Raw genomic sequence first — 56,007 nt, forward strand, 5'->3', positions numbered from 1 at the left:
CTCATAAAATTGGTTTCCATTCCTGAAAACTCCCACGCTTCCCTCCGGAACCTGGTAGAGAAAAGGAATATAAGAGTATAGGTTTGTAGCCGTATCGAGGGTTCGAATCCCTCCCTCACCGCCATTTATCTATTCTAAGTAGTTAACCAAATGAAATCGTATTTTCTGACTAAGAGGGCAGTCACTCTGCGGCGTTACAACTACGGTCACATAGCTACGGCTATGCTCCCTGCGTTGTGCCTTGCATAGTAACTGCCCACTTAGCCAGAAATATACGATTCCATTTGGCCAACTACTTAGCTCCTTGATTCCCCCTCCTTTTACTCTACTCATTTATTCCAACTTACTGATGTGCCCAAGAGGTGTCCATTTTACTTAATGGATTTAATCTAACTGCGTCGTTTAAATGTTCTTTGCTGAATTTCAGGGTACGGGGTTTTCGTACAGCCTCTGAAATTACTGATCCGACAGCCTCCTAGGATATATTACACTCCTTTGGGCGGAATCTTGCGTAATATTCACGTTGTGTATCGTGTTGATGAGATCGTGGATTGTTTCTTCTTTGCTTCCATTGCTTATAAATGTTTTCTTGATCTTGAGTTGATCCGATCCTTGCTTCGGCAAGTCTAATATCTTCTCTTGTACAAATACGCTCCTTTGAGTGGGATCTTGCTAGAGATGCATGTTGTGTAACGTGTTGATGAGATTGTGGATTGTTTCTTATTTGCTTCCATTGCTCATAAATGTTTCCTTGATTCGGAATTGGTCCGAACCTTGCGTTGAAAGGTCCAATATCTTCTCCTGTACAAAGACTTGTTATTAAATATAAATCCTGATGGATAACGAACATTTCGATGAATTGCTCAAGTTTAATAGCTGCTTTCGTTCCTTTAAATTCACCATGCAAAAATTGTTCAATATTTGATTTGTTTTGTTCTGTATTGTACCAGTTTAAGACTGGGTCAACTTGTGCAAGAAGACGTGATCCATAACCCAGATGTGCCATACCATCATATAATATGCCATCAAGCTGGATAGCAAAACACTTAAAAACTTCTGCACCCATCAGTTTTTTTAGCTGACTATAAGCTGCCAATTGCTGTTCTTCAATTAATTCAGCAGATTGAATTTCAGTCCGTTTTTGTAAAGCATTCTCGTAATTTAGTTGGCGTGCAATTAAGCGAGCATCATAAAAGGCTGTTTTTCCACTGTATTGAATTCTAGGCATTCCAGTATTGTCAATTACTAATCCTTCAATATAGTCGCTGCATGGTGTTGTCTCTGGCATTATTTTCCAACCATCCGGGAGAGAAATGTCAGCCGACACCTTTGACTCCATTTCTCTGATAATATCCATGACGATAGCTTCTGATTCAGAATCAAAACTGGTTGTTTCTGATTCAGCACCTAAAGATGGATATGACGCAGATGGTAACAAAGAAGCTGAGTCGTTTGGTTCAGGATCGTGAGCAACCTTAGGCTCAACAACGGTAATCGTCTCATGCTCGGCTAGAGTTTTTTGTGTGTTTTTACCTAATCTTTCAGGTGTTTCAGATGAGCTGGGATTAATGTATTTATTTGTTGGGCTGTTGTTATCTGAGCGCTTATTATCTGAACACTCTCCAGTCATTGAATAATTAGAAGGCTCAGCTAGTTTAGTTAGGGAGTTTACTGGCTGCATAATATAATCTCATAAATTTTCAGTTAATTTACAGGATAACCAGTCTTTTTCTGCCTCGAAGATAATAATCCTTGTAGATCAAGGGTGTCGTTACTCAGATTATTATTAAGAAGCGGTAAACCGGCAACTTCATTTGATAATCAAGTCAGCAATAAGTTCAAATTTAAGGAACGCTGGGGCTTTCTGTCTGGGTTGATCTCATGATCAACAAATATGCTTTTGGCATTCCAGTCAACAGACAACTCAAGTCAGGAGAGACTTTATCGATGCCTGTCGTGGGGACTCGGATCTGGATAAATGGAGCACAGGAATTGCTTCTTGTCAGGAATGGTAAGACGCAAAGTAAGGGTGCTCAAGCGCTTCAGTGGGGGACAGGCGCATTTTAGGGTCCGGTTCTGTTAAAGCCCTGAAAAAATCCGCAGCTTGTTCGCCTTCCTTTTCCAGAAGCTTCTGGTAAGCAACCTCTCTCGCTTCTTTTAGCTTGGCTAAAGCCTCTTTATAAGACGTCTTACCATTTTGCATGTCGCGAGTAACAGGCATTATAGGATCACCACCTAAACGCATTTCAGCAAAAGTACATCCCAGGGCCCAGGAGTCTGCTCTGACATTAGGCTTCTTGGTCAAATTATACAGTTTTTCCGGCGATGTATAACAGGGTGTTCCGCTGAGAACTGGAGTAGCCCTGTCCATTTTTGCTGACAACCCGAAGTCGCATATCTTCACAACACCTTTTTCATTAATCAGAATATTTTCAGGTTTAATATCATGATGTTGGTAACCGGCTTTAAAAAGTGTGTTAATGCCCCTGGTTGCCTGAAAAAAAGTGCTTTTCAGGTTTTCACCTCTAAAAAGACCCTCCTGTTCTGATGTGTCCAGTAAATCCTGACCTCCATATTCCATAAGAATGTATTTTTTATTGGATTTTCCACGACTCAGGGAAACAAGGTTGACAATATTCTCTGTGTTCTCACCAGTTGCTGCTATTGCCCGCTGAATTCTTACCATCTTTGCACATTCATCTCTGCGCTCAGTATCATCACCAACAATTTTAAGGGCGAATTGTTGCTTGGTACGCTTGTGTGTTACAAGAACCACAGAGCCAAACCCCCCTACGCCTAATGTCTCGCTCTGTTTTAATTCTTTTTCGGGTATGATCGGGCAATTGTACTCAGGATCGATAGGGGCACCCTGAAAAGTGATAGGTGTAGCTGGTTGAAGATCAAGAAGCTCATTGGACTGTCCATCTTTTTGTAAAAGATGAGTTTCAGGGTTCTCTGTTATCGAACTTTTTCTTACTTTGTTGTTCAGGTTGCTTGTGTTGTCAGGGATTATCTTGCGTTGATTTTCTAATTCCGTTATTGCTTTTTCTGTGCTGCCTTGAATTTTCTGACAGTGTTTTTCTGGATTTACGGCAACCGTGTTCAGAAATGGTTCTACTGTTTCTTGTCTTAAACTTTGAATGTTTTTTGATAATTGTTCACTCTCTTTCAGATTTTTCCGGGCAAGGCATAACTTTTTTATTTCACTTATATCTCTTGAGAATGTATTAACCATCATCTCGCATATTACTTTTTCAAGCTTGAAAGCTAACTTTTTATCAATATGCTCAGCGGCATTAAACAGGTTTTTGATGGCATGACACTTTTTTACAGCCATATTAAAGTCTTTTACCGGGTCTCCATCGTATGGGATGCTTTTAAGATGGTTCGGCATGGCCTTCACCAGAGCTGACATCTGATCATGTATTTTCTGGTTGAGTGAATCGATTACTTTGGCTGATAACTTATTGCCTGTCTTAAGTCGGTTGACTTCTTTTTTTAAAGCAACAAGGCTTGCACCCGATTTGCAACGATTGATTTCATGGGAGAGATAGACTTCAGTATCTGATTCGATAAGCTTCCTGTACTGATTCTTGTCAAAAAAAGTACACTCTTCTGGTATTTCATCGGGAAGTTTTAAAATACTGTCAACATGGTCTGATCTATTTTTACCTTCCTGATCTTCTTGAACTTCTTCCATTAATACTTCGATACGTCTCTTGGTTATGCCTTTTTCAAATTCATACATGTTGGCTTTTGGGACGGATTTTTCTTCGTCAATAAACGTTTTATTAAAATAATTTTCAATACGTCGTCCCCATTTAGAGACAAGTTTTCCATCGCTATCCAGTATCTTGGTGCCTTTTTTTTCTTCGATCCCCGAATAATTTGCGGATTTTGGTTCAGCCAGATTGATTTGTTCAGGGTTTATATTTTGGGGCGAGGTTACGTTGAAACGTTCCATGTCATGATCCGATGCTATATATCTGTCTGAATATATCAAGAATAGCAAGCAGCAAAGTAAGGGTGCTTCAGCGCCTGGGTGGTGGACAGCCGGTCACCAGGGTGCAGCTTCGTTAATGCCCTGAATAACTCAGCTGCTTGCCTGCCTTCCCGATGCAGAAGCTGCTGGTATGCCTCTTCTCGCATCGTTTTCAGATGAGCTATTGTCTCACCAGGGAGCTTGTGACTTTCCCATATAGTGCGAGTACCGATCATGACAGGGTAACCTAAGCGCAGTTCAGCAAATGTACACCCCAGGGACCAGGAATCAGCTCTGTCAATGGGGCCGCCGCGCAAATCATACAGTTTTTCCGGAGGCATATACTCTGGTGTTCCCCTGCCAATTTGAGCTCCCCTGGCCATTTTTTCTGCCAGCCCGAAATCGCAGATCTTCACAACACCTTTTCTACTAATCAGGATATTTGCAGGTTTAATGTCATGATGCTGGTAACCAGCTCTAAACAGGGTGTTAACGCCCTTAACAGCCTGGAAAAAAGTTTTTTTAAGCTCGTTCCCCCTGAAACGGCCATACTTTTTTGATGAGCCCAGTAAATCCCGCCCCCCATACTCCATAAGAACATATTTTCTATCTGACCTTCCTCGACTCAGAGAAATAAGGTTGACAATATTCTCTGTGTTACCATGGATTTTTGCTATTGCCCGTTGAATTCTTATCAACTGTGCACACTCTTGCCTGCGATCAGTATCGTTACCCACCATTTTCAGGGCAAGGTATTGATGGGTATATCTGTGTATCACAAGCACCACTGAGCCATAAGTCCCTTTGCCTAACTTCCTGACCTTAAGTAAATCTTTTTTAGGCACGATCGGGTAGTTGTACTCTTTATCGATAGTGGCCCCCTGAAAGGTAACAGGTGCTGCTTGCTGCAGATAAAGGGCTGCGTTGGAGTGAGCGTTTCGTTGCAAAAGATGCCTTTGAGTTTTCCCATTGACGGCCCTGGCGGTGTTTGCGTTCACATAACGTTGTCCTGTCTCTGGAGTTACAGGGTGCCTGCCAAGGCAACCTTTTACAGGTTCAGGTTGTTTTGGTGGCTGATGCTGGAAATGATGTTGTCCCATTCCATCTGCAATTCTTTGAGGCATTGTGTCCCCCGGGCTCAAGAGTCCGATATAAACCTTCGAGCTGGTTTGTAAAGGTACTATACCTATATAGAACAACTCGTCTTTCTAATCTGCAGGGAAGCAGCACATGAATGATTCAGTGTTCAGCTCGCCTGATGCCCAGGCAATGGCCATTGTGGGGGATTATATGGCCAGGGGAGGGAGTCTTGCTGAAGCCAGTAATATCAGTGAGGAGGCGCAGGAAGCCATCTATGAACTGGCGTATCTGAAATATAATAATGGTTTGTACGAGAAGTCTGCCCGCCTGTTTCAATTTCTCTGTCTCTATGATCAGTGGAATCCCCGCTTTTTCACTGGCCTTGGTGCCTGCCAGCAAATGGTGAGCCTTTATGGTGAGGCCATTGATACGTATCTGTACGCAATTTCTCTTGATGCCAATGACCCGCATCCGATGATTTATGTGGGCGATTGTTATGTCGCCCTGGAGCAGTATCAAAAAGCCAGGCTTGCTTATCGGGCGTCGGTTTTAATGGCCCATGAATCCGGCACCACCAGTCCAGAGGTAAGCCGGGTAGAAAAAATGATTAACGAGTTTTGATGACACTGCAAGGAGTAAGGGTATGAGTGAGGTATCCGGGGATTTACAGCCCAGCCGACTGGAGCCTGTGCCGCCAGAGTTCCTGGCCGGGCAGCCTGCAAAAGAGAAGGTGGACAAGGTGGCTTCCGGTTACCAACAGTCGAACTCTGTCTCACAGGGGCAGGCAGCCAGGACTGAAGATTTCCCTGTTGCATCTGTGATTCCGGTTCCTGCCCTGCAACCGGCTCTTCCTGGTGCAATGGTGGCTTCCTCTGAAGAAATTAAGGGGCTTCTATCAACAGCCCTGGTGATCAGAGACTCTCTTGGGCAAAAGTCTACAGGAGCAGCTGCCGGGCCTTTGCCGGGTGGCTTTTCAGCGTCTTTGTCAGAAGCGGCATCTGAACAGCCACCTCGGGAGCGATCAACTGTCGATAACCAGGCAGCAGGGACTCAACGCTCAACCGTCAACGTGCCTGCATCTACCCCATTAAAGGATATGGTGACAAAGGTGCAGTCGGCACTGCCAGAAGCCACGGATACGGGGGAAGTATTGGGCGTCTACGAAAGTAATGTCAGACAGCTGACAGAGACCATTCAGCAAGCTTTAGCAGCAGGATCATCAGCCCCTCTTCAGGTATTAAGCGTTGTTGCTGCTGATATGTTCCCATCGGATGCAAATACCGGCTCACTGGCGCTGCAAAGGGTGATTGATAATATTGTGTCGATCAATCGCAACAGTGGGGAGTCATCTGTTCATAGTGGCAAGGGTATTCAGCAGAACAGTGCAGACCTTTATGGAATGCCGGAATATGTGCGATTAAGTCTATTGTCCCAGAGGTTGGGCATTGATCTGCAGCCATTAAGCAGAACCCGTGAAGAGTTCCTGGAGGGCATTCTGGTCGCCCAGAGGGGCATACTGCTGGCTATTGAAGCTATGTCTAATGCTGAATTTTTCGAACTCTTGAAAGAGCGATTACGGGAAGAACAGATCAAAGAAGACCTGGTCAAAGAAGGCCAGCATAAAGAAGTGGTGGACAAACTGAAGCAGGCCATTGCCGCACTGAAAGCCGGTGAACCGACAGTGGCTGCTGAAGTACTGAACTCTGCAAGCCTGATCACCACGGCCATTGAACAGATTGTTGATCGCTATACATCCGATGAAACACCCGGAAGTCTCAGGCAGCATTTGCAAGAGCACCTTACCCGGGTTCTGGATAGTGTCACCCAACAAGGCTCCTACCAGGATATGATGAATAAGCGGGTGGAACTGCTGCAATCCGCCAAAAAAGTCTGATAGCAATTTACTTTAGTTTTTCCAAAATTCCTTTGCATATTGGCTCAATTAACGAAAATATTTTTGCGGAATCATGACCCATATTTTCATAATGTAACTGGATAAGAAGTTTTGCGTAAATTGTGTTAAATTCACTTCTGCTTGGAATCCCTTTAATTCTGGTAATAGAAGATAGCTTTGGATAATCTGATAGCACGTAGCTAAGCCGGTCAAGTAATTGCACTTGAGAAAGCACGTCAATCGGCATATTACTAACTCTGAAAGTTATTCCTTCAGACATGCTTGATGACGATAGTGAGCTGAAGCTACTCTCTGAGCTGCTTGAGGTTGTGGTTAAAGAGGAGTCACTATCCGGGCTGCTTACGGTTGTGGTTGAAGAGGAGGCACTCTCTGGGCTGCTTCCGGTTGTTGTCAAGAATGAGTCACCTAAGCCGCTTTCAGTTATTGTTAAGGTGGTGTCATTCTCTGAACTGCTTTCTGTGATTGTTGAGGAAGAGTCACTCTCTGAACTGCTTCCGCTGACAGTTGATGAGGAATCACTATCTGAATTGATTCCGGTTATTGTTAAAGATGAGTCACTCTCTGAGCTGATTCCGGATATTGAAGCAATTGTGCGCTCAACAAGGCCTGTTGTTGGTAAATGCTGATCATCACTGTCAGGTATTTCTTTTTTAATCGCTTTCTTTGCGGGCTCATCATCAGGAGTTCGTGGGAATGATGGTGTATCTCTTATACTTCCTATCTTGAGCATATGCTTTTCCTGTTCTTATTTAACGACATGAGTACTTGAGGCAGCGCATAAATAGTTAATGGGTAGAAACGTAGAATCTCCATGCGCCGATGCGTTACTGTCCACCAAAAAAAGCGTGTTAAACGACATGTTATATGCTTCCTTCACGTTTAATCACCAGAATTCTAGCCTGTCCTGTGAAATGGGCAATGTTCTCCATGCCAATAAAAGCAGCGAATATCCCTTGAGGTTTGTCTCATGTGATAGCCCGAAATATGAAATATTCGGATTTAGCGTAAAATCTGATAATTTACCGGGTGAACCCAAAGATGGGGTTCGTTATTTTTTCAACAAAATGATCAGGTGTAAGCAATATGAGTACCGGTAGAGTCAGTGCCTTGATACTGGGCATTTCTGTTTTTCTGGGGCTTTCCTGTTTGGGGTATTTGTTGGCGAATGCTGCCATTGAGTTCAAGCAGTATGAGAGAAGTGTCACGGTCAAAGGGTTATCAGAGAGGGAGTATCAGGCAGACGTCGTGATCTGGCCTATTCAGTTTTCAGCGGCTGATAATGATTTGAAAGCTCTCTATGGCACGATTGAAAACAATATTGACAGCATCAGGGAGTTCCTGGAAAAGAGTGGTATCGCGGCTGAAGACATCAGTCTGATGTCGCCTGATATTACCGATAAATCGGCTAATAACTATGGCGGCAGCAGTCGCCCGGAGTTTCGTTATACTGCCCTGCAAACCATTACTATCTATTCCAGTCATATTGAAGCGGTGCGCTCGGTGATGGGCAATCTGTCGGACCTTGGCCGGGAGGGTATTGTGTTTACCGGTGGTCATTACGGTTCACAGCCGGAGTACCTGTTTACCCGCCTGAATGATGTTAAGCCGGAAATGATTGAGGGAGCGACCCGTAAGGCCCGGGAAGTGGCAGAAAAGTTTGCCTCGGATTCACAAAGCGAGCTGGGCAAAATCAAGAGAGCTTCCCAGGGGCAGTTTTCCATCAGTGATCGTGACCGGAATAACCCTCATATCAAGAAAGTCCGGGTGGTTGCAACGATCGAGTATTATCTCTCCGATTAAGGATCACGGCAGGTCATCTGCGTTAAACAGCCGTTACCCCTGAGCAGGGAATATGCTATTTTATGCCGCCTATATAAGGCAGTAAGGGTTCGGCTCAGCGTGAAAATTCCGGGCGTTGCGAATCCGAAGGAGCAAATGTGACAGGTTCCAATGAGTCCTGCGAAGGGCTGGTGTCTATTCGAGACTTTGTACGCTGGGGAGCAACCCGCTTTAATGAGGCGGGGCTGTTCTTTGGTCATGGCAGTGATAATGCGCTGGATGAGTCCCTGCATCTGGTTTTCCAGGTATTGCAGCTGCCCTGGGATCTTCCCGACCAATATCTTGACAGTCGTTTAACCCATCGTGAGCGTGAAAAACTGGCCAACCTGATTGAAGAGCGGGCGGTCAGTCGTAAACCCCTGGCCTATCTGGTCAATCAGGCGTGGTTCTGTGATATGCCATTTTATGTGGATGAGCGGGTGCTGGTTCCCCGTTCTCCCATTGCCGAGCTGATTCTCCAGCAGTTCCAGCCGTGGCTGGGGGATGTAGAGATCAGCCGTGTGCTTGATCTGTGCTCGGGTTCCGGGTGTATTGGCATTGGTGCAGCCCATGCTTTTCCTGAATCCCAGGTGGATCTGCTGGATATTTCTGGAGACGCCCTGGACGTGGCCAATATCAATATTGATCGCCACGAACTCTGGGGCAGGGTGCAGGCCATTAAGTCGGATCTGTTTGATTTTCTGGATGCTTTGCCAGAGCGTCCCAGGTATCAACTGATTCTGAGTAATCCACCCTATGTGGATGCTGAAGATATGTCCGATATGCCGGAAGAGTTCACCCACGAACCCGAGCTGGGTCTGGCCGCCGGAGATGACGGGCTTGATTTCGCCCGTACCATTCTGGCGCAGGCAGCTGATTACCTGGATGACCAGGGGCTGCTGGTGCTGGAAGTTGGCAACAGTCAGTGGGCTTTACAGGATGAGTATCCGGAAGTACCGTTTGTCTGGCCTGATTTCGAAAAAGGCGGTCATGGTGTTCTGGTGCTGTCTGCTGAAGATTGCAGAAAATATCAGTCTTTGTTCAAGAATCGGTTAAAAGCCCTGTAAGGGGCTTTTAATCATTTTGGGAATTTTCTGAAAATAACAATGAGATCGCTCAAGTATGGCAGGAAATAGTATAGGACAGCTGTTCAAGGTAACTACCTTTGGTGAATCCCACGGCCTGGCACTGGGCTGTATTGTTGACGGTTGCCCCCCGGGGTTGCCCTTAACAGAAGCGGATCTTCAGGTTGACCTGGATCGTCGTAAGCCCGGTACCTCCAAATTCACCACCCAGCGTCGTGAGCCGGATCAGGTCAGAATCCTCTCCGGCGTTTTTGCAGGGGTGACCACCGGTACCCCCATCGGCCTGTTAATTGAAAACCAGGACCAGCGCTCCAGGGATTACTCCAATATCAAGGATCTGTTCAGACCCGGTCATGCGGATTACACCTATGCCCATAAATACGGTGTCCGGGATTATCGCGGTGGTGGCCGTTCATCCGCCAGGGAAACGGCCATGCGAGTGGCGGCTGGCGCTATTGCCCGCAAGTTCCTGCAGTCCAGGGGGATTGAAGTGCTTGGCTGGCTGTCTCGGATCGGCGATATTCAGGTCGAGAAGCTGGACTGGGATGAAGTGAGAAACAACCCGTTCTTCTCGCCAGATGCGGACAAAGTCCCGGAAATGGAAGCGTTGATTACCAGCCTTCGTGCCGAAGGTAACTCCGTGGGCGCTCGTGTTTCCGTGATGGCGACCGGTGTTCCGCCAGGGCTAGGTGAACCGGTTTTTGACCGCCTTGATGCGGATCTGGCCCATTCACTGATGAGCATCAATGCGGTCAAAGGCGTTGAAATAGGTGACGGGTTTGCCAGTGTCAGCCAGAAAGGTACAGAGCACCGGGATGAGATTACCCCGGATGGCTTCCTTTCCAACCATGCGGGTGGCACCCTGGGTGGTATCAGTACCGGGCAGGACGTGGTTGCTCATATTGCCCTGAAGCCAACATCCAGTATTACCACCTCAGGAAAGTCGATTAATAGTCAGGGCGAGCCGGTGGAGGTCGTCACCAAGGGGCGCCATGATCCCTGCGTGGGTATTCGCGCAGTACCCATTGCTGAAGCGATGATGGCGATTACCCTGATGGACCATTTTCTGCGGCACCGGGCACAGAATGCCGATGTGGTCAGTCCGATACCGGTTGTGTAAAGCACAAAAAAGGCCAGTAACCGAATTGGGCACTGGCCTGAATGTTCATGCTGAGTCTCTACACAGGACTTTCAGGTCATGAGCGAGCCAATCTGATAGCTCTCTCAAGCTTAATAAATTTCAATACTTCTTTGAAAGCACTCTGGCTCTGGTTTGCTTGCCACTGTTTTAGAGTTTTTTCGACCGTTTCCAAACCATCAACATCACCACGATCAAAGATTGCTTTGATATCATCCTGCCATTGCTTACCCTCTAAATAACCATGAGTGTTGAATTTTTCTAACAGTTTGCTGGCCCCACTTTCCATATCCACGGGCATGACAGATGGTGCTGTGGTTTCTGTGGCTTGTTTTGGTTTGATCAAGTTTTGTGTAACTTGTCGGTTCGTGTCACGAGCTTTCTTGATTTCTTCCATACGAACTTTGTAAGCCTTTTTTGCATTGGTAATATTTTTCTCTTTTAGTTTCTTTAACCGACTCTTGTTCGCCTTGTACCGATCCAGGCTGGAATTAACATGAACCGCTTTCTGGCCCCCTTTTTCAATATTCTGGTGATAATCCTTCTTAAGTTCTGCAATTCCTTTTTTATAATCTGCTTCTTGCTTCGCTATGTTATCTTTCATTACCTCTTCGGCTTTTGCCATTTCCTGTTTGTATTCTTGACTCGTTGCCCTGCCCAGGTCCCAGCATATCTTACCGTAGGCAAATAAAATCTGTCCTTCCAGCTTGCGAAGAGCCTCTTTTGCTTCAGTCAACTTGTTCTTATTATCACAGTGCTTGTTAAAACAATCCTGTGTTTCGGAATTCTGGAATTGATCTTTAATATTCTTGACTTGTGATTTTATCTGGCCTTTACTACTTGAGTTGATTTTTATGTTCTCGGAACCGCTACTGGTTGGAATTTTTAGATTTTTTACTTTCTTGAGGTCTTTGCCACTGAAATTATCTTTATTAAATAATTTCAAAGCATCTGAAAATGTACTTTCAAACTCTTTGACCTTATTCTCGAGCACCTCAACTTCTTCCTTTCTTGTTTGTAGTTTAGAAGCCAGTTCATCGTATGCCTTTACAGAATTTATCGAGTCTGATTTTCCATTTTGTCCTTGTAATTTACTGACTCTCTCCTGCTGAAAATAACCGGCCCTTCTCCAATTAATTTTTCGGATTTTTCGGCTAAATAACTTTGCAATTATTTTCTTTGGCTTAGATAGAGAATCAGTATCATTAGCCCTGCCCAGACCTGGTTCTTTCTTCCCTTTAAAGGTTGTCACTAACTTACCTAGAAAGGATTTTTTAACGGGAGCGGCACCGTTGAGAGAAGCATCGGATGGCGGTACTTGAACATTTTGTAACGACGAACCACCAACTCTTGAACTATCCATAGTATTTCTCCAGCATTCCTTTGGATTTGATAAGTGCTAATTGTAGTCAATAAAACTAACACTTTGTGATTTGATGCCGGTATAGGCCAGAAATGATCAATATAATGACACAATCAATGGTTTTGATTATGAAAACACAAAAGGGTCAACCAATACGTCAAAGAGAGAATGTAAGAATCTGCACGGCGATAAGATGCCGCATGGTTCATTTTATTCGTTTAATCCAGGCATGCTGCTTACCTGCTTAATTGTATAAAAAATTAAAAGGGAACTTTTACGTCATTGAATGGACAAACACAATATTGGTTGGTCGATTGTCCAGTATTTTACGTACCATCGTTCGAATTTATCTAATATAACCTGAGTTAAAAGTTATGCATGGCTTACAATCAAACGACTCTTGGCGGGGCGTAAGGATACCCGCCGATTCGGTAGTCTCTGAGGCGGATAATCCGATAATTGAAAAGTGCAATTTCTGTTCTGGCAATCTGGGTAATCAGCGTACTGTTGTAATGTTTCCCTGTACCCATAGCTACCATAAGTTGTGCATTGGTGAATGTCCGCAAGTCCCAAAGAATACAACTTGTCCGGGATGCAATCCGGGATGCAATCATAGCGTTACCCATTGTTTATCACCTGATGAGACGCCGCTCCTCGTGGCAGCTGCAAAAGGTCGGCCTGATGCTATCAGTGGCCTGCTTGCCCTCGGGGTAAATGTCAATGACAGCACCGAAGATGGGCTAACTCCCCTCCATTGCGCTGCCATCAAAGGTGATGTAGCGACTTTAGAGCAACTTGTCCGCCATGGTGGTAACGTCAACGCCCTCACAAGAGGTATGACTCCCCTCCATTTTGCGGCGCAATTCGGGCATCGCGATACCATCTGGTTCTTGCTTGAAAATGGTGCAAATATCAATTACCAGGCAAATGTGAGGGAAACGCTCAGTGACATCGAACACAGGCAGGCTTACAACCGTTTTGCGGCTGTGATGGAAAAGTGGCAGGGTGCCCCTTGGGGACCTATGAAATGCGATGGAAACGAACCGCAAATAAAAAACTACGGAAAAACTCCCCTGCACTGTGCCATTGAAGCCGGGCAGGAACAGGCTGTTAACGATCTGGCCGTTGCCGGTGCCGACATCAAAGTACTCATTGGTGAAGGCAAGACACTGCTCAGCTGGGCAAAAAGTGAAGGGAAACTGACAAAATCCATAATCAGTTCTTTAGCCAGTGCAACTTGTGATACTGAGGCCCCCTGCGAAGGGGCACGTGCAGAGCTGCTTAGTGCATTGACTGAAATCAATGACTGGGCTTTATTCGACAAATTGTCGGCCAATACCAGGGGGGTTGCTCTTCATAAACTTCAATGCCTGGGGTCCAGTCAGCTGGCCTTTTTCCGGTCGGTTGAATGCGGTCAGACAGATATTATCAAAGCCATGATTACCAGAGGCGCTGACGTTAACGGCCTTAACGATCGTGGTATGACTCCACTTTACCGCGCAGTCGGCGAAGGCCAGCCTGAAAGTGTTGCAACGCTGGTTGCAGAAAATGCTAATGTCAATGCCACTACGGGAGACTATAGGTGGACCGCCCTCCATCTTGCGGCTAAAAAAGGTGAGGCATCCATTGTTCAGCTCTTGATTGACGGAAACGCTAATGTCGATGCCTGTGTCTCAGACGGGGAGATCCCGTTCCCCCCCGATAAAGCGTTTGACAGATATAAAACAAATTCAACAAACGGGGGTACCCCTCTTCACATTGCCGTTGAAAATTGTCAGCCAGAGATTGTTGAACGCCTGATTGCTGCAAACGCTGATGTCAATGCCCTCAATACTGCAGTACATACCCCTCTTAAAGTTGCACAAGTGCTTTGCGACAGGGCAATTTATCGTGTGGATCACCTGAATGACTTTGCCGCTATCGATAAGGTTGAATCTTACCAAGCTATCATTCAACTCCTGCACAGTGTAAACGCAGGTTCTGGTTTTGAATATTGAGTTTGTTTAAGTAGTTGGCCAAATGGAATCGTATATTTCTGGCTAAGTGGGCAGTTACTATGCAAGGCGCAACGTAGGGAGCATAGCCGTAGCTATGTGACCGGAGTTGCAACGCCGCAGAGTGACTGCCCACTTAGTCAGAAATATATGATTTCATTTGGTTAACTACTTTGTAGTGCTATCACTGTTCCGGGGCAGTGATACAATCACAATGGGGCGGTTGATTCAGGTTCGCACGATGTGTGAGGGAGTCAGACCGCCGCCAATGGCCAGCAGATAGCCCGGTTGGTCATCGTTTTCAGCAATGGTTCCTGCCGCTGTCCAGTGTAAGGAAAATCTTTTGCAGCACATAATACGCATAGCCGCTATCTGGATTTAGACATATTATACTGCGCCTATCTTCTTCCTCTTCTCTTGAACAGGCCATTATCGTGCCACATCGAGCCCATCTGTTGTCACTGAAGCTTTGCCATGCCCTGAGTCAGGCCTGCATTGCCGACAAGTACACTGGCAAACGTTTTGCCAGCGACCTGCTGGCGGGACTAACCGTCGGAATTATTGCCATCCCATTATCCATGGCGCTGGCCATTGCCAGTGGTGTTGCGCCACAGTACGGTCTTTATACGGCGATCATCAGCGGATTTATTATCGCCTTGCTGGGCGGGTCCCGTTACAGCATATCCGGCCCCACCGCTGCCTTTGTGGTGCTGTTATTTCCTATTGCCGAAAAATTCGGTCTTGCTGGCTTGCTGCTGGCAACGGTTATGTCAGGCATTATTCTGGTGCTGATGGCTCTCATGCGCCTTGGACGTCTGATTCAGTATATACCGGAGTCGATCACACTGGGATTTACTGCCGGTATCGGTGTTGTGATTGCCACACTGCAGCTGAAAGATTTCTTTGGTATGACCATCAGTGCCATGCCTGAGCACTATTGGGAAAAAGTAACAGTTCTGGTCAATGGATTGGGCAGCACCCATTGGCCAAGCTTGCTGATTGCCATCGTGACACTGGCCGTGATGTTGTTGTGGCCCCGGTTAAGGTTGCCCATTCCCGCTCATTTACCGGCGGTGATTATTGGCAGTTTACTCGCTCTGATAATGGGCCATTATGGTTTCGATGTTGAAACGATTGGTAGCCGATTCCAGTATCTGCTACCTGATGGCTCCATGGGTATGGGGATTCCTCCGGTCCTTCCCGAGTTTGCCTGGCCATGGATGCAGGCGGGTGTCGATGGTCAGCCATCCGGTATCAGCTGGTCACTGGTTCAGGCCCTGCTTCCTTCCGCTTTTGCCATTGCCATGCTCGGGGCTATCGAATCGCTGTTGTGTGCCGTCGTGCTGGATGGCATGACGGGTAAACGACACAGTGCAAACAGTGAGCTGTTAGGGCAGGGCATTGGTAACATGGTTGCGCCATTCTTTGGCGGGATTCCTGCCACTGCCGCCATTGCCCGTTCAGCTGCGAATGTCAAGGCCGGGGCACAGAGCCCGGTAGCAGGGATGGTTCATGCCCTGGTTGTGCTGCTGGCGCTGGTAGCACTGACCGGTATTCTTGCCTGTATTCCCATGTCTGCGATGGCTGCTTTGCTGCTGGTGGTTGCCTGGAACATGAGCGAAGCGCCTAAAGCGGTGCACCTGTTGAAAACGGCTCCGCGCAGTGATGTGCTGGTTTTTCTGGTCTGCTTTTTCCTGACGGTTGTCTTTGATATGGTCATTGCCATCAGCGTTGGTGTGGTACTGGCCGCATTGCTGTTTATGAAAGAAGTCGCTGAGATGATCCAGGTCAGGGATATCACCAGGGACAAACGCTATGTGGACACGCCAGTAGCGCCAACGACGGCCGTCCTGCGCATCGAGGGACCGCTGTTTTTTGCCGCTGCTGATCATGTTTTTGGAGAGATCAGTCGTTTAAGCCAGGATAAACATGCGATTATTTTACAGATGGAAAATGTCTATCTGCTGGATGCGGGCGGTCTCTCGGCCCTCACGCGATTGATTGAACAGTGCAGGAAGCACCATACCCGGCTATTGATCAGTGAATTACAGTTCCAGCCATTAAAAAACCTGGCCCGGGCCGGCGTTGAGCCTGTAGAAGGCGTGGTGAAATTTTATCCTTCATTGAATGATGCGTTGTTGGACGTGTGTCGGCCGGTAAAAAAAAAGCGTTAAAAAAAGGCATCCGTCTGGATGCCTTTTCTGTGATGTTTTCAATCAGTCATCAGGCCTTGCTGGGAGTGTACATGGCCTCAATCTCTTTCTTAAATCGCTTCATAATAATTTTACGACGCAGTTTCAGGGTTGGCGTGATCTCACCCAGCTCGATGGAGAACTCTTTGGGCAGCAGCGTAAATTTCTTCACCTGTTCAAATTTAGCCAGCCCTTGCTGGATTTTATTGACCCGCTCCTGAATCAGTTCCTGAATACTGCTGTGCTGAATCAGTTCCCTGTGGTTCTGGTATTTCAGGTTCAGCGCCTTGGCGTGTTCTTCCAGAGCTTCAAAGGCAGGAACAATCAATGCCGTTACGTAGTGTCTGGCATCGGCAATAATGGCAATCTGTTCGATAAAGCGGTCTTTGGTCAGCGTGCCTTCGATGTATTGTGGTGCGATGTATTTACCGTTGGAGGTCTTCATCAACTCCTTGATGCGTTCGGTCATACGCAGCGCACCGTTCTCATCAATCAGACCGGCATCGCCGGTGTGCAGCCAGCCGTCCGCAGTAAAGGTTTTTGTGGTTTCTTCCGGCTTTTTGTAATAGCCGCGCATGACGTTGTCGCCTTTAACCTGAATTTCACCTTCTGCACCGATGCGCACCTGTATGCCCGGTAAAGGAATACCACAGGAACCAAATTCAAATTCAGTATCACGGAAACAGGTCACGGTTGCCACGGTTTCCGTCATGCCGTAACCCACTTTCACATCAATACCGATGGCATGGAAGAAACGGTTGATGTCGTCATCAAGACGAGCGCCGCCACAGGGCATAAACCGGATGTTACCGCCCAGGCCCGCACGAATTTTGCTGAACACCATTTTGTCGGCGATACGGTTGAGCTTCTGCAGATAAACAGGTGCCTCAACACCTTTGCGGCGGTACTCCATATAGGCGTTGCCAATGGTAACCGCAGTATTAAAAATCATACGACGAATAAAGGGTGCTGTGGCAACTTTCCCGTGAATGGTCGTATAGACTTTTTCAAAGAACCTGGGAACGACACAAAGCACCGTCGGCTTAACGGTTTTCAGCGCCTCGCTGACCTGATGGGGCTCTTTGAGGTAGACATTGGTAACGCCACGGGCAAGGGCGTAAAAACTCCAGGCACGCTCAAAAATATGGCTCAGCGGCAGGAAGCACAGTGAGGTATCCAGGCTGTCCAGGTGGATGATCTGGTCATGGCCACGGAAGCTGGCTGCCATATTGGCATAGTCCAGCATAACGCCTTTGGGCTCACCCGTGGTGCCTGAGGTATAGATCAGGGTAAAGAGGTCTTCCATGCAACGGGAATTCAGCCTTTCTTTAAGAATGGCCGGTTCAACACCGTGCTGGATAAAGTCGTCAAAGTAGATAGCCTGCGGGCAGCTGCTAATATCAACCGAGCGGTCAAAGATAACTATGGTCTTTAATGTGGATGACCGGGCCAGTAACTCAAGTGCACTTTGGTATTGTGCCTGTTCACCCACAAACAGCAGACTGGCTTCTGTCTCATCCAGAATGTATTTGACCTGCTCGGTGGTGCTGGTGGGGTACAGCGGTACGGTAACCAGTCGAGCCTGAAGGCAGGCCAGGTCGGCTACGGTCCACTGAGGCATGTTCTGGGACCAGATGCCCACTTTCGCCTGTACCTGCAGGTTTTGCTTTAACAGTGCGCGGGAAGCCTGATCAATCTTTTTGCTGAGCTGATGCCAGCTGACTTCCTGCCACTGGTGAGCATTCTGATCAGCGTTTTGAGTGACGAAGCGCATGGCGATATGTTCCGGGTTGCGCTGGGCACGATCACGGATCTGGCTGATCAGGTGCATATTCAAGGGGGAGTTCATCGGCACGGAACGTATTCTCAACAGCTGGATGAAATGTAGACAACAAGAAAGCAAATGTTACAGGATGGCTTGGAAGACCAAAATTGATCCAGATCATTTTTGGTGAAATTCTGAGCGGGAAAATGTAACGGTTAGTAACGATAATTGCTGGATGTAAACAAAACCGCCATTTGTGTCAGATAAATGTAGATTATACCATCATTGAGTCTGCAAAATCTGTTTTTATATGCGTTTATTGGCCAGAGCGTTGTGCTCAGCACAGCTGATGATGAGCCATTACCTAATGGACTAATGAATTATTATGATTCCCTCAGAATATAACTTGTTCCACTGTGAACCTGCATCCTCAGGTACCGGGATTAACAAGTCTGAAACACATGACACGCTTTTACAAAGCCAACAGGATCCAGCTCACGCTACGGTGACTGATAGCATTTCCAGGCGCACTGTAGAGCCCAAATTCGCTAATAATTACCTTGCTTCTTCCGGTTTCAGTTCTGCTTTTTTTGATACCGGGTCTCAGGAATACCTTCTCCTGGTAAAAGCCATCGGTGTTATGGAAAAAGGACCGGCGTTTAATGAAGATAAGCTGGGTCCTGTTTCCAGGAAAAAAATGACCGTTGCCCAACTGAGAAAAAAGAAGAGGGAATTAAAAGCTGAAGATGATAAAAAGTTGAGCGAGCTGGAGTATCTTACAGTGCGAATCTTATATGCAATCAATACTGGAAAAGAAATAAGGCAGCAGGATATTGCTTGTTTTCTTGAGATATTGTCTGATTTTTACAGTTCTCAATATTTTATGCAATGTATGTTTTTCATTATTCATAAAGTGTTAAGTGATCAGGGTGCTGAAACAAATATGTTATTACCCGAAGTCGTAAAGAATCAGTGTGGAGGCATTATTGAGCTGATCTACAAAATTGTACTTAGCAGGGATGATGTGGGGCTTGTATCAAAGTTTTGGTACGTAGGGTGGGATCTTTATTATGTGTTTAATATTATCGCCTGCTGCGTGAATTTGGATGGCAGTGAGCGTTGTGCTCCATTCTTTAGCCCTGAGCTACCTGTGAAGTTGGCATTGAAATGTTTGCAGCAAATGCCTGATGTAACTGAACAGGAAAAACAATTTCTGGAAATGAAAAAGAAGCGCGGTGATGATGAATCAGATATTCATACTTTACAATTCAGTTTGCTGGCAGGAAAAGATGTTGACTTGGAAATGCTGATTTCCCGTGTAAAAAATGGTTGTCAGAGATATCAGCAAACGGGTTTGAGTGATATGAAAAAATATACCGAGTATCTTGGGCTGTTGCAGTTTTTGTTTTCCGCAACAGTGTGCGCTTTGGAAAGATCCGGGGAAGATGCTCGCAAATTGTTTGACTGTTACGATTGCTTTTCCTATCTACAGCCTTCCGCAGACGTATTGAAACAATATATGCTGGCCAGGTGCGAAGAAAAATCCGGTGCTATTGAGGCAGCAAGCCGAATTTACCAGTCTTTGGTCAGCGGGGAAAGTCAGGTACCCGTATACGAAGAATGGATTACCTGTCTGGAAACGCTGGGCGATAACGGTGCAATTGTTCAGGGCTGCATAAGTGCTGCTGACTATTACAGAGCCAAAGATATTAAATGGCGGGAGGAGTACTATGAGCACAAGGCTGCCGACTATATGCTGGTTATGGCAAACATGGATGATATTGATGTCAGCTCCATGCAGCCTGATGTTGAACCACAATCTAAAGCCGCCAGCAGTAAAAAGCAGAAAGTTAATCGAAAAAACAAAGCTAAACCGGGGGGCGAACATCATGCAACGCCTTCCCGTTCTTCCCAACCTGCTGAAACAACAGAATCTGTTCAATCCTGTCCAGCTGCCCGAGCTTACCCGTCAATAAAAGCCAGAAAGGACACGGCTCATGCTGTACCTTCAGAGCCCGGAAGCGCGAAAAATGGGCGGGATTACTGGCGAGAGTTGAATGCGCTGTTTGTGGATTATTATCACCTTCCTCACCGATACCGGGATACCGTCGAGAGCTTTTCCCGGGAAGCCTGTCAATGTTTCCCAAATGATATATGGGTTCTTCATTCTGCCGGTTGGGGATTTCATCTTATTGGCAATGAAATAAAAGCCGCTGAGTTGCTATTGAAAGGTTTGCGTCACTCTCTGGGCCGTTTCCCTGAGGTCAAAAGTTTTATACCGGTTAATATTTATGGCAATTTCGAACAGGGTCTGGATAGACTTAAAGCGCATCCTGAGATAACACCCGGTTCATCCGCAGGTCTCAATGTGGCTGCTTATTTAAGCTCTCTGGCGTATGTGTATCGAAATCTTAATAAACATTGCGATGAGCAGATGCGCTCTTTGGCTAATTGGCTGAACCCTTCCAGGGATGTTCGCAAAAAAGAAAAACAACGCGTGTCTTTCGCGGCAAAGGTGAATGTGATTCCTGCAGAAGTTGACCAGGTTACCAGAAGGTTTATGGCTTTTGGCCATGGTTGTCAGGAGTAAATCCCTCAGCCCTTCCAGAAAGCAGGCGTAAAAAGTACCAGGACGGTAATAACCTCAAGCCTGCCCAGCAGCATGCCGGCACTTAATAGCCACTTGGCGGCATCCGGTAGAGAACTGAAGTTTCCTGCCGGGCCAATGACGGCTCCCAGACCGGGACCGACATTGGCAACCGCTGTCGTGGCTCCGGAAAGACTGGTGATGGGGTCGAGATCGCAGAGGGACAGTAACAGGCTCATTAAAGCAATCAACAGGATGAAGAAGAAACTGAAACCGATTAACGAACGGAGTATGTCACTGCTGATTTGCTGGCCGTTATAGGTTTGTACAAAACAGGCCCTGGGATGAACCAGTTGCTTTAACTGAATGTTCAGAAGCTTGCCGCCAATTTGAAACCGGAAAATTTTGATGCCTCCTGCAGTTGACCCTGAACAACCGCCCACCAATAACAGGAAGAAAAAAGTGAGGTTGGCAAGACCACCCCACAGGGTATAGTCACCGTAGGCAAAGCCGGTGGTGGTGATGGTTGACGTGGTATTAAATGAGACCAGGGTGAGTGACTGGGGAAAGGTGTAGTCAGAGTGGCAGCATAACCAGACGCTCAGAACCAGCCAGACTATCAGTAGAAAACCGATAAAGACCTGTACCTGGGTATCCTGGTAAAAGCAGTTAACGTCACCCCGCATACAGCGAACAAAAAGAACAAAAGGGAGGCTGGCAAGTATCATGAAAATGGTGCTGGTCCAGATAATAAACGGGTTTTTAAATAACCCCATGGAAGCATCTGAGGTGGAATATCCGCCGGTTGAGACTGTGGTCATGGCATGGTTTATGGCCTCAAAGCCGGTCATACCGCCCAGGAAATAAAGGTACGCGCAGATAGCCGTCATGATCAGATAGACAGTAACGATACCCTTGGCAATGCTGCCTGAACGGGGCATGGCTTTCTCGGACCAGTCAGAAGATTCGCTCTGGAACAACCTCATACCACCCACTTTGAGAAAGGGCAGAACGGCAACCGCCATCACAATAAAACCGATGCCGCCAAACCATTGCAGCAGTGACCGCCAGATCAGCACACTGGGGGACATCTGATCCAGACCAGACAATATGGTGGATCCGGTGGTGGTAATACCTGACATGGTTTCAAAAAAGGCATCGGTGAAACTGACGGGAAGTTTGAACCAGAAGGGCAGTGCTGCAAAAGTGCATACTGCCACCCAGCAGAGTGTGGTCAGTACAAAGACCTGCCTGGGCTTCATATTGAAGTGTTCTGGTTTGAAATTGATGGTCAGGGCTGCGCCGCTAATCAGCGTAATGGCCGCAGCGGCGACAAATTCCCAGATATTCGACTCACCGGTCAGCAGATCATAGATGACCGGAATCAGCATAAACTTGGCCAACGCTGTCAGGAACAGGCCAATCACATAGAATACCGGACGGTGCTTCATTACTTTTCAATGGCATTTACTGAGGAATAAAAAAGTTGGTACACGTCGTTTTGAAGGGAAGTCAGATGCTTTGGGTGATCGCATCTGACTTAAAGAAGTTTAGAAGGTGAGAGCATTATTACAACTTAATCAGTGTTCTGCCGGTGACTTGTCCATTAGTGATGGCCTCTGCCAGTTCAGGCACGGCATCCAGTGACACTTCTTTGGCCGCGTCGCTGTAGAAAGACTCTGGCAGCAGCTCAACAATACGGTTCCATGCCTGCGTACGTTTTTCAATCGGGCACATGACCGAGTCAACACCCAGAAGCTTAACGCTTCTGAGAATAAAAGGCATAACCGTGGTTGGCAGATCAAACCCACCGGCCAGGCCGCAGGCGGCAACAGCCCCCTGGTAATCAACCTGTGCCAGTAACTTGGCCAGAACCTTGCTGCCGACGCTGTCAATGGCACCTGCCCAGAGCTGTTTTTCCAGCGGACGTGCGGGTTCAAGCAATTCGGCACGATCAATCACCCGGTCTGCCCCGATGGCCTTCAACCAGTCACTGTTTTCCGGGCGACCGGAAGCGGCAACCACCTGGTAACCCAGCTGATCCAGCAGCGTTATGGCAACACTGCCAACACCACCGCTGGCACCAGTGACCAGAATCTCACCTTTCTCAGGAGTAATACCTGCGTCTTGCAGCGCCATGACACACAGCATGGCCGTCAGGCCAGCAGTACCGATAATCATGGCCTTGCGGCTGTCCAGTCCAGCAGGCATGGAAACCAGGTAGTTAGCAGGCACGCTGGCTTTCTCGGCCATACCACCCCAGTGGTTCTCACCGACACCCCAGCCAGTGAGGATAACCGAATCACCGGGCTGATACCGGTCATCACTTGAGGAAATGACCTGACCCGCGTAGTCGATACCCGGAACCATCGGAAAATCACGGATAATTTTTCCCTTTCCGGTGATGGCCAGGCCATCCTTGTAATTCAGTGATGAATAGTCAACAGCAACAATAACATCCCCGGCGGGCAGGGTGGATTCATCCAGTTGTTCTATGGAAACGACAGTGTTGTTGTCCTGCTGGTTCAGTACTAGCGCCTTGAACATAAACGATAATCTCTAAAAAGGTCAGGGCGTAAACTATACTCCTGCAACTGGCAGGTGGCGAGGATTGATTATTGCTGCTTTTATCCTGATTCAATTGGAAAGGTCACATTTTTTACCCGGGCAGCTATGAATGCATTAAGAAGTTCGTTTCCTTGTTTCCCGTCTTCCGCTGTTGCTTCTGAGAATAACCATGTCACTGGTCAGAAGGTTCGGGTGAAGGTACTTGTGGTTGGCGCTGGCCCTATCGGCCTTTTTGCCATGCAGCAACTGGAAGGGCTGCAGTTTTACCATAACGAAAGACTGTGTACTGACAGTAATAAAAATTCAGTTCTCGATCGGAAAGTGCTGGTTCATGATATGTCTCCCCAGGGCCATAATGCCAATAGGGTAAAAATACTATCGGGGCAGAAGTTCGCATCTCTGTATGATAAAGAAACTAACCGCTATGAACCTTGCCTGGAATGGCATTTCAATAGTGAGCAAAAAGTGGACTGGATGATGTGCTCGGACGAACCCGTGGGAGGGAGTTGGAATACTTATCTGCCATCACAGCAGACATTGAGCGATTATCGTGAGATGGGATTGCCTGACTATCCCATTGAACAATGTGATGTACGCAAAATTCCCTTGCCACCTCCGCCAGATCCTTGCCAGCGGGTGGTGACCGACGGTGAATCTCTGCTCAAGTATTACCAGGACTATGGAAAAAAAATATTGACGGAATCCCGGGCAGTTCGGGGGCGAGTGGTCAGTGCAACTCAGGCCGGTTCAGTCTGGCAAAGTGGTCTTTTCTGGGAAGTCGTCGTTCGGGGAGCGGCTGGGCAGGAGACCTTGATCCAGTGTGATTATTTATTGCTGGCGATCGGCAAGAAAAAGCCAAACTGGTTAAATATCATCGGGGAACAGGATAATCCCCATGTCTCTCATTGGACCCATGATGCCTGTCGGGCGATGGATAAATTAGCACCAGGCAGTAAAGTTTTAGTGGTTGGCAACAGTTTTTCAGCCTGTGATACGATCTATGAGGCCTGGCAAAAAGGCATGAAAGTTATCCATCTGCTGCCTGCCAAAATTAAAGAAGAAGCCGTAAGTGTGAAAAACCAGCCGGGTAAACGGGGAAGGCATCCGGTGATCCAGCATCTGAATCATAAAAGATCAGGGCGCCATTTCTCGGTGGCAGAGGCAATGGCATGGCCTGAAAAATATCAAAGCGCTTATGAACAGGGATTGAACTGCAGGCTGGCTGGCATTGAAAACCAACGGGTGTGTCATATTGTTCAGGAATTGGCAGGGACGGAGGCACAGCACTTCCAGTTAGAATTTGATCATATTGCTCTGTTGACCGGGGTAAAAGTGGATTATTCCTTCTTTCCTGATACTTTAAAGCCTTCTCTGACTCAAAGTAATGGATATCTGGATCTTTGTCCTGAGACGATGGAAAGTAAAGTCTGTCAGAATTTATTTTGTATTGGCTTCAGCGCCGGTGAGTCATTTTTAAGCCACTCGTTGGGTCATGCCGTGGCGGCCGTTGAAACCATCAGGAAGAGGGAACAGGATAAGAAGGCGCAAATGATGAAACGTGATGAGGTGGTTCCCATGGAATGGGATTAAGGATGAGCATCAACATTTTGGGTGGTCACTGAACAGTGCAAACCCACTGCTGCCTCGCCGCATCGGTCAGCAGCTGCTGACAATGGATATTGCCATTTATTATGGCCACTTGCAGGGGAGGATCGCCACAATCATCGGCCATATTGAGATCCGCGCCCCGGTCAATCAGTAGCTGCAGGTTCCCGGTATGGCCGCTCTGGGCCGCCAGGTGCAGTGGTGTACGGCCAAACTTATCGGTCGCATTGAGATTCGCCCCCTGGTCCAACAGTAGTTGCAGGACTGGCGTATGGCCAAGCCAGGCAGCCAGGTGCAGCGCGGTCTTGCCAGTCTTATCGGTTACATTGATTTCTTTTACCTTGTCCATCAGCAGTTGCACGATCCCGGCCTGGCCTTGCCAGGCGGCCAGGTGCAGCGCTGTCCTGCCAGACTCATCGGTTGCATTGAGCTTCCCATCCAATACCATCAGCTTTTTCAAGACCTCGGTACGACCCCACCAGGCGGCCAGATGCAGCGGTGTTTTGCCGGATTCGTCTGTGGCCCAGAGTTTCGCCCCGCAGGCTATCAGCAGATTCACGTTATCAATATGGCCTTGTATCGTGGCGAGATGCAGCGGCGTCATCCCGTTCTTATCGGTACTGTGGATATCCGCATGGTGAGCGATTAACAGTTGCACCACCTCGAGACGCCCCCAGTCAGCGGCCCGGTGCAATGGGGTTTGGCCAGAGATATCTTTGCTTTCCAGATCCGCCCCATGGTCTATCAGGTACAGCATCTTCTCCCTATTTCCCATGAAAGCGCTATAAACGACGGCATGGTGCAGAGGTGTGCACAGGGACTCATTAACGGCATTCACGTTCGCCTGGTGGGTAATCAGCAGTTGCAAGCACTCTATGCTACCTTCCGAGGGGCTCAGGGCAGAGTGGTGCAGAAGCGTCTTGCTGGACTGGTCAGCGGCATTGATGGCCACCCTGTTATCCTGCAGAAGCTGTCGCAGGTTATTGATGTAGCTTTTTTTCGCAGCCAGGTGCAGAGGGGTGAGACCCTCATCGTCGGCAACCATCGGGTCTGCACCGTAATCCAACAGCAGCTCCAGAAACTCACCATTATTATTTTCGACGGCCAGATACAGGGGGGTAGAGCCGGTATTGTCCCTGCAATCAAGTTCCGGCCCATGCTGCAGCAACTCCCTCAGGCACTGGTCATGGCCTCCGGCAGTGGCCAGGTGCAGGGCCGTTTTGCCCTGGTGGTCGGCGGCATTGATATCGGCAGAATACTTGAGCAGAAGTTGCGTGAGTTCCGCCTGGCCTGCCTTGACAGCAACCTGTAACAGCCGGACACCCTGACCGGTCACGGCTTCACGAAAATCTTGCCGGGCAATGCCGGGTTCCTGCGCCAATAGTGTCTTGAACGTGTCCATATCCCCTCGGCAAGCTTGTCGGCAGGCACAAAGTGCCAGGGGTTCGCAATAGGGTGAGGTTTCAATTTTCCGGGCCCCGGCCAGACGCTCCAACGGCACTGCCGGTTTCCTGAAGGGCGGACATTGACAACAGTTGCGTTCTGCAATTTCATGTTCACGGCCCGGCCTGCATTCCAGGATTTCAGCAATGCACCCCAGGTGAACGGTGCGCCCGCAGCAATTAGTCCTGACCAGAGAGCGCCCGTCGAAATCACCGGTTGCTGAAGCATCGATGGTGTCTGCTGGACTGGTTTGCTGCGAGCAGTACAGGGAGCATGGGCCGATAGTATTCATAGTGGTGTTTCCTGACTTTTCAGTTATCAGCACACTAAGGCATTAATGTTCAAGCTATTCTCAGCCAGCTTATTCTAGGCATAAACCCGTCAACCAGTTCGCAAAAGTAGTAAAACTCTTTAATAAGACGCTTCTGAATGAGCAATCTGGGTGTCCTTTGATTCCAGAAAGTTATCAAAACCAGAAAAAAGATGAATTTGAGTAATTTTCTATGAGCGACTAGGATAGGCATTTTTAGGGATAAGCTGAAATTTTTGATAAAAATACCAGGGTTTGTTGACGTATCGTTGCGGGCCTATCGGGAAGCGCAGTCTGGTTCACATTAAAGTGTCATGTGCGCGAATGAAATCGTAATAAAACTGCACATAAATCAAACAAAAAACAGTCTTTTTCTGTTTATTGCCGCAATGAGGGTGGTTCAATGGCTGGCCAGGCTTTCGATGTGAAAAGCAGGGGTAAAACGCTTTATGACAAGTTGTGGGATGCCCACCTTGTGCTTCAGCGTGACGATGGATCCGCGTTGATTTATATCGACCGGCAGCTGCTCCATGAGGTGACATCACCACAGGCTTTTGAGGGGCTGAAGCTGGCTGGTCGCCAGCCATGGCGGCTGGATGCCAACCTCGCCACACCTGATCACAATGTACCCACTACGTTGAATGAACGCCAGCACGGTATTGAAGGGATTGCCGATCCGGTCTCGAAAATCCAGGTCAAGACGCTGGATGACAACTGTGATCATTTTGGTATCACCCAGTTTGATATGCAGGATCAGCGCCAGGGCATTGTCCATGTGGTTGGCCCGGAGCAGGGCGCGACTCTGCCCGGCATGACCGTTGTCTGCGGTGACTCGCACACCTCAACCCACGGCGCTTTTGGTGCACTGGCCCACGGTATCGGAACCTCGGAAGTTGAGCATGTGCTGGCGACCCAGTGTCTTGTGGCCAAGAAGATGAAGAACATGCTGGTTCGGGTTGATGGTTCCCTGGGCACCGGAGTCACCTCGAAAGATGTGATCCTCGCCATTATCGGCCGCATCGGTACAGCGGGGGGGACCGGCTTTGCCATCGAGTTTGGGGGCTCCGTCATTCGTAATATGACCATGGAAGGGCGCATGACGCTCTGTAATATGGCCATTGAAGCCGGAGCCCGGGCGGGCATGGTGGCGGTTGACCAGACCACCATTGACTATGTGCAGGGCAGGCCGTTTGCTCCGGTGGGAGAACAGTGGCAACAGGCGGTCAAGGTTTGGGAAACCCTTCATTCAGACAGTGATGCAGTGTTTGATCAAATCGTTGTGCTCAATGGCGATGAGATAAAGCCACAGGTCAGCTGGGGAACCTCCCCGGAGATGGTGTTGCCGGTGGATGCCCGGGTACCTTCCCCGGAGGATGCGCCGGATGAAACCCGTAAAGAGGGCTACGCCCGTGCCCTGGAGTATATGGGATTAACCGCTGGCCAGAAGATTACCGACATTCCTGTTGATCGGGTGTTTATCGGCTCCTGTACCAATTCGCGCATTGAGGACTTGCGTGAGGCGGCAGCTGTCGTAAAGGGCAAGCAGGTGGCTGACACGGTTAAAGAGGCTCTTGTGGTGCCGGGCTCGGGTCTGGTCAAGGCCCAGGCGGAGGCAGAAGGGCTGGATAAGGTGTTTCTGGCCGCTGGCCTTGAGTGGCGTGAGCCTGGGTGTTCCATGTGTCTGGCCATGAATGCCGACAAGCTTGGGCAGGGCGAGCACTGTGCATCTACCTCTAACCGGAATTTTGAAGGTCGCCAGGGCTTTGGCGGGCGAACCCATCTGGTCAGTCCGGCCATGGCCGCTGCGGCGGCCATTGCGGGCCATTTTGTCGATGTCCGTCATCAGACATCCGTAGTGTAAGGGGAGAATCATGCAGGCTTTTACCGTTCATCAGGGTTTAGTGGCTCCCCTGGATCGTGCCAATGTGGATACGGACATGATCATCCCCAAGCAGTTTCTCAAGTCCATCAAACGCACCGGCTTTGGCGTCAATCTGTTTGATGAACTTCGCTATCAGGACGAAGGTTATCCGGGGCAGGATTGCACCAAACGTCCACTGAATCCAGAGTTTGTCCTGAATCAGCCCCGTTACCAGGGCGTGTCCATCCTGCTGGCCAGGCAGAATTTTGGCTGTGGTTCCAGCCGGGAACACGCCCCCTGGGCCCTGGATGATTTTGGTTTCCGCTGTGTGATCGCGCCGGGCTTTGCGGATATCTTTTACAACAACTGCTTTAAAAACGGCATTCTCCCCATCACTCTGTCGGACGAGGTGGTAGAGCAGTTGTTCAAGGAAGTGGAAGCGAATGAAGGGTATCAGCTGACGGTGGATCTCCAGCGCGAAGTGGTGGTTAAGCCTGGTGGCACAGAGTTGCCATTCAGCATTGATGCATTTCGTCGTCACTGCCTGGTCAACGGTCTGGATGATATTGGCCTGACCTTGCAGGATGCGGATCAGATCCGCCATTTCGAACAGCGTTATAAAGCAGATAACCCCTGGCTGTTCGCCAGAAAAAATAATTAACAGCGGAGCTTTTCATGAGCAAGCAGATGTTATGTCTTCCAGGTGATGGCATCGGCCCTGAGATTATGGCTGAGGCCCTGAAAGCACTGGATGCGGCCAAACTGCGTTTTGGGCTCGATATTGAAATCAGTCATGGTCTGGTGGGCGGTGCGGCCATTGATCAATATGGTGTTCCGCTGAGTGATGAAACCCTGGCGCTGGCCAGGAACGCCGATGCGATCCTGTTCGGTTCGGTGGGTGGTCCGAAGTGGGATGATCAACCCATGGCGAACCGTCCTGAAAAAGGGCTGTTGCAACTTCGCGCTGAACTGGACCTTTTTGCCAACCTTCGTCCGGCCATTCTTTTCCCGCAACTGGCCGAAGCTTCCAGTTTGAAGCCTGAGCTGGTGGCTGGTCTGGATATTCTTATTGTGCGGGAGCTGACCGGGGGTATCTATTTTGGTGAGCCCCGTGGCGTCCGTACCCTGGGAAATGGCGAACGGGAAGGCTATAACACCTACGTTTATCGGGAGTCTGAAATCCGTCGTATCGCCAAGGTGGCTTTTGAGGCAGCCCGGAAGCGCGGTGGACGACTCTGTTCGGTGGACAAGTCCAACGTGCTTGAAGTGACCGGTCTATGGCGGGAGGTGGTTATTGCCGAGTCTGCCGGTTACAACGATGTTGAGCTGAGCCATATGTACGTTGATAATGCCGCCATGCAGCTGGTTCGGGCTCCGAAACAGTTTGATGTGATGGTGACCGGTAATATGTTCGGTGACATCCTCAGCGACTGTGCGGCAATGTTGACCGGCTCGATTGGTATGTTGCCATCAGCCTCCCTGAACGAAAAGAACCAGGGAATGTATGAGCCGGTGCATGGTTCGGCACCGGATATCGCCGGGGAGAACAAGGCGAACCCTCTGGCGCAGATTTTGTCGCTGGCGATGTTGCTTCGCTATTCATTGGCTGATGGCTCTTCATTGGCTGATGGCTCCTCATTGGCCGAAGTTGCCGCAGCGGATGCCATTGAAAAAGCGGTCAGCGATGTTCTGGATAAAGGCTATCGTACCTGGGATATCGCCTCTGAAGGTTGTCAGTTGGTGGGCACCGCTGCAATGGGTGATGCGGTTGTTGACTGTTTGTTAAATGCATAACAAATATATAATGTTGGCGGCTTCTGTTGTCTGTTTTGAGCAGGGGCCGTTTTTTCGGGGGAGCGCAGTATGAAAAAAGTAGGTTTTGTTGGCTGGCGAGGCATGGTGGGCTCCGTATTAATGGAGCGTATGCAGGAAGAAAACGACTTTGCCCGTTTACAGGGCCAGGGTGTCGAGCCGGTCTTCTTCACCACCTCGCAACTGGGTCAGCCCGGACCCGATGTTGGTGTGCCTGTGGGCGCCCTTCAGAATGCCCATGATATAGACGCTCTCAGAGAAATGGACGTTATTATTTCCTGCCAGGGTGGCGATTATACCGGCAAAGTCTTCCGGCCATTGCGTGACAGTGGCTGGCAGGGATACTGGATTGATGCCGCTTCCTCTCTGCGGATGAACGACGATGCTGTGATTATTCTTGATCCCGTCAACCGTGCTGTGATTGACCGTGCGCTGAATGACGGTGTTAAAAATTTTATCGGTGGTAACTGCACGGTTTCCCTGATGTTGATGGCCATCGGCGGGCTCTTTCAGCACAATGCCGTGGAGTGGGTCAGTGCCATGACCTATCAGGCAGCCAGTGGTGCCGGTGCCAGAAACATGCGTGAGCTGATCAGCCAGATGGGCTCTATCCAGGGCAATGTTGCTGCCGAGCTGGCTGACCCGGCCAGTGCCATTCTGGATATTGATCGTAAGACCTCTTCCTTATTAAGAAGTGCTGATCTTCCGCAGAGTGAGTTTGGTGTGCCACTGGCAGGCAGCCTGATTCCTTACATTGATAAAGAGCTGGAGAATGGCCAGAGCCGCGAAGAGTGGAAGGCTCAGTCTGAGACCAACAAGATTCTCGGGCTCCAGGCTGCACCGGTTCCTGTGGATGGTATCTGTGTTCGCATTGGTGCCATGCGCTGTCACAGTCAGGCATTGACCATCAAACTGCGTAACGATATTCCCATGGCGGATATTGAGGCGATGATTGCCGGTGCCAATGACTGGGTATCCGTGGTTCCAAACCACCGGGAAGAGACCATGCATCAGTTGACACCCGCAGCGGTCACTGGTCGTCTGGATATTCCGGTGGGCCGCCTGCGTAAATTGAATATGGGACCTGACTATCTGACGGCATTTACTGTGGGTGATCAGCTGTTGTGGGGAGCGGCAGAACCACTGCGTCGTATGTTGACCATATTGCTCTGAGTGTCTGCTCTTGTATTGAAATAGCGTTCTATAGACAACAGAGGTTTCATACTAGTACATGGTTTCAATGAGTTTGACGTGTTCGATCTCCGTTCAACCTGAGCGGAGTCGAAGGGGGCTTGGCACGATCTATCAGAGTCCGGAGTTTCCGCCCTTCGACAGGCTCAGGACGAACGGAGTGCTGAGGCACGACAACCCATCAAACTCATTGAAACCATGTACTAAAAGACATGAAGCATTCCCGTTACGTAACTGTTCGCTGAAACCTTATTGACCCTTGATTACCAAGGGCTACAAGCACCTGTACTTAAGTTCAATATGGCCGCAGCCCCTGGTAATCGCGAACATTGGATGGGATCACCAAACAGTTACCCCGTTACTTCGTGTCTTACTGCCTCTGTATAAATAATCAGAAAAAATGAATTATGTTAACGGAACAACAGCTAACAGACTTTGCCAGCAACTTTGTCAAAGTCATTCCCCACTGCCTGCATTTGAATATGTCATTGGTCAAAGCGGATCGTAACGGCATTGAACTGGAAATGCCCTACGACAACCGGCTGATAGGGAACCCGGAAACCGGCGTTATTCACTCTGGTGCCATTACCACCCTGATGGACTCCTGTTGCGGCATTTCCGTGTACACCCGTATGGAGCAGCTGGAAGCCTGCCCGACACTGGATCTGCGTATTGACCATATGACCACCGCTCAGCCCGGTAAGCCGGTCCGGGCATTTGCCGAGGCTTATCATATAACCCGTTCCATGGTTTTTACCCGCGGTGTTGCCTACCAGGAACACCGTGATCAACCCATTGCCCATGCCGTAGGCACCTTTATGCGAATAGGACAACACTCCATGAAGCCAGTGCAGGAGCATATGCAATGAAGGACCAGATCGAACAACCGCCCGGGGGCATTTCAAACTTTCCAGGGGAACGGCCTGAAACTGCTTGCCTGATATCAACGCCCTGTATAAAGTCGATGGTTTTTTATCATTTATGTGGTGCTGGCTGACACAAGGTCAACGATGCCCATACTTTCTCTGGCTTGCGGGGCCTTTTATCCATGAACCGAACATACAATATTGCTATTTACGCTGCCGACACACTGGCTGGTGAAACTCTGGTTCGGCAACTGGAAGAATCACTGTTTGATGGTAAGCCGCTACCGGTAATGAGCCTTTATCCGCTCGTGGAGTCTGCACAGGCTTCAGGTTCCGTTGAGTTTCATGGCGAAACACTGGAATTTATTCCCGCTGATGAAGCCGACTTTTCCGCCACTGATTTTCTGGTGATGCCCGCCGGGTGTCAGCGAAATGCCCAGTTGATGACCCGGGCAGTTGAGAGTGGCTGTGTTATTATTGATGCGGCAAAGGGGGCTGCATCCCAGGGTTATACCGTGCCGGTGATGGTTGACTTGAACAGGCATTTTATCGAAGAGGCGATAGATAACCGTTACTTTGCCGTACCCGGATCTGCTGTTGCCTGCTTACTCCCTCTGCTGCAAAAGCTGCACCAACGGTTTACTCTCAGCCGGATCAATCTGGTGGTTATGCAGCCGGTGGCGGCCCTTGGTAAAAAGGGTGTCGATGCCCTGCGTAGGCAAACCATTGAGCTGCTGAATGGCAAGCCGACAGAGCATGGTGATTTTTCCGCTCGCCTGGCCTATAACCTGATTCCGGAAGTTGATGCCGAAGAGGGTGAGAAAATCGGCAATGAAGCCGATATGCGCAATGAGCTGCTGGTGGCTTTGGGAGAGGAGTTGGACATCCGTGTGACCTGCATCACAGCCCCGGTATTTTTCGGTGACAGTTATGTTGTTGATCTGGATACTGTCCAACCGGTTGATTTTCAGGAAATACAGTCTTTACTATCAGAACTCCCTGAAATAGTAGCGGCTGATGACCTTGGCATGCCTACCCTTGAAGACGCTGCGGGAAGTGATCAGTTGCATATTGGCAAACTCCGGCAGCAATCAGATTATGCAACCGACTTGAGTTTCTGGATGGTGGCCGATAGCTTCAAGAGAAGTGCTGTTCATGCTGTTGAATTGATTGGGTTATTGATAAAAGACTTTGCTAAGTGATAACTTAGTTTAACTGCTTGGGGTTCCTCGCTGTATCGAGAAAGGGGGGCTGCTTTCTTTACAGCTGAAGGCAGAAGGGGCTCAAACAGTCTACGCATAAAACAAGGATTCATGATGAAACTGCAAAAACTTGTCGTAGTGATGTCAGCGCTGGCAGGGGGAATCGCTGCAATGAATTCCCATGCGCTGGGTCTGGGGGAGGTGAAGCTGTATTCAGCTTTGAATCAGCCCCTGGTGGCTGAGATAGAGTTAATGCAGGTCAATGATCTCACTCGCAACGAGATCCTCTCTAACCTGGCCAGCAAAACAGACTTTGAGCGGGCCGGTGTTGAGCGTCCCTTCATTTTGAATAATCTGCGGTTTACCACCAAAGTTGGCCCTGATGGCAAAGGTTTGATCAAGGTTACCAGTGACAGCCCGGTCCATGAGCCTTATCTAAATTTCCTGGTGGAGGTGCACTGGCCAAGTGGTCGCCTGTTGAAGGAGTATACGCTTCTCCTTGATCCTCCGGCCTTTAATGGTCAAACTTCAGCCCCTGTTGTCAAGCCATCCATTCCGCCCCATTATGGGTCTAACCCTGTGTGGGACCAGCCGCTCAGGGCCAATGGTAACCGGATAAACCGCAACTATGCGCCGTCACAGGAAGCCGTTGAATATCGTGACTCCGTTCAGCGGCAACCGGTCCAGCGGGTCTCTTCCCGTCGCGATGATGCCTCTTCAGATTTGAGCAGCACACCCGGGACTTACCGGGTGAACAGAAATGACAGCCTCTGGGAAATCGCTGAGAAAGTGCGCCCCGACTCCGAAGTGACGGTACAGCAAACCATGCTGGCGATTCAGCGTGGCAACCCACAGGCATTTATTGATAACAATATTAATCGCCTCAAGAGCGGGCAGGTCCTGCGGATTCCGGGTCGTAATGAGATGACCAGTTTGACGGTCCGTGAAGCGGTTGCTGATGTATCCAGACAGAATCGTGAGTGGCGGGGGCGCAGCCAGGTTGCGCAACTGGATGCTACCAGGCGAACATCATCCGTCGCCTCGGATTCCCGCAAATCTCTGGATGGTCAGCTGGCCATCGTTTCCGGTGATGCAGCCAGCGGGCGTGGGCAGGACCTCGGTGGCGATGCCGCCGGTGGCAATGCTGTGTTGCAGACCGAGCTGGCCATGACCCGTGAACAGCTTGATAAGCTAAGCCGGGAGAATGCCGAGCTCAAGAGCCGGTTGAAAGATCTGGATGATCAGATTGCTACCCTGAAGCGCCTGGTTGCCCTGAAAGACGATCAGATGGCGGCCTTGCAGAACCAGTCCCGGTCGTTACCCACCCAGCGCCAGGCAGAGACAGCATCCGGGCCGGGCATGATGGCTACGCTCTTTGGTAACCCTCTGATCATGCTCCTGCTGGCTTTGATACCTTTGGGAGGCGCTGGCTGGCTCTTTTATCAGCGGCGCAGGAAACAGCAGGAAGCGCTGGACGACGAAGATGTTGACATTCAACCTGTCAATTTGAATAAGGAGGTACCGATTGATGCCTCCCCAAAGCCAACAGCCTCTCCCAGCGCAGAGGATGAGCTTAAGTTTGATGAAGCGCTGGCCATCGATGATTCGATCATTAATGAAGTAGACGCTGATGGGGAAACCACTGGGCAGACCGAAGACCCGCTGAGTGAGGCCGATATTTATATTGCCTATGGTCGCCTGGATCAGGCTGAGGAACTATTGACCCAGGCAATCTTCAATGAACCGGGAAGGTCTGACCTTAAGCTGAAGCTTGTTGAGGTTCATTCAGAAAGTGGCGATCTTGAAAAGTTCAACCAGGCCCTGGCCGATCTGGAGTCAACCGGCGATCCGGCTGCCATGCGTGCAGCGGAGGAGTTCAAGGCCCGGTTCCCTGACGCATTTGAAGGTGTTTCAGCGCCAGACGAGATCGATGGAATACCAGACCTTGATCTGGATGGCCTTGGGCTGGACGGTGATGAGCAGGGATTAGACTCTCTGGATGACCTGGACTTTGACCTGGATGATTTTGATCTGGATGAAGAGCCTGAAGCCGCTGAACAGTTTGAGACCAGCGGGCTTGATGATCTGGATGACCTTGATTTTGGTGTTGAATCAGACGATGTGCTTGCCAGAGACAGTCAGGCCGCTTTCTCCGATGAAGGTGGTTCCAGTCTTGAAGCTTCTCTGGATGATGACCTGGACTTCCTCTCCGAAGGTGATGAGGTTGCCACCAAGCTTGATCTGGCAAGGGCTTATATGGATATGGGAGACAGCGAAGGGGCCTCAGCAATCCTGCAGGAAGTTATGGAGCAGGGCAGTGATGAACAGAAGCAGGAAGCTATGTTACTTATGCAGAATGCCGGAACCCATTGACCGGGTTGATCAACCCTCTACTTCTGAAAGAGCTCTTGTGAGCTCTTTTTTTTGGTACGCCCGGCATGGGCATGAACTGATGGGGTGAAAGTCCCCTGTGGGAGAACCTACATCTGACTGGCGGTAAAGACGCCTGCTGATGACAACCACTAGCTTAAGGCAAGTGCAGTCCCGTGAGGGGCTGTGCGGAGGCAGTCTGACTGCAAAGGTGCGAGCCGACGTACAGAAACCGCATACAAGGCTGAGTCTCTGGGCGAGTGAGCCAAAGATTACGAAGCCCTCAGGTTCGTGAGACACGGTAAATGCGGCGGTTGTGCACTGAAAGTCCATGTCCTTATCCGGGGAGATCTGTTCAACATGCGATTGGTAAGTTCCCAGTTCTCAGCCACTGGTTACAACAGGCTCGGCGAACAGTGACTCATCATCCTGTTCGAGCAAACCCGATGGCAACCAATAGCGCCAGCAGAGGCAACTCCGCGCGGTGATTGGACAGAAGTCAGCAGAGGCCACAGTAGTTGTACGACAAAAGTCATTAATGGACGGGAAGTCGTCAGCGAAGGGCCGAACATCGATGACAAAGAGGAGACTGATTCCCTCAGGGCGATGCAGCCGTCCGGCGACTCACCGTACCTGGCGACAGAATCTTTAACCAGCTTTGAACCATGATCTACTAAATTGCGTACTTGAACCGGCTAATCTGGCAAGCGCATGGAAACAGGTCAGAAGCAACAAGGGTGCTCCGGGTATCGATGGAGTCACCATTCAAGCTTATCCAGACTTTGCCAAACAGCATTGGCCTTCAGTGCGTCAAGCCTTATTGGACGGAACCTACCAGCCGTCACCCGTGCGCCGGCATGTGATAGAAAAGCCGGACGGCGGTGAACGCTTGCTGGGAATCCCAACCGTGATCGACAGGGTCATACAGCAGGCCATTGTGCAGGTGCTGACGCCTGTCTTTGACCCGGGATTTTCCCCAAACAGCTTTGGCTACCGACCGGGACGGTCAGCACACGACGGAGTCCGTCAGGTTAAGCAGTTGATCAACGGGGGGCTACATTACGCCGTTGACGTTGATCTGAGTAAATTCTTTGGCTGGTTTTTGCTCCTGCAAAACCAGACTTCCCACCTTCCATGGCGGTCATACGGTTAATCACGACGTTTTGATGTCGAGGGTCTCCCGTAAGATCCACGACAAACGCCTTCTGAAACTGATTGGTCGCTACCTGCGCTCCGGTGTCATGATTGAGGGCAATGTCTACCCTACCAGGGTAGGCATGCCACAGGGTGGGCCTTTATCACCCTTACTGTCTAATGTGGTCCTCGACGAACTCGACAAGGAGCTTGAATATCGGGGTCATTGCTTTGCAAGGTACTGTGATGATTTTGTGATTCTCGTCAAAAGTCAGCGTGCAGGGGATCGGGTGATGCACAGTATTACCCAATTCATTGAACGCAAATTGAAACTGAAGATTAACTCCCGGAAAAGTAAAGTTGTGAAAGCAACAGAAAGCGAATTCCTGAGTTTCACCTTCACAGGGAAGAAAGTTCGCTGGGTCCAGAAGTGTCTGGACCGATTCAAATACCGGATACTCAAGTTGACCAGTCGTCGCTGGGGTGTCTCAATGCAACATCGGTTACGCAAATTGGCACAATATATCCGGGGTTGGATGGGGTATTTCCGGTTATCGGAATATTACCGACCAATTCCCCTGCTGGATCAATGGATACGTCGGCGAATCCGTTGCTGCTTTCTGAAGCAATGGCGCAAGCCGAAAACCCGTTTTAAGAATCTGGTCAGGTTAGGCGTTGATAAAGTGAACGCCGCCAAGATCGCAGCCAGCAGCAAAGGGTATTACCGTCTGAGTAAAACTTATGCGGTACAACAGGCACTGAATAACAGTTACCTCGCGAAAATTGGGCTTGTTTCATTGAAAGACTTATGGATCAGGTTTCACCATCATTGTTGAACCGCCCGGTGCGGACCCGCATGCCGGGTGCTGTGGGGAGGGCCGGAGAAAGACCAGCCCTTACCCGATAGACATTTCCTGAAGGCAGCCTACTGATGAGGGTTCAGGTTGTCTGCTGGACTTGATAAAGACTCATTCACCTGCTGCACCTTGCCCAGGTTATTAAGCAGGGTTGGATCATTAGGGGTGAGGGTCAGTGCCTCCCGATAAAAGCGTTCTGCCCGCTGGTAATCTTTGCTCAGATCAGCAAGAACGCCAAGACCATTGAGTGATCGTATTGGCTGATAGCCAGTCATCGCATTACGTTCAGAGTTGTCACCAATATTTTCAGACTGCTGTCGCTAAAGTGACATCGCCCTGTTTAGCAGTGTCTCTGCCTGCTCATTTTGCCTGCCTTGCAGCCTGATAAGCCCCAGAGCTTCCAATGCCGCAATAGGGTAGGGATGATCATTCACTACCTGTTGGTAAATACGCTCTGCCAGTGCTTGCTGTCCGGTCTGCTGGTAAAGTCCAGCCAGTTTCAGGCTGGCCAAATAACCTTGATCCCTGGCGCTATCTGTCTCTTTTATTTCCGCATTCTCCATTTCGGGGTTGAGCGCATCCTGTAATTCAGCTTTTATAGCATTGTTTGCCAGCTCAATGGTTCTGATATGGTTTAACCGAACAGACGTTTAACCAGTGCCGACAGTCTCGATGGAGCTTCATTCTGCTCGGTAAAACGGCTGTGCAGAGCCACTACCGCTTTGGTAACACTGGCCTTCGGGGCTTGCTTAAGCAGTGGCTTACCAGAATTGAGGCTGTTGCTTACCCGGTGATAATCACCGGGAATGGTGACAACCTCGCCCACCTTGAGCGTGTTGCAGATATCATTGACCCTGATGGGCAGGCGGGGGTGATACCGGTTGACGACGATAGTGAATTGATCCCGGGAAAGCCCAAGTTCACTTTCCGACAAGTCCAGCCAGCGCAGGGCATTGCGGAGGGAAAGCATATCCTGCTGAATAACCAGGCAGATATCGTCGGCCTGATCCTGGATAAAAATGGCTCTGGCAGGTAATCACTGGCTTCGGCCCGCATGGCGGCTCTCATCAGCAATGGTTGATCGGCAGGTCCGATAACGATCAGCGTCGTTTTTCCGGCAGTGTTGTTTATTACCGGAAGCAGCGATGACAGAGCATTAAGTTGTTACTCCGGTTGCTGGCTCAGTCGGTGAATGATGACGTCAACCGGTTGTTGTTGCTGGAGTAGTTGTGTGAATGTGTCTTCACCCTTCAGTAACAGGCGTTGGCTATTAATCTCCACTACCGATGTCAGAATGGCATTCAACCAATCCAGGGACTGCTCTGAATCACCCGTCAACAGTACTTCCAGTTGTTCCTGCTTTTGTTCCGGATAGAGGGGGGCACGGCTGGCTGGTTTGGTATTTTTCATAGATAAACTCACTGACATCTGCCTTCTGACTTTATTATGGGTATTGTTCTTATCAGCTACTGCACGGCGTACCACTGTTTGTCCAACCCAGGCTCTCCCTGGGCAGAATAACCTGGAAAGGGGGCATGGCCATGGTTTTGGGGAACCCCATCAGATTGACCGGAGTGACAAATTCAAATGAATAGCCGTCACTCCCCTGCGCGAGTTGAGCCCTGACAAAACGGATGGAATTATAGGCAGCACAGTTAGCCGGGGAGGCAATCACGCTGCCATCCACATCCAGATAGGCCAGATCAATATGACTGGTGGTCAGTCCATTAATTAATGCACTGCGGCTGCCGTCAGCTTTCAGCATTCCCGCCTCTTTGGCAGATTCAATACCACTGGCGTCAGGAAACAGGAATGTAGCGGCTTCCTCTGTCCGACGAGTGGATTCCTGCCGCAGGTTCATAGTGAACATCATACGACCAAAATCAAAAATGCCCAGAATCAGAGCGAACAGCACCGGGGCAATCAGGGCAAATTCCACCGCGGCTACACCCTGCTGTTGTCGCTTTGAAATATTAAAACAGGTGCCCGCTATCATTAGAAAACCCTCATGGATGCCTGTGCCTGCATGGTGATGCTGAGATCCAGGCGCTGATAGCTGTAATACATTCGACCAAATTCAACCGTGGTAATTAACAGTGCTATCAAAAAAGGTAAAACCATGGCAAATTCAACAGCTGACATCCCTTGCTGCCTGTTGGTGTTCTTATAGTTATCTCTGTTCATGCCCCTGGCCCATCATAGAGAACCACATCATAGGCACCACTGATCTTCTCTTCATTAGTAATGGCAGGGCATGGGATATGCTGTGCAATGAACTCTGTACGATATTCAAGATCAATGTTGGTCCAACCCCGCTCTTCATCTACATCATCAATGAACACTCGAGCCGGTTCCAGCATAAAGAAGCAGGCAAATTCTTTGTTATCCAAATCTTCAACGCCACAGCTGGGTGCAACGGGCATTTTCAAAATACGCCGGTTGGTTTCACACTCTGTTCTGTTGCACTGCATGTTTTGATTGGCATTGTCTTGAAGATAATCTACCCGAACGCTCACCGCCCGCATGCCCGGCTGTACCCGGGTGGCCAGTAAGCCACCGGTACCGGCATCGGTTAACCGTGCGGACATAATAATATCCCTGCAATCGCTGGACATATATTAATCAGCTTGTGTCTATAGTTTGTGTGACTTTGGTCAATATTTTGTCTGTATACCATTTGAACGGATATTTCTTCGGTGAGTTCATACCCTGCGACAAGCCGAATCCTTTTTGATTATTATCTGTTGTCGCCGCTTTTGTCCGTGAGTTATTGCGGATGTTGAACCAGATAGTGCAGCCTTAACAGATGCAGCTCATCATAAGAAACCTGTTCCTGCATGGCATCAAACAGTGGTCGTAAACGATCAGTACCATGGGTGTTTATGGCTTCCAGAACACCAGCCTGTTGTGCAGGCAATAGCCGGGACTGTTGGAGAAAAGCATCCGAAACCGGTAGATGAGCGACTTCCGTCTGGTATTTATAGAGATGGCTGAGCAGGGTAGACAGCTTCAGATTAAACTCCTCCTGAAGACGGTTGAGACAGTTATGCTGGCTGAACGACTCCCCAACCTCAACATGTCGGCCCCGGCTTGCTGTTCGATAACGAGGGCGGCTGTCACTGGCAGAAGGTTGTGCAATCTCTTCTATCTGATGTTTTTTGCAGAATGACAGGATTTCATGGAGAAACGCATCCCCATAGTGATCCAGTTTTACCTGGCCAACACCACTGACCTGTAACAGGCTGTCCCTGGATTGTGGAAATCTGGCCGACATCTCAATCAGGGTTTTGTCGGAAAAAATAATGTAAGGCGGCACGTTCTCCTGATCTGCCAGCACCTTGCGACAGGCCCTGAGAATATCAAACAGCTCGTGGTTATAATCCAGACTGCCCTGTTTCTCTGTTGCTGCTTTACTGGCGGGTTCTGCTCTTTGGGTGAGCCTGAGCTGGATTTGCTGAGCCCCTTTGAGCACGGCACGGGCATTGTCGGTCAGTTTTAAGCTGCCGTATTCCGCATCCTGAAGTACCAGGTTTTCCTGTATCAATTTACGGGCCAGCTGCTGCCACTGGGGTCTGGTCAATTCAGTACCGATGCCGTAGGTGGGAATCTGGTCATGTTGGCGCTCCCGGATTCTTTTCGATTTTGAACCCCGCAGCACATCAATCACATAGGACACACCAAAGAGCTGGCCTGTGCGATAGATGCAGGAGAGCAGTTTCTGGGCGGGCACGGTCACATCAGTAAACGGTTGTTTTTCGGATAGGCAGTTGTCGCAGAGCTGGCAGTTTTCCTGGCTATAGGCTTCACCGAAATAGTGCAGCAGCGGTGCTCTTCGGCACTCCTCGGATTCGGCATAGCCGATCAGGGCGTTCAGGTGCTGGTTGGCGATACGCTGTTCCGAATCGGGTTTCTGGTTGATAAAGAACTTGACCTTCTGAATATCGCCATAGCTGAACAGGAAGTGACAGTTGGCAGGCAGACCATCCCGCCCGGCACGGCCGATCTGCTGATAGTAGCTTTCAATATTCTGGGGCATATCAAAGTGGAGGACAAAACGAACGTTGGATTTATTGATGCCCATACCAAACGCCACGGTGGCCACCATGATCTGAATATCATCCCGGATAAAAGCGGACTGGTTGGCCTTGCGTACTTCACTGGCAAGCCCGGCATGATAGGGCGCTACGGAACAACCGTTATCCGCCAGAATCTGCGTCAGTTCATCCACCTGTTTTCTGGAATTGCAGTAGATAATGCCAGACTGGTTCTGGTATTTCTCAATCAGTTGCAGGGTCTGGTCAACCGGCTTCTTTTTCTCCATCACCTCCAGAAACAGGTTGGTCCGGTTAAAGCTGGCGATAAACTCATTGCTGTCGGACATCTGCAGGCTGGTTTTTATATCCTGCTGTACCCTTGGTGTGGCGGTGGCGGTCAGTGCCACACAGACGGCATTTGGAAAGTGTCGGCGCACCTCTGCCAGTTGCCGGTATTCCGGGCGGAAATCATGGCCCCATTCGGAGATGCAGTGGGCTTCATCAATGGTCAGGCAGTCAATGTTGAGGGTGCTGAGCAACTGTTGCGTACGTTCCAGCATCAGGGTTTCCGGTGCCATATAGAGCAGCTTGATACTGCCATTCTGCACCTGGCCCAGGGTGTTATGATAATCCGCACTGCTCAGCGTGCTGTTTAACAGGGCGGCAGGGATGCCCAGAGACGTCAGTTGATGAACCTGATCTTCCATCAGGGAGATCAGCGGTGAGATCACCAGGGTCAGGCCCGGAAAGATCAGCGCCGGGATCTGGTAACAGATGGACTTTCCACCACCGGTGGGCATGATGGCCAGCGTGTCGTTACGAGCCAATATGTTGTCAATAATGGCGCTCTGGTGTGAGCGAAATGCATCGTATCCAAAGACGGAATTGAGTATTTCTAGTGCTGGTGCGGACATAGCTATTTGGATTCAGGCTGTTCAGGATAGAAATTCCAGTGGTTGTCCTTTTTACCGTCTTTATGCTGCCATTTTCAACTTTTTTTGCTGATTCAAAAAGGCTGGCCCGTGGAAATTGATTTGGTAATGTTTATTGAAGTTATTTTCACCAGCACAGGGGAACAGGCAATCACCCTTTGCCCTCCGTAGCCTTTCGGTTTTAAGCAAGAATAGCCTTCCCACTGTTTTTTGCTAAGAAAAATACTCAGGGTGTGTCTAGTTCACGGTTTCAATGTATTTGACGGGTTCTCTATATTAATGAAGCCCAAACTCCGTTCGTCCTGAGCGGAGTCGAAGGGCGCAAACTCCATACCCTGAGGACTGTGCCAATCACCCTTCGACTCCGCTCAGGGTGAACGGAGAATACACCCCAAACTCATTGAAATGGTGGGCCAGGAGCACTTGTCACCTCTAATGACTTTTTGAATCTGAACGGCATATCGCACATTTCCCGACTTTGTTTTTCTTGTTGAGGTTGTCATACTTGAACGCTATTTTTTCAGGGTTCTGAGGTCGTGTTTCACTACTTCTATTGGGTAGTAAATGCGTAGCAAATACGTAGCAAATGGCAGTCGATTTCGGGGTTTTTCAGATTATTTCAGTGGACCTTAGTGGTTAATGAATCAACCTAAAGCTAATAAAGAGACAACGGTGGTTTCACCGGATCGGCGATTTTCCGTGGCACCGATGATGGACTGGACGGACCGACACTGCCGCTACTTCCACCGCGTCCTGTCTGAGCGGGCACTGCTGTACACCGAGATGGTCACCACCGGTGCCCTGGTGTTCGGCGATAAAGACCGTTTTTTACAGCATGATGCATTTGAATACCCATTGGCCATTCAGCTCGGTGGACACGATGCCAGCGACCTTGCCTTTTGCGCCGGGCTGGCGGAAGAACGAGGTTATCAGGAAGTGAACCTGAACGTGGGCTGTCCCAGTGACCGGGTGCAAAATGGCCGTATCGGGGCGTGTCTGATGGCTGAGCCGGAAACCGTTGCCAATGCTGTCAGAGCCATGAAAGAGCGTGTGGCCATTCCGGTAACGGTAAAGCATCGCATTGGTATTAATGGTCGCGAGTCCTGGGAAGAGTTGCTGAACTTTGTCGGTACCGTGGCACAGGCGGGGTGCGATACCTTTATTGTTCATGCCCGTATTGCCGTTCTGGAAGGGCTTTCTCCGAAAGAGAATCGGGATATTCCGCCGTTAAAGCCAGATTGGGTGTATGCGCTTAAAACGCAGTTTCCCGGGCTGAATATTTCTATTAATGGCGGAATCAAGACCTTTGAGGAGATCGATCATCACCTGCAGTACGTGGATGGTGTGATGCTCGGTCGTGAAGCCTACCAGAATCCGTATCTGCTATCCGAGGTGGATGGTCGCCTCTATGGTTGTCAGCAGCCCGTGAAGAGTCGCGCTGAAGTGATCGAGAAGATGCTGCCCTATATTGAGTCAGAGCTTGCCAGGGGAACATGGCTCAGCCATATTACCCGCCATATGTTGGGGCTTTATCATGGTGTGCCCGGCGGCCGTCGTTTTCGCCGGCATATCAGTGAAAATGCCCATAAAGCCGGTGCCGGGATTGATGTGCTGCTTGATGCTGTCAGGCTTGTGGAAAGCGTGTAATACCTGAAGGCAATGTGAAAACAAACGTCAGGCAGTCACCTCTGGCTGCCTGCAACGCTCCAGTTGTTTAACCAGGTCACTGAAGGCCTTCTGGTTGTTTTCATTCAGGCTCATCAGTGTCCTGTGGGCTTCCAGTACCCGGGCATGAATGGATTCCTCACTGCACTCCTCGCATTCAATGTCCTGGTATTCGCAGGTCTGACCGGCGACATCTTCAACAATGATAAAGATTCGCTCAAAACCCATGCTCATAAGGATTCTGGTGATATCAGGGCGGGGAGATATCAGCACTGGCCGCTGGTCTATCTGCTTTCTGGCCATAATGGATAATTTCGCCAATAGCCCCAGTGACGTGCTGTCGATGGTTTCCGCCTCTGAAAGGTCAACAATCACAGAACGAAATCGCGGCTCTTCGAACATGGCCTGAAGCAGATTCTCCAGACTGGAGCATAGGGTGAGTCGAACTTCTCCGATCAGCTTCAGTACGTAGGTACCTTCGCTTTCGGCAAACTGAATTTTTCCGGGTGTCATAATCAGTATCGAGCCAGTATTAACATTGCAATGTCATCAGGAGCTTCCTGAATATCATTGAGCCCCAGCCTTTCGGTCAATGTCGCTATGGTGTCGGCACCTTCTCCGATAACCGATAATAAATGATCTTCCTTTTCTTTAAGGCTTTTCTGGGGCAAAACCTCAAGAATACCATCTGAAAGAATAGTTAAGCTGAATTGCCGGGGCAAGTCTATAATGACATCCTCATAAACAGCATCCTCAAACAATCCTACCGGTAAGCCTTTGCCTTCAAGAAAACGGACCTTTTTGCCTTCTTCAGCGATCACGGGTAATGGAAAATGTCCGCCAAACGAGTAGGTAAGCGTCTGGTCACGGGTATTGACTATGCCACCAAACACGGTGACATGTTTTCCCAGTCCGGTTTTCAGCAGGCTCTGATTGATGTAGCTCAGCACATGTGAAGGTTTGACCCTGATTTTGCCGCCGTTGTTGTGATAGTCCTGAAGCAGGCTGATGGACATATGCTTGAGAAGCACAGTAACAAAAGCAGATGACGCGCCATGCCCGGAAACATCGGCCAGATAAAAGGCAAAACTGTGGTCGCTGAGCGTGAAATAGTCGACAAAATCCCCGCTTAAATAGAGGGATGGGATGATGTTGTGGTCAACTTTGAAATCCCTGTATTCCAGCGGGTGTCTGGGCAGCATATTCATCTGCACCTGACGGCCGGCTTTCTGGTCCTCCTGCAGCAGGGTCAGGCTGCTCTTCAAAGAGTTGATGGCTTCTTCGAGGCTGGCCCGGTAGCGCTTGTTTTCCATCAGTAACTGGGCTTTTTCAAGAGCTCGGTGGATGGCGTACTCTAATACCTCAAGATCCACGATCGGCTTCACCAGGAAATCGCTGGCACCAAGGTGCAGGGCTTCTACCACATCGGTCATAACGCCAGCGCCGGAGACAACAATAAAGGGTATGTCACTGGCTTCACTGCGCACCTGGCTCAGCATGGTGAGTCCATCCATGATCGGCATGCGAAGATCACACAAAATCAGGTCTGGATGGCAGTCACGAAAAATATGCAGGCCCTGTTGTCCATTTCCGGCTTCATGGGTTTTGAAGCCAATGCCTTGCAGGTAGGCGACAATGCTTTCACGTACTATAGTGTCATCGTCGATAACCAGAATGGTACTGCCGGTCATGGATACACCCGCAAAGTAAAGTGAAGATAAGGACCCGCTTGAACCCGATACATTCGGATAAAAAAAACCACATTAAAATGTAAAGTTAAGGGAAAAATACTCCCAAGCTGCCTTGGCTGCAAGCGGGAGTATTGGCAAATTAATGTGTTTGCCCAGGGCCTGTTGACGTTTCGTTGCGTGCTGAGCACGCAACGAAACGTCAACAGGCCCTAAAGTCATCGGAGCCAATGGCTGATGCGATTGTCATTGACGGTTTATAGTTAGAAGTCATCTTCAGGCAGCTGGCCGGTGATCAAATATTCACGTCTTTGTAAATAGGTGTCCCGGATAAACGTGTAACGGTCTCCAAGAATCAGCTCTTCAGCATCCAGAAATTGAGCGCGTCTATTGATAAGGTCAATGCCGTCGAGAATCCAGCGATCCCGCTCAGTGTCATGATAGGCTACCGGATTGGTGAATGCATCAGGAATTCGGCCAACACCGGAACGCAACGTACTCGGGCCAAGTAACGGAAGCACAAGGTAAGGTCCGGAAGGTACCCCCCAGTTGGCAAAAGCCAGCCCGAAATCGCTGTAGCGCTTATCAAGCCCCATGGGCGTTGCTACATCAATCAGGCCAAGAATACCCGCCGTTGAATTGATGATGAAGCGGCCTGATGACACCAGTGCATCCTGCCCTTTGAGCTGGACGCCGGCACTGGCGATATTTCTCAGTTCCCCGAGGTTGCTGAAAAAGTTGCTGACTAAGGTTTGCACCGGCCCGGGGGTGACAAAGTGGTAGGTCTTTGCCACTGGCTTCAAGGCATAGTGATCCAGGGTGTCATTCAGTTTGAACACTCGGCGGTTCCAGCACTCCAGTGGATCATCGTAAGAGACGGGTTCAGTGCCAAACGTCAAAGCGGGCAAGAGTGTCAGTACCATTACGACAACTGAACGAACAATAAACGCAGGAGAATGATTCACACGTTTGATCCTTGATTCCTTGTTAATTTTCAACGTCTTCAATGACTCAGGCACACCTGTTGTCTGTTGCATGCAATGACGGGATGAGTTTCGCAAACGGTTGTCCTGGACGGTTAGCTGTCGGGATGAGTTATAAAAAAAGCGATTAAGAGGTTATTCTAACTTGATCTCATCTACTATTGCCAACCCATGGTCAGCTTCATAGGTTGAGAACAATCTCCCTGTCCCATCGCCATTGTCCAAATGTCCCGGTATCACCCCGCCGGTGAATCAGCTGTCGGGTTAAAGCCCGGAGTCTGTTTGGCCCCATCACCCCATCGACGTAACAAAATCACGGCCGGGAACGCAACCGCATACATCGTCAGCGAATACACCGCTGCTGGCAGGGCCAGGTCTGGCAAGCCTGAACTCACGCCACTGATCAATACCGTCAGGGTCAGCGCCATGGGGGAATTCTGAATGCTGGCTTCAATGGCAAGGGTTTTGGACTCGGTACGGGTGAGATTAGACAATCGTCCCAATATTAAACCAAAACACGTCATCACAATGGGTAAGAAAAGAAGTCCCATAACCACTTGGGAAAAGTTAGTCATAACATTTTCGGCGGCGGACGCCACTGCACCAAGCACGATGATGGTCCACAGTACGTAAGCCAAACGTTCGAGCCCGGTTTCAATCTTTACTGCAATCGACGTTTTAAAATGGCGGAAGATCACCCCGAGTGATACCGGCGTCGTGGTAATCAAAAAGGTGACTAAGGCAATCTCACTGAAGGAATACTCGTTTAATGCATCGCCCAGGAAATGGGTCAATGACAGTGACACCAGGAAAGGAACAGACACAAAGGCCAGAATACTGGTATTGAATTAACTTTTGTAGAGTGGTCAAAGAGAGGCATAAGAAGTTCTTTTGCTGCTGAAAACTCAGACACCATAATCTGCTGTCTTCACTTGTGGGAGCACCGGTTTGTACAATCACATTAATAGTGAATCGGGAATAAACACCTCGTTATTCTTTAATAGCATCAAAAATTATTTTTTTATTTATAAAATATTTATTTGACTGGGAAACTAATTAATAACTTTCCACTCTAAAACAAGAGTTCAAATTTATCGATTTCAAATAAAAACATTGAGAGGGAATGATCATGGGACCTGTAACTGATAATCCGGTGAAAACCCTGGCTGCCAATGCTGGGCCGGATACGGCTTATTCATCCGCTATCAAGGGTGTGAACGATGGAGCCAATGCAATACATCAAACAACCAAAGCTGCGGTTGATGACCTGGGCTTTAACAAGCCCGGTTTGATCAAATGGGGAAAATGGCTTGTTGGCAAGCTTGGCCCGTTTGGATACTTTGCCACTATTGTGCTTAGCCCGATACTTATCCCTGCCTCTCTGGCCTATGATGCGGGCAGAGGCATGAAACTCCTGTTCCGCAAGATTGCCAGGGTTGAAGAGCCGGTGCAAAAGCTCCTGCCAATGGTGGAAAAGCAGGTTCAGGAAGTAGGGAAGCTTAAGCAGCACAAACAAGAATCTGATTCCAGGCATGCACAGGTTTCTGACCAGCTGGCAGCCTGGAAGACCCACTCCGGTGAGTTAAAGAGCCTGAACGATCAGGTTAATGATCAGGCCAAGCAGTTGGAGCTTAAATTAAAACGGGAGCAGATGAGAAATCACGAGCTCAATGATCTGCTGCAACTTTTAGCCAACCGTGCAGATGGCCTTGAGATCAATAATGCAGATAACCTTAAACGTTATCAGGATATAGGAGTTGCATTGGACAAACAACTGGCTGAAAAATCGGTACGCATTGCAGAGCTTTCCAAAGAGCTTGAAGCAGCCCGGCAGCAGCGCGATCATGATCTGGAAGGTGATATGCGGGCCAGACAGGAACAGGCTGATGTAATTCGTAATCTTGAGAGCAAATTAGCAGCAGACCAACAGCTAATGTCTGATTTAGAGGGTCTTTACGAGGCAGAGATACGCAGATTATCAGGTCAGCATAACGTTGAAACGATGAAGTCAGATGATCAGCATAAGCTTGAATTGAAGGAGCTTTCGGCGACGCATCAATCTGATATGGAGAAATTAGCGGATGGTTATGAAGAAGCTATTAAGGCTATCGACGCTAAAAACGAAGAGCAGGTTCAAAAGCTGAGGGCGGAATGCAGCGAATTGAATCAGATGATGAAAGATCAATGTGTTAATAATGAAAGCCGGCAGTTTGTGGAAACATCGCTTAGAGTCCAAGTATCTCAGCTTGAACAACAATACAGTAAATCTTGTGATCAATTAAAGAGTTTCAAGGAGCAATACAATATTCTGCTTAAACAAAAAGACGCAGAAGCAAAGGCCGAAATTCATACCCGATCACAGCTTGAGAGTCGTATTAAGGAGCTTCAGGCGATACTGGATATTCCAAAGGATTCACGTGGAGTGCAGACATCTGAAGTCACAGTAAGTGAACCCCGGGAGCGGGTCGACACAGCTTCCCAGGTAGAGGAGCAACCACTAACGGTGCTGGTCAATACGGATGCCCAGACAGCGATTGGTTCCTCGGATGCTGAGTCTCTCATGGTCGAAGGTGCCCTGCCAGGAGCGGGGCTTGAATTACTGATAAAACAGGCAATTTCTGAGGACGGAGAGTCGCTGGGTATGCCTGTCCACGGTAACTCGGAGCAGGAAGTGGTAAACGTCAATGTCGGTACTCAACATGAGCTGGATAATATAACTGGTAAGCTTCATATTGCAGAAAACAATGTTCTGGCCCTTTCTGAAGAGTTGCGTAATCTCAGGGAAAAACTTGATGATAACGATGTTGATGTAGCTCGTTTGGTTGAAGAAAATAGAAAACTTTCAGAAGAAAAAGTAAAGCAAGATGAAGACTTAAATTCTCTTGAAATGTTGATTACTGGAAAACGTTCGGATAGTGCGGATCCAACAGATTTAAAAGAAGCATTAAAGAAAAGGCTTGAAGCTGACGGTATGACAATCGAGGAGCTTAACGCTAAATCAAAATCTGTTGATGAAGAAAAGTACAAACTGCTGACACAAAATCAGGGATTGCATCACGAGATTGATCGTTTATTGAAAGCAGTCAATGAATTTAAGGCGCTGCAGGAACAACAGCAAGCAGTCATTGAACTTAAGGCGCTGCAGGAACAACAACGGCATGACGATCAAAGCGCCGCTGAATTACCTCGGGCTGAAATGACTGGGTTAGTAGCTGCAAATGAGGTAGTAGAATCCGAAAATGTTGAACAAAAGCCATAACGCCAGTAGCAACCCAAAGGACGGCATTATCGCAAGCAACAGGTGGAGCAGATGTTTCCACCTTGCACCAATTGAAGACTGATATACTACCTTGGACTGTAAGTCTAAATGAGCAGACAGCCCGACAAGATCTGGGCGCAGCTTTGATGACTGAATGTTCCACTATGGTAGACGTAGCTTCTGATAATGGTCCTCCAGGGATAGATCGGGCCTCATCAACAGCAAGCAACTCGGTGGCTGCAGTTCGGCTGGATAGTGTCATGATTGGTTTAGTGAAGTGGCCCTATAGCCAGCTCTACAAATCCTTGTATCTGGCTTTTGATTACGGAGCGAAGCCCATGGCCTCATGGACATGGAAAAAGAGTACGGCTATTGCCGATTCTATACGACAGAGCACCGGTTGGCTTAGTCGGAAGATATGGGTAAAAACGCCTGATCGGGCCGATTCCGGCGCTAACACGGACAGTCTGCCAGTGTCTTCCAGGCTGGAAGCGGATGCTTCAACTGTACCCGATAATCCGGAAGTATAGCTACGGCTATGCTACCTGGTTTATGCTTGCATAGTCAGCCTTCGAGAAGCCTGCCGGACTTAAGTCTGCCCTGCGCGGCAACTGCTCCTGCGTTCCCCTGATACATGATTTCAATGTAATTGATGGATTTTCTCCATCAATGACGCCCAGACTTCGTTCGTCCCAAGCGGAGTCGAAGGTGTAAAGACCATACCCAAGACTGTGCCAATCACCCTTCATCCATGCATCCTGCGCGGAGATTATACACCTCAAACTCATTGAAACGGTGTACCAGACTTAAGACTGTCTTTCACGGCAACTGCTCCTGCGTTGCTCTAGCCCGGATATTTCATAAACATGCTCCCGCTCTCGCTTGTCCTTTGCCGCTCTAAGGGAGTTTTGTTCAGTCGACCGTACTCCCCGGTACGGCGCTCCCTCACAAAATCCCTTAGAGCGACAAAGTCCTACGCGAGATTCGGGGCAGTTTATGAAATATCCGGGCTAGCTCCTGCATCCATGCAGTCGTGCGGTTGCGATAAATTGGTCTAAAACCCGAACAACCCGATTGTCGAGTTTTCTCTCCCTGGTTTTCAGATAATGAGTTATCGGATATTGAAATTAAAACACTGTCTTTTGATTTTAAAAAAAATATGAATTCATGCAACTTTCTCCAGCTTTATCTTCTCCAAGCATTGTTATTTTGGCCCAACAAAAAAATGCAAGGTAATAAAATGTCTTATAGCAATATCATGACACCTCCCCCCGCGGTGTCACAACACGGCTTATATACCGGTGCGCCGTCGTCTGTTCCCGAAACAGGGCAGAGGCAGGTTTCCTGGGGGGGGAGTGGAGTAGCTAATCACGAGGCTGGCACGCCTCATTTGTCAGGGCATCAGTATGCAGCAGGGCCAGCGCCATCATTTGATGGCTCTCCCCCTTTTGATGGTCGTGTTGTTGATCATGTTAACCCTGAGGCTATGTCCAGGTTGAAGGAACACAACAATGAGCTGAGAGCGCAGAAAAACGAACTTCGCATGGCACTTCGTAACACCGGGGAAAAACTAAAAGTCAGTGAACACCAGCGTCGTGAGCTGGCAAAAAGAGCTGATATTCCTCCTGACAGATATACTGAATTATTAGCGACGGAGCGAAGATCCTCAAGATGGGAGAATGCGAGCCAGCGCATGACTGATTGCACCGAGCGACTCCTGGACTCTCACCAGATGGCTGGTCAAACAATCGAGGAGCTACTGGCGAAGAATGAATCATTAACTGAGTTACAGGGGCAGATGAGTGACACTCTTAATAGTGTCAACCAGGAGCTCAAAGGGGAGAGAGAGCAATCAGAGCAGGTTCAATTGAAATGGAGCGAGGCAGAGCAAGAGGTAGCCCGACTAAACACTGAGTTGCAATCTGCCCATGCGGATAAACAATCTCTGGAAGGTCAGCTCAATCGCGCGTTAGACCATGCAAGCAATGCTGAAGGCAAGATGTATGCAGAGGCTGAGAAGAATCTTCAGCTGAAATCCGCAATGTCAGAGCTGGTGACTGAAAAGTCAGGGCTGTCAGCGACTATTGAGAACATGGATCGTCGCGTGGCTTTTTTGAACAAAGAGATTGAGCGGGATGGGCAGGCGCTGTCTGCAATAAACCTGGAGAAGAACCAGTTAAAAGAAGAGTTGGACTCATATCGGAAAAATGAGACCCGGTTGCAAAATGAACTACATAAAACGAAAACCAGTCTGGAGGTTGCCAATGACCAACTGACCCGCTCGGAGAATTTATTAAGTGATACGCAAAATGAACTTTCGGAAATAAAGAAAGAGGCACTTTCCCTGGAGCAACAGCTGACCAGGGTTCAGGCGGATAAAAATCACGTATCGGAATGCGCCAGGCAACTGCAGACAACGCTAAAGGAGAAACTGGAGTCAATAGAAAATCTCAATACTGAACGTGCACGAATGGGAAAAGAAGTTGACTCTTTACGGGAGGAGGTGGGTCAAAGTAAGGGACGGGCTGCTCACCTGGAGCAAGAACAGAAAGAAAATGAAAAAATTATTAAAGGTTTAGAGCAACGAATCGAACAACAGGTGTCAGAACTTGGCACTATGCATCGCATGGAAACGGAGTTTAATAATACAAAAACCCTCAATACAGAGTTACAGCAGAAAAATCAGAAACTAACGGGTGAATTGACAACAGCTCATAAGCAGGCCAGGGATAACCGGGCCCTGTACGATGCAACTTTACTTGAAAAGGGTAAAACGGATCAGGCTCTGATGAAGGAACAGAAATCTCATAAAACAGATATTGAAAATTTTCAAAAAACGATCCAGAGTCAACAGGAATTAATTCAGACTCATTTGTCATCAATTTCGGCGCGTGAGAAAGAGATTCGTGATCTGAACACTCAGGTATGTGGCCTTGGTGCCGAATTGGCTACCGCTAAAGCTGAAGGTAATAAGGAAGAAATTCAAAGATTACGCCACGATGTTGCAGTAAAAGAACAAGAAATTGCGATACTCCAGGAACATCAAAGGGTATCCCAGACACAGATAGATACGCAGCGTGAACAGATCGATCAGCTGCAGCAAAAACTGGCTGAATCTGAACTGGAGCGTAAGAAGGGGGCGGCAACCATCAATAGTTACATTTCTTTAATGAATAAAGCAGAAGTTGAGCTCCAGGAGAAACGAGAACAACAGGAGGGAATCGACAGTATTAAAAAAAGCATTCTTGAACTGAAAGGTGGTGTACAAATGACAGGTAAGCGTATGGATGACTTCAGTGTTCGTTTACAAAGTTGTGAGGGAAAAATACAGGAATTTATCAGCAAAATAGAATCAATTATTAATATCCCGAACCTTGGACCAATGGTGAATGATATAAAGAGTGAATTGGAAGGGCTGGGTAAAGAGTTCTCGACGATAAGAACGGAGCAGGGGCAGAACGAAAATAGACTTGCTTGTCTGGAATCAAGAACAGAGCTGCTGGAAAGTACTAGCAAGACAAGTGTCACCATTAAAAGAGAAGAGAGGTCTATTGAGTCAGGCTCTTCTTCATTGGTGATGAGTACACCAGGCTTTGATGACGTGTCCCAGTATGAGATCCAGAGAGGGCTTGCTGCCGACCTGGGGGTTGAGGGTGCAGCTGGCAGTATCAGCCAGAGTCGCCTGAACCAGGCAGGTGGGGATTCAGCGTACACTTCATTGCAATTACAGAGTCAATCAACAGCTGATGGGACAATGGTTCAATCAAGGCCGACCCACCTGCAGGATGGCTCCAGTTTGATAGGCGGCCTGACACCGATTGGACGTTATGGAGACGGCTTTTCATCCTCGGAGGATAACTACTTGCGTGATCCTTCCCCTGACATTCAGGAATTATTAAGTGAGAGTTTTGACTCTGAAACTCGTTCGGAAAGTATTTACTATAGTACGAGTACTACAAGGGATATGGACACCATGGAATCGTTAACAATGCCTCTCAACGGAGATAGCAGCGACGAAGCGTGACACTTATCATCTGGCTGAGGATACCTCTGAAGCGATTCAGAGGTATTTTTATGTGCATGGAATGAATACCGCTGTAAAAAAATTGATTCAATCCGGAACGCTGCCAATGGCAGTCCCCATTTTTATTTTGTTGTCTGGCTGGTGGTGTTCAAGCCAGCCCACTTCGGTATTGGCAAAAAGAACAATAACTGTTGATCCCAATTTGAATCGCCCCATTTCATCACCACGCTCCAGATGGACAGGCCTGTTTATATAGTTCTGCCATGTAATCTGCCGTGATGCGGGTTTCACCGGCCCAGCCCAGACGGTTTCCATGCTGCCGACAACCATGGCTCCCACCATGATGACCGCCATCTCGCCATAGTCGGTTGCAAAAATATTGATTACCCGCTCGTTGCGGGCGTATAACCCTTGAATATCCTGTGCCGTTGCAGCATTCACGGAATAAAGTGAGCCCGGGACGTAAATCATTTGTCTCAGGGTTCCGCGGGTGGGCATATGAACACGATGATAGTCCCCCGGGGAGAGGTAGATAGTCATAAACAGGCCATGCTTGAATCGGCTGGCCAGCTGATTGTCTCCGGCAAATAACGCTGAAAGGCTGTAATCATGTCGCTTTGCCTGAAAAATCCGGCCGTTGTCAACGGCTCCCATCTGACTGATAGTGCCATCTACCGGGCTGATGATCAGATCCGGGTCTTCCGGGAGCGGGCGTGCTCCTTTTTTCAGAGCGCGTGTAAAAAAGTCGTTAAAGTTCTGATAGTTATCAGGATTCTCATGAAGCGCTTCACTCAAATCGATATTGTTTCTGGCAGTGAATTCGCTGATTAACTGATTTTTAAGCCACGGCCACTTTTTTTCAGCAAGGGAGTGAGCCAGATAGTTGATCAATTGGTGAGGCAGCAGCCTTTGCAGGTAGGGGGGGAAGCTGTAAGCAGTTTCTGACCGGACAGGGGGCTGCTCAGCTATAGAACGTTCAGAAAAGCTGAAAATTGCTGTCAGAATAATGCAGCCGGTAAGTAGTATTCGCTGTAAACAGAGCATGCAGGGTTTCGCGGTCAGTGCCTTCCAGGTAGTTGGTTGAAAGGTTAGACCGCGAAAAGAGAAAAAAGTTACCCGGGAACCGGGTTTCTGAAGTCAATAACTTCAGGACAGGGACCCCTTGAGGGATCCCATTGATTAGCGGTTAAGTAGCTGGCCATATGGAATCGAATATTTCTGGCTACTTGGGCTGGTACTATGCGAGGCACAACGGAGGGAGCATAGCCGTAGCTATGTGACCGG

45 protein-coding genes are annotated in these 56,007 nt (G+C 48.9%); 22 read left to right on the plus strand and 23 right to left on the minus strand.

Annotated features, from left to right (window positions below; genetic code table 11):
* Positions 1–475 precede the first annotated feature (475 nt).
* From CX664_RS22265 to CX664_RS22275, 3 genes are all read right to left on the minus strand, one after another.
* Positions 476–1,681 (minus strand): hypothetical protein, encoded by a 1,206-nt coding sequence (locus CX664_RS22265; protein ID WP_146000223.1) that lies wholly within the window; start codon positions 1,679–1,681, stop codon positions 476–478.
* 321 nt (positions 1,682–2,002) lie between these two features.
* Complete coding sequence (locus CX664_RS22270) at positions 2,003–3,964, minus strand: serine/threonine-protein kinase (RefSeq protein WP_101748850.1); 1,962 nt, start codon at positions 3,962–3,964, stop codon at positions 2,003–2,005.
* Positions 3,965–3,999: 35 nt separating this feature from the next.
* Positions 4,000–5,106, minus strand: coding sequence for a serine/threonine-protein kinase (locus tag CX664_RS22275; RefSeq protein ID WP_101748851.1), 1,107 nt, complete (start codon positions 5,104–5,106; stop codon positions 4,000–4,002).
* Between the two features lie 106 nt (positions 5,107–5,212).
* Here CX664_RS22275 and CX664_RS22280 point away from each other — a divergent pair, with 106 nt between their 5' ends.
* Complete coding sequence (locus CX664_RS22280) at positions 5,213–5,683, plus strand: SycD/LcrH family type III secretion system chaperone (protein ID WP_101748852.1); 471 nt, start codon at positions 5,213–5,215, stop codon at positions 5,681–5,683.
* Between the two features lie 22 nt (positions 5,684–5,705).
* Complete coding sequence (locus CX664_RS22285) at positions 5,706–6,956, plus strand: hypothetical protein (protein WP_101748853.1); 1,251 nt, start codon at positions 5,706–5,708, stop codon at positions 6,954–6,956.
* A gap of 7 nt (positions 6,957–6,963) precedes the next feature.
* Here the strand turns inward: CX664_RS22285 and CX664_RS25915 are convergent, their stop codons facing one another.
* On the minus strand, positions 6,964–7,707 hold the full coding sequence (locus CX664_RS25915; RefSeq protein WP_146000224.1) for a hypothetical protein: 744 nt from the start codon (positions 7,705–7,707) through the stop codon (positions 6,964–6,966).
* Positions 7,708–8,060: 353 nt separating this feature from the next.
* On the opposite strand from CX664_RS25915, the gene CX664_RS22300 reads away from it, so the two are divergent.
* The 3 genes from CX664_RS22300 to aroC all read left to right on the plus strand — a co-directional run bounded on the left by CX664_RS22300 (position 8,061) and on the right by aroC (position 11,000).
* Positions 8,061–8,777 (plus strand): SIMPL domain-containing protein, encoded by a 717-nt coding sequence (locus CX664_RS22300; RefSeq protein WP_101748856.1) that lies wholly within the window; start codon positions 8,061–8,063, stop codon positions 8,775–8,777.
* A gap of 137 nt (positions 8,778–8,914) precedes the next feature.
* Positions 8,915–9,862, plus strand: a complete 948-nt coding sequence (gene prmB / locus CX664_RS22305; RefSeq protein WP_101748857.1) for a 50S ribosomal protein L3 N(5)-glutamine methyltransferase — start codon at positions 8,915–8,917, stop codon at positions 9,860–9,862.
* 55 nt (positions 9,863–9,917) lie between these two features.
* Entirely contained in the window at positions 9,918–11,000 is a 1,083-nt protein-coding gene (gene aroC, locus CX664_RS22310) for a chorismate synthase (RefSeq protein ID WP_101748858.1), read from the plus strand.
* Positions 11,001–11,076: 76 nt separating this feature from the next.
* Here aroC and CX664_RS22315 read toward each other — a convergent pair whose 3' ends face one another.
* Positions 11,077–12,381, minus strand: coding sequence for a hypothetical protein (locus CX664_RS22315; RefSeq protein ID WP_101748859.1), 1,305 nt, complete (start codon positions 12,379–12,381; stop codon positions 11,077–11,079).
* Between the two features lie 389 nt (positions 12,382–12,770).
* Positions 12,771–13,007, minus strand: coding sequence for a hypothetical protein (locus CX664_RS26650; protein ID WP_180966588.1), 237 nt, complete (start codon positions 13,005–13,007; stop codon positions 12,771–12,773).
* Positions 13,008–13,037: 30 nt separating this feature from the next.
* Between CX664_RS26650 and CX664_RS22320 the strand changes: the two genes are divergently transcribed.
* Positions 13,038–14,378, plus strand: a complete 1,341-nt coding sequence (locus CX664_RS22320) for an ankyrin repeat domain-containing protein (RefSeq protein WP_180966589.1) — start codon at positions 13,038–13,040, stop codon at positions 14,376–14,378.
* Positions 14,379–14,809: 431 nt separating this feature from the next.
* On the plus strand, positions 14,810–16,549 hold the full coding sequence (gene dauA, locus CX664_RS22325; RefSeq protein WP_101748861.1) for a C4-dicarboxylic acid transporter DauA: 1,740 nt from the start codon (positions 14,810–14,812) through the stop codon (positions 16,547–16,549).
* Positions 16,550–16,598: 49 nt separating this feature from the next.
* Here the strand turns inward: dauA and CX664_RS22330 are convergent, their stop codons facing one another.
* Positions 16,599–18,416, minus strand: coding sequence for an AMP-dependent synthetase/ligase (locus CX664_RS22330; protein ID WP_101748862.1), 1,818 nt, complete (start codon positions 18,414–18,416; stop codon positions 16,599–16,601).
* Between the two features lie 301 nt (positions 18,417–18,717).
* Between CX664_RS22330 and CX664_RS26655 the strand changes: the two genes are divergently transcribed.
* The gene (locus CX664_RS26655) at positions 18,718–20,922 is read left to right on the plus strand and encodes a hypothetical protein (RefSeq protein WP_163372820.1); all 2,205 of its coding nucleotides are present in this window, start codon (positions 18,718–18,720) and stop codon (positions 20,920–20,922) included.
* Positions 20,923–20,927: 5 nt separating this feature from the next.
* On the opposite strand, the gene CX664_RS22340 is transcribed toward CX664_RS26655, so the two are convergent.
* On the minus strand, positions 20,928–22,370 hold the full coding sequence (locus tag CX664_RS22340; RefSeq protein WP_101748864.1) for a TrkH family potassium uptake protein: 1,443 nt from the start codon (positions 22,368–22,370) through the stop codon (positions 20,928–20,930).
* Between the two features lie 118 nt (positions 22,371–22,488).
* Complete coding sequence (gene acuI, locus CX664_RS22345) at positions 22,489–23,466, minus strand: acrylyl-CoA reductase (NADPH) (RefSeq protein ID WP_101748865.1); 978 nt, start codon at positions 23,464–23,466, stop codon at positions 22,489–22,491.
* Positions 23,467–23,679: 213 nt separating this feature from the next.
* Here acuI and CX664_RS22350 point away from each other — a divergent pair, with 213 nt between their 5' ends.
* Positions 23,680–25,077: an NAD(P)-binding domain-containing protein gene (locus CX664_RS22350; RefSeq protein WP_180966590.1), complete on the plus strand. Its 1,398-nt coding sequence runs from the start codon at positions 23,680–23,682 to the stop codon at positions 25,075–25,077.
* 25 nt (positions 25,078–25,102) lie between these two features.
* Here the strand turns inward: CX664_RS22350 and CX664_RS22355 are convergent, their stop codons facing one another.
* Positions 25,103–26,827, minus strand: a complete 1,725-nt coding sequence (locus CX664_RS22355; protein ID WP_101748867.1) for an ankyrin repeat domain-containing protein — start codon at positions 26,825–26,827, stop codon at positions 25,103–25,105.
* 421 nt (positions 26,828–27,248) lie between these two features.
* Between CX664_RS22355 and leuC the strand changes: the two genes are divergently transcribed.
* The 9 genes from leuC to CX664_RS27910 all read left to right on the plus strand — a co-directional run bounded on the left by leuC (position 27,249) and on the right by CX664_RS27910 (position 38,117).
* The gene (leuC, locus tag CX664_RS22365) at positions 27,249–28,706 is read left to right on the plus strand and encodes a 3-isopropylmalate dehydratase large subunit (protein ID WP_101748869.1); all 1,458 of its coding nucleotides are present in this window, start codon (positions 27,249–27,251) and stop codon (positions 28,704–28,706) included.
* Between the two features lie 10 nt (positions 28,707–28,716).
* Positions 28,717–29,367: a 3-isopropylmalate dehydratase small subunit gene (leuD, locus tag CX664_RS22370; protein ID WP_101748870.1), complete on the plus strand. Its 651-nt coding sequence runs from the start codon at positions 28,717–28,719 to the stop codon at positions 29,365–29,367.
* Positions 29,368–29,381: 14 nt separating this feature from the next.
* Positions 29,382–30,500 carry a 3-isopropylmalate dehydrogenase gene (gene leuB / locus CX664_RS22375; RefSeq protein WP_101748871.1) on the plus strand — a complete coding sequence of 373 codons (1,119 nt, stop codon included), beginning with the start codon at positions 29,382–29,384 and terminating at the stop codon, positions 30,498–30,500.
* A 69-nt stretch (positions 30,501–30,569) separates the two neighbouring features.
* Positions 30,570–31,691: an aspartate-semialdehyde dehydrogenase gene (gene asd, locus CX664_RS22380; protein WP_101748872.1), complete on the plus strand. Its 1,122-nt coding sequence runs from the start codon at positions 30,570–30,572 to the stop codon at positions 31,689–31,691.
* Positions 31,692–32,116: 425 nt separating this feature from the next.
* The gene (locus CX664_RS22385) at positions 32,117–32,578 is read left to right on the plus strand and encodes a PaaI family thioesterase (RefSeq protein ID WP_101748873.1); all 462 of its coding nucleotides are present in this window, start codon (positions 32,117–32,119) and stop codon (positions 32,576–32,578) included.
* Between the two features lie 179 nt (positions 32,579–32,757).
* Positions 32,758–33,777, plus strand: coding sequence for an Asd/ArgC dimerization domain-containing protein (locus CX664_RS22390; RefSeq protein WP_101748874.1), 1,020 nt, complete (start codon positions 32,758–32,760; stop codon positions 33,775–33,777).
* Positions 33,778–33,888: 111 nt separating this feature from the next.
* A complete protein-coding gene (locus tag CX664_RS22395; protein ID WP_101748875.1) occupies positions 33,889–36,150 on the plus strand; it encodes a motility hub landmark protein FimV in 2,262 nt (753 codons plus the stop codon).
* Between the two features lie 655 nt (positions 36,151–36,805).
* Positions 36,806–37,300 carry a reverse transcriptase domain-containing protein gene (locus tag CX664_RS27905; protein ID WP_276328512.1) on the plus strand — a complete coding sequence of 165 codons (495 nt, stop codon included), beginning with the start codon at positions 36,806–36,808 and terminating at the stop codon, positions 37,298–37,300.
* 13 nt (positions 37,301–37,313) lie between these two features.
* Complete coding sequence (locus CX664_RS27910) at positions 37,314–38,117, plus strand: group II intron maturase-specific domain-containing protein (protein WP_276328513.1); 804 nt, start codon at positions 37,314–37,316, stop codon at positions 38,115–38,117.
* An 89-nt stretch (positions 38,118–38,206) separates the two neighbouring features.
* On the opposite strand, the gene CX664_RS22405 is transcribed toward CX664_RS27910, so the two are convergent.
* From CX664_RS22405 to recQ, 8 genes are all read right to left on the minus strand, one after another.
* On the minus strand, positions 38,207–38,413 hold the full coding sequence (locus CX664_RS22405; protein ID WP_101748876.1) for a tetratricopeptide repeat protein: 207 nt from the start codon (positions 38,411–38,413) through the stop codon (positions 38,207–38,209).
* A gap of 45 nt (positions 38,414–38,458) precedes the next feature.
* Positions 38,459–38,701 carry a hypothetical protein gene (locus tag CX664_RS22410; protein WP_101748877.1) on the minus strand — a complete coding sequence of 81 codons (243 nt, stop codon included), beginning with the start codon at positions 38,699–38,701 and terminating at the stop codon, positions 38,459–38,461.
* Between the two features lie 71 nt (positions 38,702–38,772).
* Entirely contained in the window at positions 38,773–39,108 is a 336-nt protein-coding gene (locus CX664_RS25925) for a CpaE/TadZ family protein (RefSeq protein ID WP_146000227.1), read from the minus strand.
* Between the two features lie 194 nt (positions 39,109–39,302).
* Positions 39,303–39,548 carry a hypothetical protein gene (locus CX664_RS22420; protein ID WP_101748879.1) on the minus strand — a complete coding sequence of 82 codons (246 nt, stop codon included), beginning with the start codon at positions 39,546–39,548 and terminating at the stop codon, positions 39,303–39,305.
* A gap of 52 nt (positions 39,549–39,600) precedes the next feature.
* Positions 39,601–40,134, minus strand: coding sequence for a TadE/TadG family type IV pilus assembly protein (locus CX664_RS22425; RefSeq protein WP_101748880.1), 534 nt, complete (start codon positions 40,132–40,134; stop codon positions 39,601–39,603).
* A complete protein-coding gene (locus CX664_RS22430) occupies positions 40,134–40,280 on the minus strand; it encodes a TadE family protein (RefSeq protein ID WP_180966591.1) in 147 nt (48 codons plus the stop codon). Before CX664_RS22430 ends, CX664_RS22425 begins: the two co-directional genes overlap by 1 nt.
* Positions 40,281–40,318: 38 nt before the next feature.
* Complete coding sequence (locus tag CX664_RS22435; RefSeq protein ID WP_101748882.1) at positions 40,319–40,726, minus strand: hypothetical protein; 408 nt, start codon at positions 40,724–40,726, stop codon at positions 40,319–40,321.
* A 179-nt stretch (positions 40,727–40,905) separates the two neighbouring features.
* Complete coding sequence (recQ, locus tag CX664_RS22440) at positions 40,906–43,086, minus strand: DNA helicase RecQ (RefSeq protein WP_101748883.1); 2,181 nt, start codon at positions 43,084–43,086, stop codon at positions 40,906–40,908.
* Between the two features lie 657 nt (positions 43,087–43,743).
* Between recQ and dusA the strand changes: the two genes are divergently transcribed.
* Complete coding sequence (gene dusA / locus CX664_RS22445; RefSeq protein ID WP_101748884.1) at positions 43,744–44,751, plus strand: tRNA dihydrouridine(20/20a) synthase DusA; 1,008 nt, start codon at positions 43,744–43,746, stop codon at positions 44,749–44,751.
* A 27-nt stretch (positions 44,752–44,778) separates the two neighbouring features.
* Here dusA and CX664_RS22450 read toward each other — a convergent pair whose 3' ends face one another.
* From CX664_RS22450 to CX664_RS22465, 4 genes are all read right to left on the minus strand, one after another.
* Positions 44,779–45,282, minus strand: coding sequence for an STAS domain-containing protein (locus CX664_RS22450; protein ID WP_101748885.1), 504 nt, complete (start codon positions 45,280–45,282; stop codon positions 44,779–44,781).
* A gap of 2 nt (positions 45,283–45,284) precedes the next feature.
* On the minus strand, positions 45,285–46,460 hold the full coding sequence (locus CX664_RS22455) for a SpoIIE family protein phosphatase (RefSeq protein ID WP_101748886.1): 1,176 nt from the start codon (positions 46,458–46,460) through the stop codon (positions 45,285–45,287).
* Positions 46,461–46,720: 260 nt separating this feature from the next.
* Entirely contained in the window at positions 46,721–47,422 is a 702-nt protein-coding gene (locus CX664_RS22460) for an MlaA family lipoprotein (RefSeq protein WP_219622267.1), read from the minus strand.
* Between the two features lie 254 nt (positions 47,423–47,676).
* Entirely contained in the window at positions 47,677–48,276 is a 600-nt protein-coding gene (locus tag CX664_RS22465; protein WP_338063480.1) for a hypothetical protein, read from the minus strand.
* 452 nt (positions 48,277–48,728) lie between these two features.
* On the opposite strand from CX664_RS22465, the gene CX664_RS22470 reads away from it, so the two are divergent.
* The 3 genes from CX664_RS22470 (at position 48,729) to CX664_RS22485 (ending at position 54,723) form a co-directional block, all read left to right on the plus strand.
* Positions 48,729–50,699: a coiled-coil domain-containing protein gene (locus tag CX664_RS22470; protein WP_146000229.1), complete on the plus strand. Its 1,971-nt coding sequence runs from the start codon at positions 48,729–48,731 to the stop codon at positions 50,697–50,699.
* A 260-nt stretch (positions 50,700–50,959) separates the two neighbouring features.
* Positions 50,960–51,229 (plus strand): hypothetical protein, encoded by a 270-nt coding sequence (locus CX664_RS25930; protein ID WP_146000230.1) that lies wholly within the window; start codon positions 50,960–50,962, stop codon positions 51,227–51,229.
* A 710-nt stretch (positions 51,230–51,939) separates the two neighbouring features.
* Complete coding sequence (locus CX664_RS22485) at positions 51,940–54,723, plus strand: coiled-coil domain-containing protein (protein WP_146000231.1); 2,784 nt, start codon at positions 51,940–51,942, stop codon at positions 54,721–54,723.
* An 87-nt stretch (positions 54,724–54,810) separates the two neighbouring features.
* Here CX664_RS22485 and asd (CX664_RS22490) read toward each other — a convergent pair whose 3' ends face one another.
* On the minus strand, positions 54,811–55,767 hold the full coding sequence (gene asd, locus CX664_RS22490; RefSeq protein ID WP_101748892.1) for an archaetidylserine decarboxylase: 957 nt from the start codon (positions 55,765–55,767) through the stop codon (positions 54,811–54,813).
* Positions 55,768–56,007 lie beyond the last annotated feature (240 nt).

The sequence above is a fragment of the Endozoicomonas acroporae genome (assembly GCF_002864045.1).
Lineage (GTDB): Bacteria > Pseudomonadota > Gammaproteobacteria > Pseudomonadales > Endozoicomonadaceae > Endozoicomonas > Endozoicomonas acroporae.

Coding starts and splice junctions, on each gene's coding strand:
- CX664_RS25925 (WP_146000227.1), bottom strand. CDS start 39,108: ATGCTTTCCCTCCGCAATGCCCTGCGCTGGCTGGACTTGTCGGAAAGT.
- CX664_RS25930 (WP_146000230.1), top strand. CDS start 50,960: ATGATTGGTTTAGTGAAGTGGCCCTATAGCCAGCTCTACAAATCCTTG.
- CX664_RS22395 (WP_101748875.1), top strand. CDS start 33,889: ATGATGAAACTGCAAAAACTTGTCGTAGTGATGTCAGCGCTGGCAGGG.
- CX664_RS22265 (WP_146000223.1), bottom strand. CDS start 1,681: ATGCAGCCAGTAAACTCCCTAACTAAACTAGCTGAGCCTTCTAATTAT.
- CX664_RS22430 (WP_180966591.1), bottom strand. CDS start 40,280: ATGTCAGCTGTTGAATTTGCCATGGTTTTACCTTTTTTGATAGCACTG.
- CX664_RS27910 (WP_276328513.1), top strand. CDS start 37,314: ATGTCGAGGGTCTCCCGTAAGATCCACGACAAACGCCTTCTGAAACTG.
- acuI (WP_101748865.1), bottom strand. CDS start 23,466: ATGTTCAAGGCGCTAGTACTGAACCAGCAGGACAACAACACTGTCGTT.
- aroC (WP_101748858.1), top strand. CDS start 9,918: ATGGCAGGAAATAGTATAGGACAGCTGTTCAAGGTAACTACCTTTGGT.
- CX664_RS22315 (WP_101748859.1), bottom strand. CDS start 12,381: ATGGATAGTTCAAGAGTTGGTGGTTCGTCGTTACAAAATGTTCAAGTA.
- CX664_RS22275 (WP_101748851.1), bottom strand. CDS start 5,106: ATGCCTCAAAGAATTGCAGATGGAATGGGACAACATCATTTCCAGCAT.
- CX664_RS22355 (WP_101748867.1), bottom strand. CDS start 26,827: ATGAATACTATCGGCCCATGCTCCCTGTACTGCTCGCAGCAAACCAGT.
- leuB (WP_101748871.1), top strand. CDS start 29,382: ATGAGCAAGCAGATGTTATGTCTTCCAGGTGATGGCATCGGCCCTGAG.
- CX664_RS22330 (WP_101748862.1), bottom strand. CDS start 18,416: ATGAACTCCCCCTTGAATATGCACCTGATCAGCCAGATCCGTGATCGT.
- asd (WP_101748872.1), top strand. CDS start 30,570: ATGAAAAAAGTAGGTTTTGTTGGCTGGCGAGGCATGGTGGGCTCCGTA.
- CX664_RS22485 (WP_146000231.1), top strand. CDS start 51,940: ATGTCTTATAGCAATATCATGACACCTCCCCCCGCGGTGTCACAACAC.
- CX664_RS22455 (WP_101748886.1), bottom strand. CDS start 46,460: ATGACCGGCAGTACCATTCTGGTTATCGACGATGACACTATAGTACGT.
- CX664_RS22420 (WP_101748879.1), bottom strand. CDS start 39,548: ATGAAAAATACCAAACCAGCCAGCCGTGCCCCCCTCTATCCGGAACAA.
- CX664_RS26650 (WP_180966588.1), bottom strand. CDS start 13,007: ATGGGTAACGCTATGATTGCATCCCGGATTGCATCCCGGACAAGTTGT.
- CX664_RS22270 (WP_101748850.1), bottom strand. CDS start 3,964: ATGGAACGTTTCAACGTAACCTCGCCCCAAAATATAAACCCTGAACAA.
- CX664_RS22410 (WP_101748877.1), bottom strand. CDS start 38,701: ATGGAGAATGCGGAAATAAAAGAGACAGATAGCGCCAGGGATCAAGGT.
- leuD (WP_101748870.1), top strand. CDS start 28,717: ATGCAGGCTTTTACCGTTCATCAGGGTTTAGTGGCTCCCCTGGATCGT.
- CX664_RS22390 (WP_101748874.1), top strand. CDS start 32,758: ATGAACCGAACATACAATATTGCTATTTACGCTGCCGACACACTGGCT.
- leuC (WP_101748869.1), top strand. CDS start 27,249: ATGGCTGGCCAGGCTTTCGATGTGAAAAGCAGGGGTAAAACGCTTTAT.
- recQ (WP_101748883.1), bottom strand. CDS start 43,086: ATGTCCGCACCAGCACTAGAAATACTCAATTCCGTCTTTGGATACGAT.
- CX664_RS22340 (WP_101748864.1), bottom strand. CDS start 22,370: ATGAAGCACCGTCCGGTATTCTATGTGATTGGCCTGTTCCTGACAGCG.
- CX664_RS22435 (WP_101748882.1), bottom strand. CDS start 40,726: ATGTCCGCACGGTTAACCGATGCCGGTACCGGTGGCTTACTGGCCACC.
- CX664_RS26655 (WP_163372820.1), top strand. CDS start 18,718: ATGATTCCCTCAGAATATAACTTGTTCCACTGTGAACCTGCATCCTCA.
- CX664_RS22450 (WP_101748885.1), bottom strand. CDS start 45,282: ATGACACCCGGAAAAATTCAGTTTGCCGAAAGCGAAGGTACCTACGTA.
- CX664_RS22280 (WP_101748852.1), top strand. CDS start 5,213: ATGAATGATTCAGTGTTCAGCTCGCCTGATGCCCAGGCAATGGCCATT.
- CX664_RS22285 (WP_101748853.1), top strand. CDS start 5,706: ATGAGTGAGGTATCCGGGGATTTACAGCCCAGCCGACTGGAGCCTGTG.
- CX664_RS22405 (WP_101748876.1), bottom strand. CDS start 38,413: ATGACTGGCTATCAGCCAATACGATCACTCAATGGTCTTGGCGTTCTT.
- CX664_RS22300 (WP_101748856.1), top strand. CDS start 8,061: ATGAGTACCGGTAGAGTCAGTGCCTTGATACTGGGCATTTCTGTTTTT.
- dusA (WP_101748884.1), top strand. CDS start 43,744: ATGAATCAACCTAAAGCTAATAAAGAGACAACGGTGGTTTCACCGGAT.
- asd (WP_101748892.1), bottom strand. CDS start 55,767: ATGCTCTGTTTACAGCGAATACTACTTACCGGCTGCATTATTCTGACA.
- CX664_RS22425 (WP_101748880.1), bottom strand. CDS start 40,134: ATGATAGCGGGCACCTGTTTTAATATTTCAAAGCGACAACAGCAGGGT.
- CX664_RS25915 (WP_146000224.1), bottom strand. CDS start 7,707: ATGCTCAAGATAGGAAGTATAAGAGATACACCATCATTCCCACGAACT.
- CX664_RS22385 (WP_101748873.1), top strand. CDS start 32,117: ATGTTAACGGAACAACAGCTAACAGACTTTGCCAGCAACTTTGTCAAA.